A 54,932-nucleotide genomic window follows, 5' to 3' on the forward strand; every position below is an offset into this window, starting at 1 on the left:
TGGATTAATTATTTTTTTGTTAAAATTTATACAGAGAACTACTTAACAAGTTATACACAATTACATATGCTGTGGAAAACTTTTTTTAACAAGTGCATAAGTTTGGGGATAAAATTTGAAAGTCCTTGCTATTCAAGCTTTTTTTTGATAATATATCATGTGTTGAAGAGAAAATAAATTGGGGAAAACTAAACTTATCCACAACTTTATTTAATATTGTGGATATTTTTTAAACAGGGTTGGGATATCTTTATCCACCGTTTTTTTATCTTGTGGATAAGTTCAACCTAAACTTTTTATTTTTATAAATATCGTAGAGGGGGGAGTTTTTTGCAATCTATTGAAGATATTTGGTCTGATGTGCTACAAATTGTCCAAAAAAATATGAGTAAACCTAGTTATGATACATGGATGAAGTCGACAACAGCGCATTCGTTAGAAAATAATACCTTCATTATTTCAGCTCCTAATAATTTTGTACGTGATTGGCTTGAAAAAAGTTATACACAATTCATTGCGAATATTTTACAAGATGTCACAGGTACACTATTTGAGATTCGTTTTATTGACGGGGAACAAGATGAAAATTTTGATTATAAACCTATTCCACCTAATCAAATTGCTTTAGATGAGAGTGATCCTGACAATACAAAACATATGTTAAATCCAAGATATATTTTTGATACTTTCGTTATTGGTTCTGGAAATCGTTTTGCTCACGCAGCTTCTCTTGCTGTAGCTGAAGCACCTGCAAAAGCATATAATCCATTATTTATATACGGCGGTGTTGGTTTAGGAAAAACTCACCTTATGCATGCAGTAGGACATTATGTGCAACAGCACAAAGAAAACGCCAATGTCATGTACTTATCAAGTGAAAAATTCACAAATGAATTTATTAGTTCTATTCGGGATAATAAAACCGAAGAATTTCGGACAAAATACCGTAATGTAGACGTGTTACTCATTGATGATATCCAATTTTTAGCAGGGAAAGAAGGAACTCAAGAAGAGTTTTTCCATACATTTAACACACTTTATGATGAGCAAAAACAAATTATTATTTCAAGTGATCGCCCACCAAAAGAAATCCCAACATTAGAAGACCGCTTACGCTCTCGTTTTGAGTGGGGACTCATTACAGACATTACCCCACCGGATCTTGAAACCCGTATTGCCATTTTAAGAAAAAAAGCAAAAGCGGATGGACTTGATATTCCAAATGAAGTGATGCTCTATATTGCGAATCAAATTGATTCCAATATTAGAGAACTTGAAGGAGCACTTATTCGCGTTGTAGCCTATTCTTCCCTAGTGAATAAAGACATTACAGCTGGTCTTGCCGCTGAGGCTTTAAAAGATATTATCCCTAACTCCAAATCAACTGTGATTACAATCAGTAGAATCCAAGAAGTTGTGGGCGAATATTTTCATGTGAAACTAGAAGACTTTAAAGCGAAAAAAAGAACAAAAAGTATCGCGTTTCCTAGACAAATCGCAATGTATCTTTCACGCGAGCTTACAGATGCCTCACTTCCAAAAATAGGCGATGAATTCGGTGGTCGTGATCATACAACCGTTATTCATGCGCACGAAAAAATTTCACAGCTTTTAAAAAGTGATCAGTCACTTAAAAATGATATTAATGAAATTGAAAAAAACTTACGTAAAAACGTATAAAAAGATAATTGACTGATGTGAATATGTGGACAACTGAAACTTACTTATCAACATCTTATCAACATGTGGAAAACTTTCTAGAAACATGCCTTTTTATACTTATCCACATATTCACAGTGCCTATTACTATTACTACGATTTTTTATTAATTAATTAAAGCTTTTTCAAAAAATGATGATGGGGGATTTTTATGAAATTTGTTATTAGACGTGACCGTTTAGTTCAAGCTGTAAATGAAGTAACACGGGCCATTACCTCAAGAACAACTATTCCAATTTTAACGGGAATCAAAATGATGGTAAATGATGAGGGCGTTACTTTAACAGGTAGTGATTCTGATATTTCAATCGAAGCCTTTATTCCACTTATTGAAAATGATGAAGTGGTTGTAGAAGTAGAATCATTTGGTGGTATTGTGCTTCAATCAAAATATTTTGGAGACATTGTACGACGTTTACCTGATGAAAATGTAGAAATTGAAGTAACAACAAACAATCAAACGACGATTCGTTCCGGTCAAGCCTTTTTTACACTTAATGGTTTAGATGTGCTAGAGTACCCTAAACTGCCAGAAGTATCGGATGGTAAAAAAATTCGCATTCCAATTAATGTACTTAAAAATATTATTCGTCAAACCGTTTTTGCGGTTTCTGCTATTGAAGTTAGACCTGTACTTACAGGGGTTAATTGGATTATTAAAAATAATACGTTAACTGCGGTTGCGACAGATAGTCACCGACTTGCGTTACGCGAAATTCCACTTGAATCTGAAATTAATGAAGAATATAATATTGTAATTCCAGGGAAAAGTTTAGCGGAATTAAATAAAATTTTAGATGATGCGACTGAATCCATCGAAATGGTATTAGCCAATAATCAAATTTTATTTAAATTAAAAGATTTACTGTTTTATTCCAGACTTTTAGAAGGCAGTTATCCTGATACGTCTCGCTTAATTCCAACTGACACAAAATCTGAGCTTGTGATTAATGCAAAAGCTTTCTTACAAGCGATTGATCGGGCTTCCTTACTTGCACGAGAAAATCGAAATAATGTGATAAAGTTAACCACACTTGAAAATGGGCAAGTGGAAGTTTCTTCTAACTCTCCAGAAATTGGAAATGTTTCTGAAAAACTATTTAGCCAAAGTTTCACAGGTGAAGAACTAAAAATTTCGTTTAATGGTAAATATATGATGGATGCACTGCGCGCTTTCGAAGGTGATGATATCCAAGTTTCTTTTGCTGGAACCATGCGGCCTTTTGTTATTCGACCAAAAGATGCAGCCAATCCAAATGAAATTTTACAATTGATTACACCTGTTCGTACGTATTAATTATAAACCCACCTATTTTGGTGGGTTTTCTTATTGATGAGGTGTTTACGTTTTGATAAAAGACATGACAAAAGGAAATCCTACCAAATTAATTTTTTATTTTGCAATGCCAATGCTCTTAGGAAATTTAGTACAACAACTTTACATTATGATTGATGCAGTAATTGTTGGAAAATTTGTGAGTGTTGATGCACTGGCCGCTGTAGGTTCAACTGGTGCCATTAATTTTTTTATGATTTCTCTTATTATCGGCTTAATGAGTGGAATTGCAGTCGTAGTTGCCCAGTACTTTGGATTCCAAGATTACAATAAATTAAAAGATGTAATTGCAACCGCTTCAATTGCCGTTTTTGTAACAGGCATTATTTTCACCATTTTAGGTTTGGTCTTAGCTAAACCATTACTCATACTACTTCGCACACCTGAAAATATTATGGATGATGCAACTGTTTTTTTAACCACCCTATTTATCGGAATTTTACCGATGAGCCTATACAATGGTGTTTCCGCGATTTTAAGAGCGCTTGGAAACTCAATTACACCACTACTCTTTCTCATTTTTTCATCCCTGATGAATATCGTTTTAGATTTTGTTTTTGTTGTCTGGATGAACTACGGCGTGCAAGGTGCAGCATGGGCAACCGTTCTTTCACAAGTTATCGCGGCCATGCTTTGCTTGTATTATGGCTATAAACATGTACCTTACATGCGAATAGAACGCCAAAGATTTAAAATACATAAACCACTTTTGAAGGAAATGATTCGTATTGGTTTGCCTTCAGGGCTTCAAGGTGCTTTCATCTCCATCGGGAATATGGCCATTCAAAGTTTAATTAACGGCTTTGGGGCAACAGTCGTAGCTGCCTATACCGCTGCCAGCCGAATTGACTCCCTCACCTATCAACCAGGAATAGCTTTTGGCGCAGCCTCTTCCACATTTGCCGCACAAAACGTTGGAGCAGGAAAGTTAGATCGTGTTAAAAAAGGGTTTTGGTCGGGCATTAAAGTTGTCACCATAACAAGTTTGATTATTACAATTATCGTTCAGCTTTTCGCTAAACAATTTTTGCTTCTTTTTGTAGACGGAAAAGAAAAAGAAGTTATTGAAATTGGAATGGGCTATTTGCTTATCGTTTCTCTGTTTTACGTGGTCGTTGGCATCTTATTTGTTGTTCGAGAAACACTCCGCGGGACAGGTGATGCTCTTGTGCCACTCATGATGGGTATTTTTGAACTCGTTTCGAGACTTGTTATTGGCTTTGCTCTTTCTAAAATCATGGGATATCAAGGTTTATGGTGGGCTACTCCGGTTGCATGGGTAACAGCTACGGCACTTGGACTTTGGCGCTACAAATCGGGTGCTTGGCAAAGAAAAGCAGTTATACGAAAAAACAATGAAAGCTAAAAAACGTCACAGAAGGCGTTTTTTTTAGTTTTTTAATAAATAATATCCCCCCACTAGAAATAGTAAAAAAAGCTATAATTGGGTTATATGAAAATAAACTTTGTAATTATGTCTAAAGTTTAGTAAAATAGAAGGTAGAGATAAAAAAGATTGGGTGTGAAAAATTGGCTAATGTAATAACGATTGACCGTGAATTTGTGACACTCGGGCAACTGCTGCAAATGCTTGATGTTGTAAGCACTGGTGGGATGGCGAAAGCGTTCTTAAGCGAACATCCGATATATGTGAACGGCGAGCAGGATAATAGACGTGGGAGAAAACTGAGAAATGGTGATGTCGTACTCATTCCTGGAAAAGGAAAAGTAAAAATTGAACAGGCATCTTAATGGTGTAAAAACATGCATTTAGAAAATATTGTTTTACGAAATTTTCGGAATTACGAAGAGTTATCACTCGATTTCGCCCCTACTGTCAATGTTTTTCTTGGTGAAAATGCGCAAGGGAAAACCAATTTGCTTGAGGCCATTTTAATTTTAGCTTTAGCGAAATCACACCGAACCACGAATGATAAAGATTTTATTGAATGGAATAAAGATGCGGCAAAAATTGAAGGTCGAATTATGAAGCATGGTCAAAGCGTACCACTCGAACTTACAATTTCTAGTAAAGGTAAAAAGGCAAAAGTAAATCATTTGGAGCAAAAAAAATTGAGCCAATATGTGGGAAATTTAAATGTGGTCATGTTTGCGCCTGAAGATTTATCGCTTGTAAAAGGCGCGCCTAACGTTCGTCGCCGATTTTTAAATATGGAAATTGGACAAATGCAACCTGTTTATTTACACGATTTAAGTGTATACCAGCGAATTTTACACCAGCGAAATCAATTTTTAAAACGTGCTCAAATAAAGAAAAGTTATGATACAGTGATGCTTGATATTTTGACGGAGCAATTTGCGGAAGTGGCGGTTCGCCTCACTGAACGGCGTGATGCGTTTATTAGAAAATTGGAAAGTTATGCAGCACCTATTCATCATGATATTTCAAGAGGACTTGAAACGCTAGAAATTTTGTATCAACCTTCCGTTACGCTAGCTCAAGAAGGAGATTCCATCCAAGCTTTAATCGAAAAAATGAAAACGATTCGGCAGAGAGAAATCGACCGAGGTGTAACACTTATTGGACCACATCGGGATGATTCTCTATTTTATGTTAATGGGCAAAATGTACAAGTATTCGGCTCTCAAGGGCAACAACGAACAACGGCGCTATCTATTAAGCTTGCTGAAATTGATTTAATTCATGAGGAAACAAATGAATACCCTTTGCTCCTTCTGGATGATGTTTTAAGTGAACTGGATGACTTTAGACAGTCACATTTGCTTAATGCGATTGAAGGAAAGGTACAAACTTTTGTTACGACGACGAGTGTTAGTGGGATTAATCACGATACTTTAACGAAAGCCAAAACGTATATGGTGGAACAAGGTCATATAAAGAAATCCTAATTTAAGGTTGATATAATTTTAGAAATAAAGAAAGTGCGGTGGAACTTAAATGTCAGAAGAAAATATTTCAAACGTACAAGAAAATGCATCCGATTATAGTGATGATCAGATTCAGGTTTTAGAAGGTCTAGAAGCTGTTAGAAAACGTCCAGGTATGTATATCGGTTCAACAAGTCAGCGCGGCTTACACCATCTTGTATGGGAAATTGTAGATAATGCAATTGACGAAGCACTTGCTGGATTTTGTACAGAAATCGAAATTACGATTGAACATGATAACAGTATTACAGTACAAGATAATGGTCGTGGGATTCCAACTGGGATTAATGAAAAAGTTGGTCGTCCTACAGTAGAGGTTATTTTTACGGTACTTCATGCTGGTGGTAAATTTGGCGGCGGCGGATATAAAGTTTCAGGTGGTCTACATGGTGTTGGTGCATCTGTTGTTAATGCCCTTTCAACAAGTCTAGAAGTTTCAGTTCATCGTGATGGTGAAAAATTCTATCAACGTTTTGAACGTGGTAATGTGGTCATGGATATGGAGAATCAAGGAGAAACGGATTATCGTGGAACAATTGTTCACTTTACACCAGACCCAGAAATTTTTACGGAAACAGTAGAGTTTGATTATGATACACTTCGTACACGTACGCGCGAATTAGCCTTTTTAAACCGTGGATTAAAAATTTCTATTGAAGATAAGCGTGCTGATCATGAAACAAAAAATGAATATCATTATGAAGGCGGAATAAAATCCTATGTGGAACATTTAAACCGTGCAAAAGAAGTTATTCACGAGGAACCTATCTATATTGAAGGTGAACGTGACGGGATTATGGTTGAAGTTTCGATGCAATACAATACAGGATTTTCAAGCTCCATCATATCCTTTGCCAATAATATTCACACGTATGAAGGTGGAACACATGAATCAGGCTTTAAAACCGCATTAAACACGTGTGATTAATGATTATGCAAGACGAAATAAGCTGTTTAAAGAGAGCGACGAAAACCTATCTGGTGAGGATGTCCGCGAAGGTCTTACTGCAATTATTTCTGTTAAACATCCAGATCCACAATTTGAAGGGCAAACAAAAACAAAATTAGGAAACTCTGAAGCTCGTTCAATTACCGATAAACTGTTTTCAGAAGCACTTAATAAATTTATGATGGAAAACCCAGATGTGAGTAAAAAAATGGTTGAAAAAGGCGTCATGGCTGCGAGAGCAAGATTAGCTGCTAAACGTGCTCGTGAAGTAGCCCGTAAGAAAAGTGGACTTGAAATTTCAAGCTTACCTGGTAAACTAGCGGACTGTTCTTCTAGAAATCCTGAAATTAGCGAACTTTATATCGTTGAGGGAGACTCTGCTGGTGGATCGGCAAAACAAGGACGTGACCGTTTATTCCAAGCTATTTTACCAATTCGTGGGAAAATATTGAACGTGGAAAAAGCCCGTTTAGATAAGATTTTAGCGAACGAAGAAATTCGAACTATTTTCACAGCAATGGGTACAGGTTTTGGTGGTGACTTTGATGTATCAAAATCAAGATATCATAAACTCATCATTATGACGGATGCCGATGTGGATGGTGCGCATATTCGTACGCTCCTACTCACATTATTTTACCGTTATATGCGCCCGCTTGTTGATGCCGGTTATATTTATATCGCTCAACCCCCTCTTTTCCAAATTAAACACGGGAAACAAGTGGAGTATGTATATTCCGATAAACAACTAGAGAATTACCTAGCAGATTTAGACGGCGAAAAATATAGCATTCAGCGTTATAAAGGTCTTGGAGAAATGAATCCAGAGCAACTTTGGGAAACAACTATGAATCCGGAAAATCGAACATTGCTACAAGTAAGTATAAATGATGCGATTGATGCCGATGAAACATTTGAAATGTTGATGGGTGACCGAGTGGAGCCAAGACGTAAATTTATTGAAGAGAATGCACAGTACGTTAAAAATCTAGATATTTAAATTATTTCCCGGGAAATAATTGGAATATGCTTGACAAACGGAAAGGGAGGTTTCGCTTAAAATGGCAGAAACACCAAATCAAAGAATAACTGAAGTGAATCTAAATAAAGAAATGCGGACATCATTCCTCGATTATGCTATGAGTGTTATCGTGGCACGTGCACTTCCAGATGTTCGTGATGGTTTAAAACCCGTTCATCGTCGTATTTTATATGCGATGAACGACTTAGGGATGACTTCTGATAAGGCTTATAAAAAATCCGCACGTATTGTCGGCGAAGTAATTGGTAAATATCATCCTCATGGTGATACAGCTGTTTATTTCACAATGGTTCGTATGGCGCAAGATTTTAGTTATCGTAACATGCTAGTAGACGGTCACGGAAACTTTGGATCAGTCGATGGTGATATGGCTGCGGCTATGCGTTACACAGAAGCAAGAATGTCTAAAATTTCAATGGAACTTTTAAGAGATATTAATAAGGACACAATTGATTATGTAGATAATTATGACGGATCTGAAAAAGAACCAGTCATTTTACCTGCTCGTTTCCCTAACTTGTTAGTGAATGGTTCTTCGGGTATTGCTGTAGGGATGGCAACGAATATTCCTACTCACCACCTTGGTGAGGTTATTGACGGAGTTCTAGCGCTTAGTCACGATCCAGAAATTACAATTCGTGATTTAATGGAACATATTCCAGGACCTGACTTCCCTACTGCTGGTATGATTATGGGACGTAGTGGTATTCGTCGTGCTTATGAAACAGGCCGTGGATCCATAACTGTTCGTGCACGCGTTGATATTGAAACCAAAACAAATGGTAAAGAAACAATTGTAATTACAGAACTACCTTACCAAGTAAATAAAGCTCGTTTGATTGAACGAATTGCTGAATTAGCGCGTGAAAAGAAAATTGACGGAATTACAGATTTAAATGATGAATCAGACCGTTCTGGTATGCGAATTGTTATTGAAGTCCGTCGTGATATTAGTGCAAGCGTAATCGTGAATAATCTTTATAAAATGACGGCACTTCAAACAACATTTGGTATTAACATGCTTGCTTTAGTTAATAATCATCCAAAAGTTTTAAATTTGAAAGAGATTTTATATCACTATTTAGAACATCAAAAGGTTGTCATTCGACGTCGTACGGAATTTGAACTTCGTAAAGCAGAAGCACGTGCCCACATTTTGGAAGGTTTGCGTATAGCGCTCGACAATATTGATGCCGTGATTCAACTTATTCGTAGTTCAAAAACTACTGAGGCGGCTAAAGAAGGTTTAATGACACAATTTAGTCTTTCAGATAAACAAGCACAAGCTATCTTGGATATGCGTTTGCAACGTTTAACTGGTTTAGAACGTGAAAAAATTGAAGAAGAATATCAAAATCTAATTGCGTTAATTACAGATTTAAAAGCTATTTTAGCGGATGAAGAACGTATTTTAGAAATTATTCGTGAAGAATTAGAAGAAATTAAATTGAAATATGCGGATAAACGCCGTACAGAAATTTTAACGGGAGACCTTGTTAGTATTGAAGACGAGGATTTAATCCCAGAAGAAGAAGTTGCGGTGACTTTAACGAAACGTGGTTATATCAAACGATTACCACTTTCAACGTATAGAAGTCAGCGTCGTGGTGGTCGTGGTGTTCAAGGTATGTCGACACATGAAGATGATTTTGTAGAACATCTTGTCGCTACAAGTACGCATGACACCCTACTTTTCTTTACTAATACAGGGAAAGTTTATCGTGCAAAAGGCTATGAAATTCCAGAGTACGGACGCACAGCAAAAGGAATTCCAATCATCAATTTACTCGGAATTGAAAGTCAAGAACAAGTCAATGCTGTAATTAATTTAAGTGAGTTTACTGATGACAGCTATTTATTCTTTACGACGAAACATGGTGTTGTAAAACGAACGACACTTTCACAATTTGCGAAGATTCGTCAAAGCGGGTTGCGTGCGGTTGAACTTCGTGAAAATGATGAATTGATTTCTGTTCAAATGACGGATGGCCATAAAAATATGATTATTGCTACAAAAGACGGTCAATCCATTTACTTCCCAGAAGATAATATTCGTGTAATGGGTCGAACCGCAGCCGGAGTTCGTGGTATTCGTCTTCGTTCTGATGATGAAGTTATTGGTATGGAAATTCTTGAAGATGATGAAAAAGTTCTTGTGGTAACGGAAAATGGTTACGGAAAACAAACAGCTGCTGAACAGTATCCACTTCGTAATCGTGGTGGTATGGGTGTGAAGACGGTTTCTATTACTGAGAAAAATGGACGTCTCGTCGCAATGAAAACAGTCACTGGTGAGGAAGATATTATGCTAATGACAGTTAGCGGTGTACTCATTCGTTTTGAAGTTGATACAGTTTCTCAAACAGGACGTAGCGCTATGGGAGTGAAATTAATTCGCCTAGATGAGGATGAAAAAGTAGCCACAGTAGCTAAAGTTCCAAAAGAAGATGAAGAAGAAGAGCTAGAAGATGACCCGCAAGTATTAAAAACGGAAGTTCCAGATGAGAGCTTTGAAGAGGGTCCAAGCGACGATTTATAAAAGTGGTAAGTTCCAAGTAAGTTTAACTTACTTGGAACTTTTTTTTTTGCAGATATTGAAAAAAAATTGATAAATGATTATGATTATCAGTAGCAGTTTGAAAACCTCAATTGCAATTTATTTTGGAAAGCAGGAAAAAGAATGACTAAAAAGAAAGAAGAAGCTCAAAATGTTGAAATTTGGGCAGATCTTGTTCATATAAAAGATTTAATTATCGCCATACTTATTTGCGTTATTTTTACAATGGGTGGTTATTTTATCGCACCTAATAAAGCTCCAATGCCCTTATTTTTTGGCTTAGGTGGAGCAATTATAGGGTTTATTATTTCAAGTATTATCATTAAACCCAAGCGCATTTTAAAAGAAATCGATGAAACGGAGGAAAATCAAAAATGACTATTCAACTCGTCATCGAAATGATTTTAGCTTCCGTTTTAGCCGCTGGTATTTATACAATTATTGGGATTGCTCCTGGAACTGATGAAACAGCCGTTTTAGCACCTGTGACACTTGCCCTCGTTCTATTAGGCGTTTCTCCGATGGTTGTGCTCGCTTTTTTTGTGTCGGCTGTCGTAACACTAAATTTAACAGATGCGGTCCCTGTGGCCGTTGCAGGGACTCCAGGCGGCGTTATGGCCTCGCCTATGGTTCCATATGGATTAACATTAAAAAAAGCAGGACAGTCTGTCATAGGAATTCGAAAAATGGCGTCAGGTGCCGCTATCGGAACCATTATTGCGGTGCCCGTTAGTTTAGCCCTTGCCACACTACTCGCTCCACTCTCCGAAGTCATTACAAAATATGCAGCGCCCGTCTTCTTTGTCGGGGCCATCTTCTTAGCACTTATGAGTAAAAATAAAATACTCTCGATTTTAGCTATCTTACCCTTCGGTTTGTTAATTGAAGGACTACGTTATTTGTACTGGGGAATTGGCGCCATCCCAGAAGAAAAAACGATTACGATTTCTTTTTTTCTTGGAATTACCATTGGGCCAATGATTTTTAGCATCCTATCCTTACTTAACAAAGATTATCGTAGTACGCTCAAAAAACATTCAAAAAGGGAAATTACGATTGCAAACGTTGGCAAACAAAAAGGATTTCCTAATCCATTTAAAGTGTTAACGAAACAAGAATCATGGGCCACCATTGGGACTTCACTTGCTGGATGTTTTACCTTTTTTATGAGTCCAGTTGGCATGACTGTTTTGTTTGGAGAAGGCGTTGTAAGTCGTGTAAAGGATCCCATTAAAAAGGCTAAAATTGCGTTAGCGAGTATGGAAGGCCTTGCCCATTCTACTTACTTAGCTGGACTTTTAATTCCGTTAATTGCACTTGGAGTGCCCCTTTCTCCTGTTGCAATTGGACCAGCAAATCCGCTATTTAACGCCCCGCCTGTTTTTACCTTAGATAAAAATATGCACCATCTTTTATCAATGTCAGAATTTACTGCAGCGACAATTATCGGTTCTGTAGTGGGACTTGGACTAACATATTATGTTATCATGAAGTATTCCCAACAAATTTGTCGTTTTGTATTCAAGTACATCCCACATGAAGCCATTTTAGGTTTATTTATCGCACTTGTGATGATGTTAAGTTACATGGATGGCGGTTTTATAAATATGGCGGGAGTTTTACTTGTAGCAATTGTTTCAGGAGCTTTAAGCCGACTTGGAATAAATTTTGGCGTGCTCTTTATGACGCTTTACGCAGCGCCGTGGATTGTTACAACATTATTTTAATGTAGGAAGGAATGGAGCCGATTGGCGACTGGAAGTGCTACAGCAAAATTAATTTTATGCGGTGAACACGCTGTTGTTTACGGGGAACCGGCAATATCAGTCCCTTTTACACAAGCGGTCATTCAAACAGAAGTTATCCAAACAGAAAAAGAAACAAAATTTTCATCTGCTTTTTATACAGGTGGATTAAAAAATATGCCCGATTTTCTAGAGGGAATCAAACAAATGGTGGTTTCGATTTTGACTAAACTTGGCGATGCCCCCGTTTTAATTCGCGTTTTAAGTGAAGTGCCGATTGGCCGAGGACTCGGTTCAAGTGCAGCCGTATCGACAAGCATTGCTCGCGCTTTATACGCTTATTTCGGAAAAACCATTTCCAATGACGAATTACTCGAACTTGTGAATCGTTCTGAAAAAATTGCTCATGGCAATCCGAGCGGCGTCGATGCAGTCACAGTGGTCACCGGCAAGCCAATTTGGTTTGAAAAAAATAAAACATTAGAGCCGCTTCATTTTAAAAAAGAAAATTTATTTAGTGGTTGCAGATACAGGAATACCAAGTGAAACGCGTTCAGCCGTAAGCGATGTGGGGAGGCTACTAAAAGAAAATCCAAATAAATATCGCCCACTTATCACAGAACTCGGAAATATTTCCCGGGAAATAAGAACGCAACTTGAAACTAATCCGGATTTAAAATTGATTGGTGCAGAAATGAATAAAGCTCAAAATCTTTTAGAACAGTTAACAGTTAGCGACACAAGTCTTGAAAAGCTAATTCGTGTTGCTTTAGAAAACGGAGCTCTAGGTGCAAAACTAACAGGTGGCGGCAGAGGTGGTTGTATGGTTTCGTTAGTCGCTGATTCAAGTCAAGCTGAAAAAGTCGCCGAAGCCTTACAAATTGCAGGTGCTGCCGAAGCTTGGATTTTTACGATTGGAGAAGGTAATCATGAAAGCAACAGCGATAGCTCACACGAATATAGCACTCATTAAATATTGGGGAAAACGCGATGAAAATCTAATTTTACCAGCCAATAGCAGCCTATCAATCACTTTGGATAAATTTTATACGGAGACGTCTGTGGAATGGATGGAAGACGCGAAAAATGACTTATTTAGCTTAAACGGCCAAATTAAACAAGACGCTAAAGTTGCGCAGTTTTTAAAAATATTGCGTGCTGAATTAGACATCCCTTATTTTGCAAAAATTGATTCGGTTAATCATGTACCTACTGCCGCCGGACTCGCCTCATCCGCATCTGCTTTTGCGGCACTCGCAGTAGCGGGTTCTGCTGCTTTAGGTCGTCAAGATGACTTGGCCAATTTGTCGCGGCTTGCAAGACGTGGATCAGGTTCCGCTGCTCGGTCGCTATTTGGTGGACTTTCCATTTGGGAAAAAGGCTCGCGTTTAGATGGTCTAGATTCTTATGCAGTACCATTTAATAGCCCCTTAACTGAAAAAATGGCGGTTGTGGTGGCGGTTGTTTCGGATGCCGAAAAAGCCGTTTCAAGTCGTGATGGTATGAAATCCACCGTTTTAACTTCCCCATTCTTTCATGAATGGATTCAAACGGCGGAAGAAGATTTGCGCAACATTAAAAGCGCGTTTTTATCCGGAAAGTTTGTAGAAGTTGGCGAGATTTTAGAACATAATGCGATGAAAATGCATGCAACAACGCTTGGAGCGAAGCCACCGTTTACGTATTTTAGCCCGGCGTCACTTACAGTCATGGATGAAGTTCGCAAGCTTCGTGATGAAGGAATTCCCGCTTATTTTACGATGGATGCGGGACCAAATGTGAAGATTATTTGTTTGCGTGAAAATGAAAAAATGGTTTCTAGTCGAATGCAAAAATTAGTTAAAGATGTGTATATTTGTCACGCTGGTGAGGGAGCAAAGGTGATTCAAGTTGACTAAAATTCAAGTGAAGGTTCCAGGTAAACTTTATATTGCGGGTGAATACGCAGTTGTTGAATCAGGACATACTGCCATTTTGACAGCTGTAGATCGTTATATCACACTCACAATTGAAGATGCCCCAAAAAATGAGTTGATTATTCCCCACTATGATGACGCGATTTCATGGCCGCTCGGGGGGGAATTAAAAGCGGAAGGTGAACATTTTGATTTTACCGCGCTAGCGATTAATACAGCGACCGCCTATTTAAAAATTCGTAAAATTGCCCTTTCGCCGATTAAAATAACCATTGAAACGGAATTAGTAAATGACGATGGTATAAAATTTGGTTTAGGTTCAAGTGCTGCTGTTACAACGGCAATGATAACTGGCATCATGGAAAAATTTGCGCCTGACACCGATTTGCTCACCAAATTTAAAATGGCCGCTCTTTCCCACCTGGTTGTTCAAGGAAACGGATCTTGTGGGGATATTGCTTCGTGTTTATACGGCGGCTTAATTGCGTATACCACTTTTGATCAGGAATGGGTTAAAATGCATTTGCCGATTAAATCACTAGCCTGGTTTTTGGCGAATCCTTGGCCAAAATTAAAAATTAAAAAATTACCTAACTTTAAAATGCCATTTTTAGTGGGTTGGACGGGTAATCCGGTTAGCACAGGTCGTTTAGTTGCGGAAATCCAACTTTTCAAGGAAGAACAGCCTGAAAAATATGCTAAGTTTCTAGTTCAATCAGAAAAAGCGGTTCAAAAGTTTTTATTAGGCATGAGTGAGCAAAATGAGAAAGCTATATTTGCGGCACTCTTAGAAAATCGTAAAATTTTACGAGAATTAGGTCGAAATGCTGGTGTAGATATTGAAACGGAATTATTATCCAAACTAGCTGATGTGTCTGAAAGCTATTCGGGCGTAGGGAAATCTTCTGGTTCAGGTGGAGGCGATTGCGGGATTGCGCTTATCCCAAATCAAGAGTTAGCAGACAAAGTAGTGACTAAATGGGCTGAAGTAGGTATAAAGCCCCTGCCGTTTCAAATTGGAGAAATTCAAATTAAAAATGTGTAATTAATAGACTTGTTTTAGGGTATGGCCTATTAACAGGTCTATTTTTTATAGTTTGTGAAAAAAATCATATGCCTAGTTTTTGAACAAACAAGAAAAATCAGCTATAATGGAATGCGAGTATGAACATAGTGTTTTTGAAATGCTTTAAAAGTTTGTGATAAATGTCGAATATACAACTTAAAAGGGATTTCTAAACGGTTTTTTTAGAAGTTGTATTTTTGCGCAAAATACACACAAAACATACACATCAAAAGGAAAAGAGGGGATTCGGGTGTCGAAGTTACTAAAATCATTCCTACTAACGATAATAGTCGCTACTGTTGGCGTACTAGGCGGTTGTGGTGATTTAACAGTACTAGATCCAAAAGGGCCTGTAGCAAAAGGTCAAAGCGATTTGATTTTGTATTCTATTATTTTTATGCTTATTATCGTTTTGACAATTTTTTGTCTTGTTCACCATTATTCTATTTAAGTATCGTGAACGCAAAAACCCAAAAAATTATGAACCGGATATGCATGGTAGCAGAAAACTGGAAATTTTATGGACATTAATTCCAGTTGTTATTGTTATTGCACTTGCTATTCCGACTGTAAAAACAATTTATGCCGGTGAAGAAGCACCGAAAGTGACTTCTCACAAAGACCCTGTCGTTATTTATGCGACAAGTGTTGACTGGAAATGGCTTTTCAGTTACCCAGAAGAAAGTATCGAAACTGTAAACTATGTACATATTCCAACTGATCGTCCAGTTTTATTTAAACTGACATCTGTTGATACGATGACGAGCTTTTGGGTACCACAACTTGGTGGTCAAAAATATGCCATGACAGGCATGACAATGAATCTTTACCTGCAAGCAGATGAAGCGGGAACTTTTAAAGGACGCAATTCTAACTTTAACGGTGAAGGTTTCCACGAGCAACGTTTTAATGTTATCGCACAATCAGAAGACGATTTTGCAGCTTGGACTAAAAAAGCTCAAAAATCACCGAAGCTAACGCAAGATGTTTACGACAAGCTTTTAATTCCAGGTGGTTCGAAAGAAAAAACATTCTCTGGTACGCATTACGATTTTGTTGATCCGGCAGCAGATCCAGAATATGTTTTCTATGCGTATAAACGTTATGGCTTTGAATTAACGAATCCGCATAATCCAAATGTAAAAGTGGATGTTTCAGATAAGCCATTATTACCGGCTCGTCCTGTAACAGTTACAAATCCACAATTTGAACGTCATAATATGGATCCAATGATTATTAAAAATGGTTCTGGTTACCATTCTGACAAACATTATGATGACGAAATGAAGAAAATGGAAGATGATATTCAAACAAACGAGTTCAATAAAAAAGAATCGGATGACGCGGGCGAATAAAAAAGGGGGCTTTTGAACATGAAATGGAATGAGTTTATCATCACTGGCGACCCTCTGATTTTAGGTGCACAGGTTTCAATTGCACTCGTCAGCATCGGGATTGTCGTGTTACTCACGTATACAAAAAAATGGAAATGGCTCTTTAGAGAGTGGATTTCATCTGTAGATCATAAACGAATCGGAATTATGTATCTATTAGCAGCAGTACTAATGTTCTTCCGGGGCGGCGTCGATGCGCTTATGATGCGTACACAACTTGCCTTACCAGGTATGGAATTTTTAGATGCGCAGCATTACAATGAAGTTTTCACTACACACGGTACCATCATGATTTTATTTATGGCAATGCCGTTTGTTATTGGTCTTATGAATATTGCTGTACCGCTTCAAATTGGAGCACGGGACGTAGCGTTTCCGTTCCTTAATAATTTAAGTTTCTGGACCTTCTTTATGGGGGCAATGCTCTTTAACTTATCATTTGTTATTGGTGGTTCACCTGACGCTGGTTGGACAAACTATGCACCACTAGCTGAAGAATTTAGTGCCGGTTACGGTATAAATTTCTATTTACTCGGGGTGCAAATTGCGGGTATTGGTACGCTAATGACGGGTATTAATTTCTTCGTCACGATTATGCGAATGCGAACAAAAGGCATGACGCTGATGAAAATGCCAATGTTTACTTGGACGATTTTAATCACAAGTTTGATTATTATCTTTGCTTTCCCAGTTTTAACGGTAGCTTTAGCACTAATGTCCTTTGACCGTTTATTCGGGACAGCCTTCTTTACACTGGCGAACGGCGGGCTTCCAATGATGTGGGCCAACCTATTTTGGGTTTGGGGACATCCGGAAGTTTACATTGTTATTTTGCCGGCATTCGGGATATTTTCAGAAGTCATTTCAACTTTTGCACGTAAGAAATTATTCGGTTATCCAGCGATGGTCGCAGCTGTTGTTGTTATTTCGATATTGAGTTTCCTTGTTTGGGTCCATCACTTCTTCACAATGGGCTCAGGAGCGCTTGTTAACTCGTTCTTCTCGATTACAACAATGATGATTGCAATTCCAACGGGGATTAAAATCTTTAACTGGCTCTTTACGATGTACAAAGGTCAAATTCGTTTTGATACACCGATGCTTTGGTCACTAGCCTTTATCCCAAACTTTGTAATTGGCGGTGTAACTGGGGTTATGTTGGCGATGGCGGCAGCGGATTATCAGTACCATAATACATACTTCTTAGTTTCTCACTTCCACTATGTATTAATCGCGGGTACGGTATTCTCTTGTTTTGCTGGTTTGATTTATTGGTATCCAAAAATGGTTGGGTACAGACTAAACGAGAAAATTGGGAAATGGTTCTTCTGGGTTTTCGTAGTAGGATTTAATGTTTGTTTCTTCCCACAATATTTCTTAGGTCTTGATGGTATGCCTCGTCGTCTTTACACGTATGTACAAGGTGATGGCTGGACAACTTTAAACTTTATTTCAACAATTGGGGCGTTCCTCATGGGGGCTGCATTCCTGATTCTTTGTTGGAACATTGTTTATAGCTATAAAAATTCTAAACGTGAAGTTACAGGTGATCCGTGGGACGGACGTACGCTTGAATGGGCGACTAGCTCTGCGGTTCCACCGAAATATAATTTTGCGATTTTACCTGAATGGAATGATCTTGACGGTTTCTACAAAATGAAACAAGAAGGAAAATCTTATTTAGATGATAAAAATTATAAGCCGATTCATATGCCAAGTAATACAATGCTAGGTTTTAACATGGCTGTGTTCTTCTTTATTGCGGCATTTGGTCTGGTATTTTACTGGTACTGGATTGGAATCCTTGGAGGATTAGGCGTTCTCGGATGTATGGTCTATCGTTCTTTCCAAAAAGACGATGGTTATCATGTTGAAGTGGACGAAATTATTGCAACGGAAGAACATAATGCACGCGAACGCGAAACGGGCATAAAGGAGGGTAACCCATGGAATCTGTAAAAACGAATTCTTCGCTTCCATTAGAATATCAATCGGAGCAAGGTAGACTGAACATCTTAGGTTTCTGGATTTTCCTTGGTGCCGAGATTGCGCTGTTTGCGACGCTCTTTGCAACGTATTTTGTAATGATGAAAGCTGGTTCTAATGCAGGGCATCCACCAGCTGAAATGTTTGAGCTACACCTCGTTTTAATCATGACGTTCTTGCTCCTTACAAGTAGTTTCACTTGTGGTTTAGCGATTGGAGAAATGCGTAAGGGTAATACCAAAATGTTGATGGTTTATTCGATTATTACACTTCTTCTAGGTGCAGGCTTCGTAGGTTTTGAAATCTATGAGTTTGCTCACTATGTGATGGAAGGCGTAACGATGAAAGTTGGTTCTTACTGGTCAGCATTCTTCGTCTTACTTGGTACTCACGGTGCCCACGTAACAATCGGTTTGTTTTGGATTTCCTTTATTTTAATTCAAATAAAAATGCGCGGTTTGACGCCACGTGCAGCATCAAAAGTGTTTATTTCAAGCCTTTATTGGCATTTCCTTGATGTTGTCTGGATTTTCATCTTCACGGGTGTCTACCTGTTAGGGATGGTGAACTAAAATGGCGGAAAATAAAAATACAAATAGCGCACATGTAGAAGCGGGTGTTCCGTGGAAACATATCATTGGTTTTATTTTATCCATCATCCTTACGCTCGTAGCAGTTTGGGTAGCACTTTACTCAACACTCGACTACAGCGTGAAAGTGGTCATTATCTTCATCTTTGCATTCATTCAAGCAGCCTTACAACTGCTTATGTTCATGCATATGACGGAAGGTCGTGACGGCAAAATTCAAGTCGGCAACATTCTCTTCGCAGCTTTCATTGCGATTGTCGTTGTTCTCGGCTCTTATTGGGTCATGGAAATCGGCCATATGAATCATTTGATGTAAAAAATAAAGAACCATAGATTCCAAACTTTTAATTGGAAAATATGGTTCTTTTTTTGTTGAAAAAATTAATATTGCTAAACAAAAATGATTTTAATTAGTTAAAAATCACCTTAAATGATAAAAAATTACTTTTTACCTAAATTGACAATTAATTCGTAGCTTGCCAGAATAATTTTAAATCAATGTAAAAATTCAGTTTCAATTATCAGAAAAATACATAAAAATAAGGAGTGAAAGTATGATTGAAAATATAACGGCCTTCATACCCATTACAATGGTTGTCATAATGGTCATTCTCATCATTGGAATTGTTTGGCTATTAAAAAAGAAAACGAAAAACTAAAGAAGTATCTTTTTATGCATATTCGCATATTTTTCGCCAATTTTGCTTTTCATATCCTAGCTTTTCTGTTAGCGACGGATCAATATGTTCAGATAAATCAATGGCAGCGTTCATTCGCTTCATCCCAATTTTTTTTCGATCTAAGTGCATAAAAATTTGCCCAGAACGAAAAATTAATAGAACAAGTTGATACGTATTTTGCTGCGACTTACAGCATTCAATCCCTAAATTAACGTATAGAATAGCTTGCTTAGGTTGGTTTAAAAATAAGTATGTCATACATAAATTGTGATAAATATTAGGCATTAAGCGATTTTGTTTTTCATGTGAAGTCGCCTGGTTCAGCTGATTCAAACAAGCATTTAATGTTGCTAAAGTTAAAACCTCTTCATTTTGTTTCGCATAAATTTTTGCCAAATAACTTTTTATAAGCGTCGTAAATAATTTCTCCCCTTTTTGATTTTCGGCTTGGGATAAATAAATTTGCGCCGCTTTTTCATTTTGTTTATAAACCAATTCAGAAACCCCCAGAAAAAAATTATAATAGTGAGTTTCATGATACGCCTCAAACAATGAAAAATTCTTTTTATGTAAAAGCGTGTAAATCGTTTCAAAATCATTTTGTCTGTATAAAGAAAAAAGTTCTGTCTTTAACTTTGAAAATGGCGAGGAGAATTCCTCTTTGTGAAGCAATTCGTCCAAAGTAATCCCCAATTTTTGACAAAGATGAAAGATGACAAAAACACTTGGATTTTCAATTCCTTTTTCAATGCGACTTAGTAAGCTTTGGGAGCATATTCCGTCAGCGAGTTGTTTTTGTGTCCAGTCCCTGTTGCGCCGCAGTTGCCGAATAGCCTTTCCGAATTCCATTATGATTCCCCCTAAATTCAATGAAATATGCAAATATTCATTTGATTGTTTTCCTACTGTTTTTTAGTATAAAGCTTGAAGAGAAAAATCACAATGAAATAAAGGAGAAAAAAATGAAGGAAGAATGGCTGCTAATAGAAAATGGGGCATTGACACCAGCAATTAATATGGCTATTGATGAAAAACTGACGGATTGGCATAGAGAAAAAAAGCTGCCGCCAATACTTCGATTTTATGAGTGGGCACCAGCAGGGCTTTCAGTCGGGTATTTTCAACGTACGGACGGAAAAATTAATAAAGAGAACGTAAAAAAACACGGTTTTGAGATGGTGAGACGCCAAACTGGGGGTCAAGCCGTTTTACATGACCATGAACTTACATACAGTTTTGTTATTGATGAAAAACACCCGAGCATACCAAAAACAATTTTATCAGCACATAAAACGATTTCCGAAGCCTTACTAATGGGGCTAAATGAATTAAATGTAGCCGCAGACTTTGCAGAGCCGATTAAAAAACATTCACAAGGTACCGCGATTTGTTTTGAAGAGCCCTCTTGGTATGAAATTACTTGGCAGCAAAAAAAGCTAATTGGAAGTGCCCAAGCTAGATTGCAGGGCGTTTTATTACAACATGGTTCAATTCCGTTAACACAAAACGAAGATGTATTATTTGATCTTTTTATTTTTGCAAATGAAAAAATACGAGAGCGAATGAAACGCGCTTTTTCGAAAAAAGCAGTCGGCCTTTATGAAGCGCTTCAGGAAGAAATTGATATTAAAACCGTACGGCGCGCATTTCAAAAAGGATTTGAAGCTAAATTCAATATTAGCTTGAAAAACTACACTTTTTCCAAAAAAGAGTGGGAAGAAATTGAAAAATTGGCGAAACAAAAGTATGAAAACGCTGACTATGTATTGATGCGCTAAGTGAATGGGGGAATTTATTTTGGAAGAAAAAAACAAGCATGTACCGAAACCAGACTGGCTTAAAATCAAGATTTCGAGTAGTGAAAATTTCAAAGCTGTCAAAAATAATTTGCGCGAAAACAGGTTACACACAGTTTGTGAGGAGGCGAGATGTCCCAATCTTCAAGAATGTTTTGGGGAAAGGAGGACGGCGACTTTTATGATTTTAGGCGATATTTGTACGCGGGCCTGCCGTTTTTGTGCCGTCACAACCGGGAAACCGACACATCTTGATTTAGGTGAACCAAAACGCGTGGCAGATTCTGTTTCCTATATGAAACTGCGTCATGTTGTCGTCACAGCTGTAGCACGCGATGATTTGCAAGACGGCGGTTCTGAAGTATTTGCTAATACAATTCGCGCTATTCGCTACAAAAATCCGGGTACAACCGTTGAAGTGCTACCTTCTGATATGAAAGGGGATTATAATAGCCTAAAAACGCTTTTAGATGCAGAACCAGACATTTTTAATCATAATATTGAAACAGTACGACGACTCACTCCAAGTGTCCGCCACCGAGCAACATATGACCGCTCATTAGAACTTTTAAAACGTGTACGTGAAATGGCTCCTGATATGCCCACAAAATCCAGCATTATGGTTGGATTAGGTGAAACGAAAGAAGAAATTTTAGAAACAATGGACGATTTACTTGATCATGGAGTTGAAATTTTAACAATCGGCCAATATTTACAACCGTCCAAAAAACATTTTCCAGTTGACTGCTACTATCATCCAAAAGAGTTTAGAGAACTAAAACGAATTGCACGTAAAAAAGGATTTATCCACTGTGAAGCAGGCCCTATGGTCAGATCCAGTTATCATGCAGATGAACAAGTAAATGAAGCCGCAAAAATGCGCCGTCAAGAAGCCGAACGCACAAACTAGGCGCAACACAATATTTATATTCGTTAACACGAACTTTACCCCTCCTTTATCAAAGCCTAAAAAAAGCACTTTATAATAGGCATCAGGAGGGGATTTTACATATGAAAAAATGGATGAAAGTGACAGGTATTTCAGTAGTTTCAGCGAGTTTACTGCTCGCAGGATGTCAGGCGGAGGAAAATGCAAAAGCGGATAGTAAAAATGCAATTTTGGAGGAAAAAGTAGTACCCGGCAAGCAAATTGCACTAGAAGGCGCTATTAATGTGCGCGACCTCGGAGGATACAAAACGGAGGACGGAAAAACCATAAAACCACATCGTCTAATTCGTTCTGCGGAACTTTATACGATTACCGGTAATGACATTGCTAAGCTCAAAAAAACGTATCAGTTAAAACAAATTGTTGATTTTAGAACAGATAGCGAAGTGGATAAAAAGCCTGATCCGCCCATTCAAAATGTGAAAAACACCCATGATTCAGTTATGAAAGATAACGGCGCATCAACAAGTACAGAAGATTTAATAAAAAGTTTGAGCAAAATGGATAACCCAGAAAGTTTTCTAATAGAAGCCAATAAAAGTTTTGTAACCGATGAAAATTCGCGAAAAGCGTATAAAAAATTCTTTGATATTTTGTTAGAAAACAAAGAAGGTGCTGTCTTGTGGCATTGTACCGCCGGAAAGGACCGGGCCGGATTTGGCACCGCACTCGTTTTATCTGCCCTTGGTGTCCCTAAAGACAAGGTTACGGAGGACTATTTACTCTCCAACAAATATCGGGCGGACGAAAATGAAAAAGCCGTTCAGGCCGTCCTCGCAGAAACCAAAAACCAGCAAGCTGCTGACGGAATGAAGGCCGTCATGGAAGTCCGTGAAAGCTACTTAAACGCTGCGTTTGATGAAATTGACAAAAAATACGGCTCACTAGACGCGTTTTTAAAAGATGGTTTAGGCTTAACTAAATCGGATATTAATAAACTCAAAAGTATGTATCTGGTGTAATATTTTAAGCCGCCGCTAGCGGCTTTTTTTTTTGTTTAGGCGCTCTACGGCCATGTATTTCAAACTAATTCAAATTATTTTTATAAAAAAGCTTGCTCTGTAATGCATTACATATTTTATAGTGGAGATGCAAATGAATTTTGAGAGGAGCTTCAACATGACAAATTTTAAATTTCCAGACAATTTTTATGGGGCGGGGCAGTTGCTGCAAACCAATGTGAAGGCGCTTACTTAGAGGATGGGAAAGGATTATCGCTTGTCGATTTGCTTCCTTCTGTTGAAGAAGGTCGTTGGGATGCACTTGTTGATCCGCAAAAAACAATGGCTACTAAGTATAATTATTATCCAAGCCATGAGTCTATTGATTTTTATCATCGTTATAAAGAAGATATTAAGCTATTTGCAGAAATGGGCTTTAAATGTTTCCGACTTTCGATTAGTTGGCCACGTATTTTCCCGAATGGGGATGAAACGGTGCCAAATGAAAAAGGATTAGAATTTTACGATAAAGTTTTTGCGGAGTGTCACAAATACGGAATTGAGCCCGTTGTTACGATTAACCATTTTGATACACCAGTAGGTCTTATGAAAGACTATAATGGCTGGGCAAACCGCAAAACGATTGATTTTTATTTAAATTTCTGTGAAACCATTTTTAAACGTTATAAAGATCAAGTGAAATATTGGATGACATTCAATGAAATCAATATGATTTTACACATTCCAATGTTTGGTGGTGGCATGGACATTACAAATGCTGAAAATCCTGAAGAAATGAAATATCAAGCGATTCATCACCAACTTGTAGCTTCTGCTATGGCAACAAAATTGGGTCACGAAATTAATCCGGAAAACATGATTGGCTGTATGCTTGCGGCAGGTACGACTTATCCGAACACACCAAATCCAAACGATATTTGGAAAGCGATGGAAGCTGACCGTGAAGGCTATTTCTTTGTTGACGTGCAGGCACGTGGCTATTATCCAAGCTATAGCAAGCGATTATTTAAAGAAAAAAATATTCAGTTGAAAATGGAGGATGGCGACTTGGAAGTTATGCGCGACCATACAGTTGACTATGTGGCGTTTAGTTACTACTCTTCCCGCCTAACAAGTGCCGATCCGGAAGTGAATAAAGAAACGGAAGGTAATGTGTTTGCGACACTTAAAAATCCGTATTTAAAAGCAAGTGAGTGGGGTTGGCAAATTGATCCGCTTGGACTTCGTATCACAATGAATGCCATTTATGACCGCTACCAAAAACCGCTCTTTATCGTAGAAAACGGTCTAGGGGCTGTTGATAAAGTAGAGGCAGATGGTTCGATTAATGATGATTACCGAATCGATTATTTACGCGAGCATGTGCGCGAAATGGGTGAAGCGATGGAAGACGGTGTAGAATTGCTTGGTTACACGCCTTGGGGTTGTATCGACTTAGTGAGCGCAGGTTCTGGGGAAATGAAAAAACGCTACGGCTTCATTTACGTGGACCGAGACAATGAAGGCAAAGGAACTTTAAATCGTTCCAAGAAAAAATCTTTTGATTGGTATAAAAAAGTTATAGAAACAAATGGCACTGACTTAGCATAACGCTGATTTGACAGGTCTTAACGCAATTTATTAAGACCTGTCAAAAAAATTTTAAAAAGATATTGCAAACGCTTTCTAGATATGATATATTTAACTCATCACAAAGGATTGTTACCAATTCATTGGGCAAAACCTAAGCTGATTTGAAGGATACGTGCAATTTATGCATTAAATCCTCAAATGAGTTTAGGTTTTTCTTTTGCCCAAAACAATTTTAAGAAAGAAGGGGTTCGGCTATGAAATACGAACAGTTAGCCAAAGATATTCTCGAAAATGTCGGAGGTACAGAAAATATTAATAGTGTGTTCCATTGTATCACACGTCTAAGGTTTAAATTGAAAGATGAGAAAATTGCCAATACTGACAAAATTAAGTCATTAGATGGCGTTGTTTCTGTAATTCAAAGTGGTGGACAGTACCAAGTTGTTATCGGAAACAATGTACCAGATGTTTATAAAGCAGTGCTTGAAGTTGGCGGAATTAATCCAGAAGGTTCGAGTGATGCTGATTCAGGTAGCGGCGGAAATATCTTCAACCGCTTTATCGATATGATTTCAGGTGTATTTACGCCTGTATTAGGAGTATTAGCTGCAACAGGTATGATTAAAGGTTTTGCAGCAGCCTTTCTAGCATTTGGATGGCTAACTGCAGAATCTGGAACCTATCAGATTTTATATGCCATTGGTGATTGTCTATTCTACTTCTTCCCAATCTTCCTAGGATATACAGCGAGCAAGAAATTTGGCGGAAATATATTTATCGGTATGGCCATTGGGGCAGCTCTAGTTTATCCAACTTTAGCAGGTATTTTAACAGGAAAACCAGAGTACGTTTTATTTGCGGGAACGATTTTTGAATCTCCCATTCACGTAACTTTCTTAGGCATACCAGTTATTTTAATGAGTTATTCTTCATCCGTTATTCCAATCATTATTGCTACATGGTTTGCTTCTAAAGTAGAAAAACTAGCACGTAAGGTAATTCCAGATGTTATTAAAACGTTTATCGTTCCATTTGTGACACTACTAATTGTTGTACCTCTTACATTTATGGTGATTGGACCAATTGCTACATGGGCAGGTCAATTACTAGGTGCAGGTACCATTTGGGTTTATGATTTAAGTCCAGTTATAGCCGGTTTAATTCTTGGTGGTTTCTGGCAAGTATTTGTTATCTTCGGTCTTCACTGGGGACTTATTCCAATTGCGATTAATAACTTAACGCAACTACACTATGATCCAATTTTAGCGATGTCATTTGGTGCATCTTTTGCTCAAATTGGTGCGGTATTAGCGGTTATGCTTAAAACGAAAAATCAAAAACTTAAGTCATTAAGTGTTCCGGCATTTATTTCAGGAATTTTCGGTGTAACTGAGCCAGCAATTTACGGGGTTACATTACCACTTAAAAAACCTTTCATCATGAGCTGTATTGGTGGAGCTGTTGCAGGCGGAATCATTGGATTCTCAGAAGTTAAATCGTATATTATGGGCGGACTTGGCATTTTCGGATTCCCGAATTTTATTAAACCAGGCTCTCCTGTCGATAGTACGATGTGGGCAGTTGTTATTGCCGTAATTGTTGCTTTTATCTTAGGATTTATTTTAACTTATGTGATTGGTTTTAAAGATCCAGCAAATGCAGAAGCAAAAACAGAAGATGTTTCACGTGAAAACAGAAACACTTATTGAACGTGAAGTTTTATCTAGCCCTATAGAAGGCGATGTTATTACTCTTGCAGAAGTTAAAGACGAAGCATTTTCATCAGGCGCTCTAGGAAAAGGGGCGGCGGTTGTTCCTGTAGACGGTAAGTTATACGCTCCAGCAAATGGGACCATCACAACAATGTTCCCAACTGGTCATGCGGTTGGAATCACTACAGATGATGGCGCCGAAATTTTAATTCACGTTGGTATGGATACCGTACAACTAAATGGTAAGCACTTTACAACACATGTGAAGCAAGGTGACCGCGTTACAAAAGGACAACTCTTAACCGAATTCGATATTGCTGAAATTGTAGCAGCTGGTTATGATATTACAACACCTGTTATTATTACAAATTCAGATAAGTATTTGGATATTCTGGTTATTGATGATAAAACAGTCAAAGTTGGTGAACGTCTAATTACTCTTGTTATCTAAGCCCATCTTTTTACCAAAAAACAAAAAGGGAGCAATGTGGATATGAAAAAACACATTTGGAAACTGCTGGTTGTTGTTTTAGGTATACTGTTACTCGCTGGATGTGGAATGAATGATAGTACTTCTACGAAAGAAAAGGCAGATGGTCCGGTTACGATTTATGTTACCCGTCACGGAAAAACAATGTTTAACACTGTGCACCGCGCACAAGGTTGGTCAGATACTCCGCTCACAAAGAAAGGCGTAGATGTAGCTCAGGATTTAGGTGATGGTCTTACAGATGTTGATTTTAAAGCAGCGTATTCAAGTGACTCTGGTAGAGCAAGAGAAACAGCAAGAATTGTTCTTGATTCAAAAGGACAGAAGAAGCTAAATGCAGCAGAGAGTACCCAATTGCGAGAAGTTTGTTTTGGAAGTTATGAAGGTGATTTAGATGAAAATATGTGGGGAGATGTTGCAAAAAATCTAGGCTATCCCTCTCAAGAAGCGATGATGAAAGATTTTGCAACAGGAAAAGTCACATTAGAGATGTGCCTAGCAGAAATTGTAAAATTAGATCAGTCTGGTAGCGCGGAAAATTATGATACGGTCAAAAAACGAATGCAAGATAAACTTAAAAGTATTGCAAAAGAAAATGCAAAAAATGGCGGAGGAAATGTTTTAATTGTCAGCCACGGCATGTCAATTGGTGCCATGATTTCGGATATGACAGATGAATATAAAGGCCAGCAACTTGAAAACGCAAGCGTGACTAAAATCATATATGAGAATGGCAAATTTACAGTGGATTCCATTGGTGATATGAGTTATGTAGAAGCAGGTCAGAAAAAATAGTTAAAATTTGAAAGTGAAAACGTACAATTAAACGTGCGTTTTCATTTTTTTTTCGCTAAAATAGCTCGTATAGGAGGCGTTTCGATGATTTTAGATTATGGAAGTAAGATAGGTGTGATTGCTTGTTCAAACGGACGCCAGGCGAGTAGGATGGCGGAATATAAGGCGCTTTATAAAAAATTAGAAGACAAGTATGGCATCAGTGTCGTGGAAGCCAAAACAATTTATGCTTCGGGAAACTCTATTTTTAGCGGAACACCAAATGAAAGGGCGCATGAATTACATAATTTATATGGAAATAAGGATATTCAGGCGATATTTGATATTTCAGGTGGGGACGTCGCGAATCAAATTTTGCCTTTTTTAGATTTTGAATGGATAAGAAAGCATGAAAAGCCGTTTATCGGCTATAGTGATTTAACGACAATTTTAAATAGTATTTATACCTTAACGGATATGCCAGGCGTGTTGTTTCATTTAGGTAGCGATAGCTTAGTCGAATTTGAACGATATTTTATTAAAGGGGAGAAAGTGGTGTTAAAAGGCGATTTTATGTCCCTTGATAACAGTCTTAGTGGCATATTGATTGGGGGGAATATTCGTTGTTTCTTAAAGCTTGCGGGAACTCCATATATGCCCGATTTTCATCATAAAATCCTTTTGTTGGAAGCGCAAAGTGGGGATGTTTCGAAAATTGCAACGTTTATTGCGCAATATGAGCAGTTAGGAGCTTTTTCTAGGTGTAAAGGTCTTATTTTAGGACAGTTTACGGAAGCAGAAGAAAAAGGCATCCGTCCGCAAATTGACACCCTTTTTAAGGAAATTGGAGAAAAATATCAACTACCCATTTTTAAAACAAATCAAATTGGGCATGCGCCTCATTCGATAGCGGTGCCTATTGGTCGGGAAATTTCTATAAAAAACTAATCGATTTTTCATGATTCTTTGATTTGCTTTTCATTTGCGAGCTGTATCATAGGTTTTGTAAACAAGGCGGCAATTACTTTTCCCCTTTTTTGTGATTGTTCGTCAAACTCCTTTTTTAACCAGTATAATTATACTGGTTTTTTTTTGTGAAAAAATGAAGGCGTTTTATTGCACACAACTTGTTAAGGTGGTAACATTAAGAAAAAGCATAAAAGGAGAGTTACGTGATGAAAGTAGAAGGATTACTTGGTTTTTTAGGGGCGGCGCTCGGTATCGCTTTTAGTTTAATGGTACTGACAATTCCAGGGATTTCACAAGCGCTTGAAGAAGAATCCGTTGCATTTTATATTTTGACTAGTGGAGCGCTCATTTTATCTGCTATTGGTCTTGTGGGATCATTTGTTGTTTCACATAAACCGCGTATGGGCGGAGTTATGATGGTTGCAGCTGCAATTGGCGGCACAATGTCAGTTTCGATGATGTTTTTAGTCCCAATCATGCTTCTAGCGCTTGGTGGATTAATTGCTTTAGTGAATTACGAAGAAGCAGAAACTGAAAAAGCATAAAACTAAAAATATACGACAAAAAAGAGCGTCTTGTGCCTGAAGACGCTCTTTTAATTATGAGAAATTTTTAAATACAGTTGTCCAGTTTCCGCTGGTACAACAATAAGATAACATATTTTTCAAAAGAAGTCTGTGGATATTTTTTGACGATTTTATGAAAAAATTCACATTTTTAATTTATCACTTTAGCGGATTTTGTGAACCATTTGTTAAAGTTTTGTTAAATCAATCGAAAGTAGGATAAAATCATGTAAAAGCTATGATACAATGAATTGACTATTTTAGACAAAAGGAAGTGAATGCTTGGTGGATTTTATTTCATGGTTATTTGATTTTATCCTTCATATTGATCAACATTTGGTTGAGATTATCAACACATTTGGAATTTGGACATATATTATTTTGTTTTTAAATTGTATTTATTGAAACAGGATTAGTCGTCTTTCCGTTTTTACCGGGAGACTCTCTCTTATTTGCTGGCGGGGCACTAGCCGTTTTAGATGGCTCTGTGTTAAAAATTGTTCCACTTATTATCGTATTATGGATTGCTGCCGTTCTTGGAGACACGGTCAATTACCATATCGGTAAAAAAATAGGGACGAGCATCCCAGAAGATAGTTGGTTCGGAAAAATCATTAACCGAGAAAAAATGGAAAAAGCCGAAGCGTTTTTTAATAAACATGGTGGTAAAACCATTTTCATCGCTCGTTTTATGCCGTTTATCCGGACATTCGCGCCATTTGTAGCAGGTGCGAGTCGGATGAATTATCGTTATTTTTTAAACTATAATGTGTTAGGCGCAACTGTTTGGGTACTTCTATGTACGCTAGCGGGTTATTTCTTTGGAAATATACCAATCGTAAAAGATAACTTCTCTATAGTTGTTCTAGGTATTATTTTTGTATCTGTAATTCCAATGTTTGTTTCATTTTTTCAAGCAAAATTCAGAAAAAAGAAAGAGAATTAATAAAAGTCGAAATGTCCTTTGTGCATTTCGACTTTTATTTTTTAGCCCAATGTTCATCTTTTTAAGAAGAGGGTAAAAATGGTAAGAAGGATGTGATACTAATGAAACTAGAAATAAATTCGGAAATTGGTAAATTAAATCAAGTGGTTGTGAAACGACCTGGGCAGGAATTAGAAAATTTAACGCCTCAATTTTTACAAGAATTTTTGTTTGATGATATTCCTTTTTTACCGGCTATTCAAAAAGAACACGATTATTTTGTAAATGTTCTTTTAAAAAATGGCGCGGAAGTTTTTTATTTAGAAGATTTAGTTCAAGAGGCCATCAGGTCGGAGGATGTTCGTGCGGCTTTTATTCAAGATGTAGTGAAAGAGGCAGGGCAGTTTGGCGAAGAAGCTGACTATATCACTTCTTATTTAGAAACATTTGATTTAGAGACGCTAGTTCAAAAAGTCATGACTGGGGTTCGAAAAACAGATTTGCCAAAAAGACGCATAAAACGCTTAGATGAGATGCTTGAACATCGAAGCCCTTTTTATTTGGCGCCTCTTCCAAACCTTTACTTCACTCGTGATCCAGCAGCAGTCATAGGGCGCGGTTTGGTCATCAATCATATGTTTCAACCAGCCAGAAAACGTGAATCCTTTTTCATGAAATTTATTGCAACCCATCACCCCGACTTTTTAGAAAAAACCGCCCCTATTTGGTTTGACCGTAATAGTCCATATACGCTTGAGGGCGGCGATATAATCATCCTTTCAGAAAAAATTCTTGCTATCGGGATATCGGAGCGAACGGACCCACGAGCGATTCAATTTCTAGCGACAAACTTATTTCAGACGAACCCAACTATCGAAAAAATAATAGCTATTGAGCTTCCTAAAAGCCGTTCATTTATGCATCTAGATACAGTTTTTACAATGGTTTCAAAAAACCAATTTATTATCCATCCGAGCGTTATCTCGAGCGATTTAAACTTCTTTACTATGGAATGGGAAAAATCTAGTAATGAAGTTAAAATTACGGCTGAAAATGATATAAAAGCCGCTTTAAAAAAAGCGCTACAAGTTCCCGAAGTCGATTTAATCCCTTGCGGCGGCAATGATTTTATTAATGCTGACCGTGAACAATGGAATGATGGTGCAAATACTCTTGCAATAAAACCGGGGGAAGTCGTTACATATAACCGAAACCAAGTCTCCAATGAACTTTTGAAACAACATGGTATAAAAGTGCATGAAATTATTAGTTCCGAGCTATCACGTGGTCGCGGAGGTCCAAGATGTATGACGATGCCACTTTGGCGGAGCTAAAAAATGATTTTGTATAAATTTATTGATGAGCGTTTCTCACTATGATATAATACTATATTGTGAGTAATTATAAATTATTCCTTGCTCGTTTCTATTTGATAGATAATAATTTTATCAGTTAGAGGCAGGATATGTATCTTGCTAGAGCCGCTAAGACCACAAGGAGGTGTAAAAAGATGGCTAGAAAATACGAAATTAACTACATCATTCGTCCGAACATTGAAGAAGATGAAAAGAAAGCGTTAGTTGAACGTTTTGATGGAATCTTAACAAGCAATGGTGCGGAGATCATCGAATCAAAAGAATGGGGTAAACGTCGCTTGGCTTATGAAATCCAAGACTTCCGTGATGGATTTTACCACATCGTTAAAATTTCTACTGAAAACGCTGATTCTATCAACGAATTTGATCGTTTAGTAAAAATTTCTGATGATATCATTCGTCATATTATCGTTAAAGAAGAAGAATAAAATTAACTCAAGGGGATTGCCCTTGATTGACTAAATGAGAGGAGGCTTATTCTAGATGATGAACCGTGTCATTTTAGTAGGTCGTTTGACTAAAGATCCTGAACTTCGCTATACTCCTGCTGGTGTTGCTGTTGCGACATTTACATTAGCTGTAAATCGGACATTCACTAACCAACAAGGAGAACGTGAAGCAGACTTCATTAATTGTGTTGTTTGGCGTAAACCCGCTGAAAACGTAGCAAATTTCCTTAAAAAAGGAAGTCTTGCTGGTGTTGATGGTCGAGTTCAAACACGTAATTATGAAGGCCAAGATGGAAAGCGTGTGTATGTAACTGAAGTCGTTGCTGAAAGTGTCCAATTCCTAGAGCCACGTAATGCAAATAGTGGTGGTGGAAATGGCTACCAAAGTAATAACGGTGGCGGTTATAACAACAATAATAACAGCTATAATCAAGAACCTGCTGGCGGTGGTTATAATCAGAATCAGCAATCTCAATCTCAAGGTTATCAGCAAACAAATAATGATCCTTTTGCTAGTGACGGAAAACCAATCGACATTTCAGATGACGATTTGCCGTTCTAAACGGATTATGTTGCTTAACCAAAATTCCATGTAGAGAATAGGAGGAGAAATTATGGCTGGAGGACGCAGAGGCGGACGTCGTCGTAAAAAAGTATGTTATTTTACAGCTAACGGCATTACGCACATCGACTATAAAGATGTAGAGTTACTTAAAAAATTCATCTCTGAACGTGGTAAAATTTTACCTCGTCGTGTAACTGGTACAAGCGCTAAATATCAACGTAAATTAACTGTTGCTATTAAACGTGCTCGTCAAATGGCATTATTACCATTTGTTGCAGATGAAAAATAAAATTTAAATTTGATGCCCCTTTTTAGGGGTATTTTGTATGTTTTTTTTAAGAAGAATTTTCAGTAAAATCATTTTGAAAGACCTAATGACAAATACTAAACTCCTGTTTTAATTTTAAGTAAAGTATACAAAAATGATGAAAAAAAGCACGATTTTGGTTGTTTAGGACTAAAAACCGACATTTCAGGGTATTTTTCGTTTTAGATGGTTATTTCGAGGTAAAATAGTAGGTGGAGGTGAAATAATTGAGTAGTACGGTAGAACGAATTACGTTTACAGAAAAATTAGCAGACAGATTAATTTCAAGAGAACGTTACGCGGAAGATGAAGAAACGTACTTGAAAGTAAAGTATGGTGTAGAAGTTATTTTAATCAATGTAATTAAAATTTCGCTTGTCTATATCCTTGCTTTATTAATTGGAGTATTTTGGGAAACACTCATTACGCATTTAGCTTTTGTAGCTTTGAGAAGGTATTCATTTGGCCTGCACGCCGTAAAAAGCTTGAACTGTACAATTACAAGTCTACTAATGTTTGTTTTAGGTCCATTTTTATTCCAATCAATTCCATCTACTAATTGGATTGTCGTAATTGTATTTGCTTTAGTTCTATTCAATATGTTTCGTTATGCTCCATCTGACACCGAAAGTCTGCCTCTTATTGGTTTGGAAGAAAGAAATATCTTAAAGAAAAAAGCGATGGTATGCACGATAGTATTGTTTTTAATAACATTACTTGTACCTTCTGCGGAGATGAAAACACTAATCATGTTGGGGTCAGTCTATCAAGTCATTTCGATTCATCCATTAATGTATAAACTATTAAACAGGAGGTACAGGAATTATGAAAGCTATGAGTAAAAAAATGAGCAACTTTATCGGACGTAAACTAGAGGACCAAGGATTGAAAATTGCAAATACTTCTATGAACAAGTCTTGCTTTGGCGTAACTTATGAGCCAAAAAATCCGATGTTAAAAACATTAGAAAAAAAAATAAAAAATTTAGTTGCGTTGTTATAGTATTCCAATAAAAAAATATGATAAAATTGGTGTGAAAGTAAAACAACTTTGGGGGCTAGTCATGAATCCACAAATCATATTATTTGTTGCTATATTAATTCAAAATATAGGATTTTTTATTGTAATACAAATATTAACAGGACGACTACTAAAATGGAAAGAGGGACTAATCACCTTAGCCTGTGCTATAGCGGTTATCCCTCTTTTTCCAATGATACATTACTGGTTGAACTTGTTAACTATTGGTATCTTCACTTTAGCATTGCTGTATAAGAAGCAATCCGTATTTTTTGCAGTGACGATTCCATCAATTACATTTATTATATCGATTATGTGCGACTATATATTAAATCCATTATTGTGGTCTGTTTTTAAAATCCGAGTTGGAGAAATTTCAAGTGATTTAAGCCAAGCAGTATTTTATGCTATATCAATGATGGTCTTTGCTTGTTTATTAGCTATCATTTTGAAAAAAGCAATTGATAAATGGAGTGTCTACACATACTTAAATCAGAAAAAATATGGTTTTATGATTCTTGCCGTTGTGATTCTCACGCTATTAATCTATCATTTGAATATATTTTTCAGTGCTGCGGATGGTTTTGTTCAAGAGATTGTGAGATTAAATACAATTATTTTTGTTGTTTACTTTATTGCTCTAATTGGTATTTTATATGTGGTTTTACAATCAGCTATACAAGAAATCAAAATGAAAACACAAGAAGAGCAATTTGAACAGTTACAAGAATATACGACAACATTAGAAACTTTACATAAAGAAATGCGCGTTTTCCGTCATGATTATATTAACATTCTTTCCAGTATGGCTGGTTATATGGAAAAAGATGATATGGAAGGTCTGAAAGAATTCTTTTCGGATAATATTGTTCCGATAAATCAAACGATGACATCCAATAATCATAAAATATCATTACTCCAAAATATTCATATTATGGAATTAAAAGGACTAATAGCAATTAAATTGATTCGGGCGCAAGAGCTTAAAATCAATGCTATGGTCGAAGTTGTGGAAGAGATAGATGAAATTAATATGCCAAGTATTGATTTGTGTAAAATAGTTGGTATTTTATTAGATAATGCAGTTGAAGCCGCTTCGGAAAGTAAAGATCCTTTTATTCGGTTAGCGGTCGTGAAACGGGAAGACTCGATATTAATTGTCTTTGCGAATAGTGTACCGGAGAATATGCCACCCATTTATAAGGTCTTTGAAGAAGGATTTTCTACTAAAGGAGATGGTCGTGGTTTAGGTCTTGCAAGTTTACGAGAAACGATTCAAAAATATCCGAATGTGACACTCGCGACGAAATTGATGGATAGAGAATTTATTCAAGAGTTGGAAATTATGTAAGAAATGAGGATGGACATGTTACCAATTTTTATATGCGAAGATAATAGAATACAACGGGAACGTTTAAAGAAATATGTAGAAGATTTTATTATGTTAGAGCATTTTGATATGGAAATTGTATTTTCTTCTGGGAATCCGTATGAAGTGTTGGAAGAAATTGAAAAATCAGCTGGAATGGGTCTTTATTTTTTAGATATTGATTTACAGCAGCCAGATTTAAATGGTTTTGAGTTAGCGAAGAAAATTAGAGAAAAAGATTCGCGCGGCTTCATTATTTTCATAACGACGCATGCAGAACTAACTTATCTAACGTTTACTTATAAGGTAGAGGCGCTAGATTATATTATTAAAGATAATTTAAATGAAGTTCAAGAACGTGTTCATGATTGTTTACGTAGTGTACAACAACGTATGCTAGACGAACGGGATCCAGATAAGTATTTTACGTTTAGATTAAATGATAAGAAAGTAATTCATGAAAAACAAGATGATATTTTATTTTTTGAAACCTCAACGAAAAGTCATAAAGTTGTTTTACATGGTAAAAATCGTCAAATTGAGTTTTATGCAAAAATGAGAGATGTTGAGAAAATATTAGACGAGCCATTTTATCGTTGTCACCGTTCCTTTTTAGTGAATAAAAACAATATTAATGTGGTTGACAGGGCTACGGGCGAGCTTACCATGACAAACGGTGAGATTTGTATGGCATCTAGTAAATTAATACGAGGTATGAAACTTTAGATTCGAATCCGCACGAAAGTCGGGTTCGTTTTTTTTAGATTTGAAAGTCTGTGCGATAAAAGGTAAAATATAGAGTGGACGACTATATTTTATAGGGATTATCATTTTAAAATAGGAGCTGAATGGAAATGCAAGGCTTTTTTGAGAAAAGAATGCTTAAATATCCATTATATGGCTTAATTGCAGCGACGATAATTTTATGCGTCATTACTTTTTTTTTATGAGTGGTGGCTGTCTGTTATTATTTTTGTTGCAGGTGTTGCACTGATTACGGCGATGTTTTATTTTGAGCATCGTTTAAATCAAGATGTGCAGGAATATGTTTCTAATTTAACGTATCGTATAAAGCGCAGCGAAGAAGACGCACTAGTTGAGATGCCGATGGGAATTATGCTGTATGATGAAGATTATAAGATTCAGTGGTTAAATCCATTTATGGCGAAGTATTTTGATAATCACAAGCTAATTGGAGAACCGCTAGATGAAGTTGGACCAGAATTTTTGGCTGTTATTAAAGGTGAGGAAAAAGAGGGCGTACAGTCCATTAAATGGCGTGATTACCGCTTTGATACCATTATTAAACGGGAAGAGCGGATTTTATATCTGTATGATCGCACGGAATATTATGAGTTACATGAAAAATATAAGGCGGAGAAATCTGTTTTTGCGATTATTTTTCTTGATAATTATGATGAGTGGGCGCAGGGGATGGATGATAGACGCAGAAGTGCGCTAAATAATTTGGTGACCTCTATGCTGACCAATTGGGCGCGTGAACATCGGATTTACCTGAAGAGGATTAGCTCAGACCGGTTTATGGCGTTTCTAAATGAGGCCATGTTAGAACAGTTGGAAGAGGAAAAGTTTTCCTTGTTAGATCGCATTCGCGAGCGTACGTCTAAACAAAACATTCCTTTAACCCTAAGTATAGGGATTGGTTATAACGAAGATGATTTGATTAGTCTCGCAGATCTTGCGCAGTCAGGGCTTGATCTTGCGCTTGGGCGCGGTGGGGATCAGGTTGTTATTAAGCAGCCAGAAGGTCAAGTTCGTTTTTACGGGGGAAAAACCAACCCGATGGAAAAGCGGACGCGTGTGCGTGCCAGAGTTATCTCTCAGGCGCTTCAAGAGCTCATTACACAAAGCGACCAAGTTTTTGTTATGGGGCACCGCTATCCGGATATGGATGTTATTGGCTCTAGCCTAGGTGTGATGCGGATTGCCGAAATGAATGATCGAAATGCGTATGTTGTCGTCGAACCAGGTAAAATGAGTCCGGACGTGGAGCGTTTGATGACCGAAATAGAAGAGTATCCTAATGTAATTAAGAACATTGTGACCCCACAAGTAGCAAACGAAAATATTACGAATAAAAGTTTACTCGTTGTCGTGGATACACATAAGCCTTCCATGGTGATGAACCGGGAGCTTTTAGAATCGGCGTCGCATGTTGTCGTAATTGACCATCATCGCCGTTCAGAGGAATTTGTTGAAAATCCGGTGCTCGTTTATATTGAACCGTATGCTTCTTCTACAGCGGAACTTGTGACGGAACTGTTTGAATATCAACCTGATTTGGAGCAAGTGGGTAAAATTGAAGCCACTGCTTTGCTTTCTGGAATTGTGGTGGATACGAAGAATTTTACTTTACGTACCGGCTCACGCACGTTTGATGCGGCAAGCTATTTACGGTCGCTAGGGGCAGACACTGTTCTTGTTCAAAATTTCCTGAAAGAAGATATAGCTACCTTTACTCAGCGAAGTAAACTTGTTGAATCGCTTGAGATTTACCATGATGGTATGGCGATTGCTAAGGGGCATGAGGACGAGGTTTTTGGTACAGTGATTGCGGCACAGGCAGCGGATACGATGTTGTCGATGGAAGGCGTTCAGGCGTCGTTTGTGATTACGCTTCGCCCGGACAAGATGATTGGCATTAGTGCCCGGTCGCTAGGTGAAATTAATGTGCAGGTAATTATGGAGAAGCTAGGCGGAGGCGGTCACTTGTCTAATGCGGCGACGCAACTTAAAGGCATGACGATTGCTGAGGCGGAAAAAGATTTACTAGACGCGATTGACGCGTATTGGAAGGGAGAAACATAATATGAAAGTCATTTTTCTAAAAGATGTAAAAGGTACTGGTAAAAAAGGTGAAGTGAAAGACGTGGCGGATGGCTACGCGAAAAACTTTTTAATTAAAAACGGGCATGCTGTTGAAGCCAATTCGAAAAATATGAGCGCTCTGCGCGGGCAAGAAAAACGTGCGGAAAAAGATGCGCAAGAAGAACTGGCTGAAGCGAAAGCGTTAAAAGAAAAATTGGAAGACTTGACGGTTACGCTTAAGGCGAAATCAGGCGAAGGCGGTCGTTTGTTTGGTTCGATTACGACGAAACAAATTGCACAGGCGCTTCAAAAGGATTTTGGGATTAAAATTGATAAGCGGAAAATGGAATTACCAGATGCCATTCGTTCGCTTGGGTATACTAATGTTCCCATTAAGCTACATCATGAGGTTAGCGCGACTATGAAAGTGCACGTGACAGAAGAGTAAGCGTTAAGATAATTACTAATTTTATTAAAAAGGAGCTAGGGCAGTGGATACTTTTCAAGATAGAACGCCACCGCAAAATATTGAAGCTGAGCAGGCCGTCTTAGGTGCTGTATTTCTTGAACCGAATGCGCTGATTACGGCTTCTGAAATACTCATGCCGGATGATTTCTATAGGCAAGCGCACCAACTCATTTTTGAGACGATGCTCGATTTAAATGATCACGGAAAAGCTGTGGATGTGCTAACGGTTTATGAGGCACTTGCATCTAGTGGTCGAATTGAGGATGCGGGCGGTCTTCCTTATTTAACGGAACTCTCAGGTGCTGTGCCGACAGCCGCCAACTTAGAATATTATGCGCATATTATTGAGGATAAGGCGCTTTTAAGACGTTTAATTCGAACAGCGACTCAAATTGCGACGGATGGTTACTCGCGCGAAGATGAACTAGATGCGCTTATGGATGAGGCTGAAAAAAGCATTTTAGAAGTTTCCGGGCGCAAAAATGTGGGTGCTTTTAAAAATATTAAAGACGTTTTGGTTAAAACTTATGACGACATCGAAATTTTACATAACCGAAAAGGCGATATAACGGGGATTCCAACAGGGTTTAAAGAGCTGGATAAAATGACAGCGGGATTTCAGCGCAATGATTTAATCATCGTAGCGGCCCGCCCATCGGTAGGTAAAACAGCATTTGCGCTTAATATTGCACAAAACGTAGCCACTAAAACGGATGAAAATGTGGCGATATTTAGTCTTGAAATGGGTGCCGAACAACTCGTTATGCGGATGCTTTGTGCGGAAGGAAATATCAACGCGCAAAATCTGCGTACAGGTTCGCTGACATCAGAAGATTGGCAGAAACTTACTATTGCGATGGGGACGTTATCGAATTCGGGTATTTTTATTGATGATACACCAGGCGTTCGCGTAAATGAAATTCGTTCAAAATGCCGTCGTTTAAAACAAGAGTCAGGTCTTGGCATGATTGTGATTGACTACTTGCAACTTATTCAAGGGAGTGGTCGTGGCGGCGAAAACCGTCAACAAGAAGTGTCAGAAATTTCACGTTCACTTAAAGCACTTGCGCGTGAACTTGAAGTGCCGGTCATTGCGCTTTCGCAGTTATCGCGTAGTGTAGAGCAGCGGCAAGATAAACGCCCGATGATGTCTGATATTCGTGAATCAGGATCAATCGAGCAAGATGCGGATATTGTGGCTTTCTTATATCGTGAGGATTACTATGACCGTGAAGGCGAAAATGATGGAACCATTGAAATTCTAATTGCTAAGCAGCGGAATGGTCCTGTAGGGGACGTCAAACTCGCTTTTGTGAAAGAATATAATAAGTTTGTTAACCTTGAAGTAAGATATGATGAGATGGCGTAAAATTTAGACAGAGCGGTTTGCCGCTCTGTTTTTTTTATAAAATTAGGGGTAAAGTCTTGTAAAAAAGGAGTGACTGGTATGGAAATTTACAAACGGATTTTAGTGGCTGTAGATGGTTCAGAGTCTTCTTCGGCCGCCTTTTTAAAAGCTTGTGGTGCGGCAAAGCGCAACGGGGCGCATCTGGGTATCACAACCATTATTGATACACTCTATTTTGCCAATTTAACGGCCCTTGATGGTGGGCAGACGGTCAACCAATTTACGGAAAATGCGGAAAAAATGTTAGAGGATTATGAAAAACAAGCAAAAGATTTAGGTGTGGAAAGCGTTGAAACTATTTTAGATTATGGCCCTCCGAAAGCCACGATTGTAGAAATTGCAGCCGAGAAATTTCATGCTGATTTAATTGTTGTTGGGGCAGTTGGAACTTCAAGGTTAAGTCGTATTTTACTTGGGAGCGTAGCGGGCTATGTAACATTACACGCGGAATGCGATGTGCTAGTCGAGCGGGAAAGTTTAGATTAGAAGGGATAGACTATGGGCGAAGGAGCCCGTAGTCTGTTTTTGACTAAAAGTCTATTTGAGATAAAAACGAACGATAATTTTAACATAATAAAAAACGTTCGTGATATTCGTTGACGAATGGAGGGACAAACGGTAAAATGGATAATGGAAATAATGACTAACGGAAAATGGTTAGTTAAAGATCAAAAAATGAGGTGTTTACATGTCTTCGGTTGTTGTTGTTGGAACACAGTGGGGCGATGAAGGTAAAGGGAAAATTACAGATTTTCTTTCGGAAAATGCAGAGGCTATTGCGCGTTATCAAGGTGGTAATAATGCGGGGCACACGATTAAATTTGATGGTGTGACTTATAAATTACACTTAATTCCATCAGGTATTTTTTACAAAGAAAAAATTAGTGTTATTGGAAATGGTATGGTGGTCGATCCAAAAGCGCTCGTTCAGGAATTAACGTATTTACATGAAAAAGGTGTAGATACATCGAATTTACGAATTTCGAATCGTGCGCATGTGATTTTACCTTATCATATTCGAATTGACGAGGCTGACGAGGAGCGCAAAGGCGCAAATAAAATCGGAACGACGAAAAAAGGAATCGGCCCAGCCTATATGGATAAAGCTGCGCGTGTCGGCATCCGAATTATTGACCTTCTAGACAAAGAAACCTTCAAAGAAAAACTTGACCATAATTTAAAAGAAAAAAATCGTCTTTTGGAACGCTTTTATGAATTAGAAGGCTTTACTTTAGATGAAATTTTAGATGAATATTATGAATACGGCCAAAAATTTAAAGAATATGTTTGTGACACATCGGTTGTTTTAAATGATGCGCTAGACGACGGAAAACGCGTCTTATTTGAAGGAGCACAAGGTGTTATGCTAGACATTGACCAAGGAACTTATCCGTTTGTAACATCCAGTAACCCAATTGCCGGCGGAGTGACAATCGGAAGTGGAGTTGGCCCGTCTAAAATTAATCATGTAGTAGGTGTTGCGAAGGCTTATACAACCCGTGTTGGTGACGGTCCTTTCCCAACGGAATTATTTGATACGATTGGTGATACCATTCGTGAAGTTGGTCATGAATATGGTACGACAACTGGAAGACCTCGCCGTGTTGGTTGGTTTGATAGTGTTGTTGTGCGACATGCAAGACGTGTTAGCGGCTTAACAGACCTTTCGCTAACGCTTCTGGATGTTCTTACAGGCATCGAAACGCTTAAAATTTGTGTGGCTTATAAATTAGATGGCAAAATCATTTCTGAATTTCCTGCGAGCCTTAAAGATTTGGCTCGCTGCGAACCAGTTTATGAAGAGCTTCCTGGTTGGAAGGAAGACATCACAGGTGTTCAATCACTAGACGATCTGCCGGCCAATGCAAGACATTACATGGAACGAATCGCACAACTTACGGGAGTGCAAGTGTCAATGTTTTCAGTTGGTCCAGACCGAAATCAGACGCATGTTGTGAAAAGTGTGTGGCGTTTAGCTTAAAATTAAGAACCTGCAAATTTGCAGGTTCTTTCAGACTGCTGACAAACGGCAATCTTCGTCGTTAGCGCCTCCGTTCCGGTGCTCACGTACAAAAGTACGCTCTGCTCCGGTACTCGGCTCTGCTAGAATCTCACCATTTGTCAGCAGTCTGATTTTGGCGTGCGCCGTTTTGTTTTGCGTAAACTTTAAGTTTTTCTACAAGCTAAAAGAACCTGCAAATTTGCAGGTTCTTTTTATGTCTTCAAAAATATCAATGATATCATCTACGACGCCCGTTTCATCTTTGTAGATTTTGAGCATGAAATACATGAGAACGAGGAGTACAAAAAGGTTTGAGTGAGGGCGGATAGAATCTTCAAACGAAAATGACACAGTGAAAAAGGAGTCGCCAGTTAAAATGGATGCAATCCGTTCATCATTTGAGTGTAAGTCTACATCTTCGTTTAAGTTTTCTTCAATTAAAATCTTTTGATCAGGAAATTCAGCCATTACGGAAAAATAAAGCATACTGTTGCCAACTTTATCTTTAAGATAAAATCGCTCTTCTCCGTAATTAAATTCATATTCAGCAAGCAAAAAGCGTTTTAGTCCTGTATTTTTACGATGAATTTGGCCCATAATTTTGCCATCAGCTGAAGTATAAATATAAGAATTATCTTTTTCACGGTCAGAATGTACTTCTTTTTTTATAAAAGCAATAATTTTACCGTATTCGTCCTTTAGCTCCATACTTGAAGCGTTTTCAAAAATAACTTTATCTAAAAGTGTAAAAGTAGCCAAATTAAGCGCCTCCCTTTTTAAAAAGTATAGCATAAATCTAAAAGCCCTGTTTGGGTTAAAATTGGTATAGTTCAACTGCCCTTTGAAAGGTTTTAAAATACTACAACACCATTTTTGTTCGACTAGACCAATATTATGAGTGATTTCACAAACTTTAAAAATAAGCATATATACCTAAATTTTTATGTAATTTGGGAGCAGGAATAAATTTTTATCGATAAATCCTTATTTATCAACAAATTTAAGCCTATTTATAAATTATTTCAGGCCTCATTATTGCAAACGATTAGCGTGATGTGGTAAAATTCAAGTAGTGATAGCGCTTACATTGTGAAAAGGAAAAATTTACTATTCAAGCCAATTTTTGCGAGTCATCTTAATTTATTGTATGATTAAAGGATAACTTAAACCTGTTTTTAAGTTTAGAAACAAGAGGTTAGAAAAAATTGGTAAACTTAGCTAGTCCCAAGAATAAAGAGGGGGAAGTACATAATGGAAGAGAAACAAGAGTTATCAAGAGGTTTAAAAAACCGTCACGTCCAACTGATTGCTATCGGGGGAGCAATTGGAACTGGGCTATTCCTTGGTTCAGGTAAATCCATTCATTTAGCTGGCCCATCGATTTTGTTCGCGTATATGATTACAGGAGCAATCTGTTTTCTCATTATGCGAGCGCTTGGCGAATTACTACTTTCAAATTTAAAGTATCATTCGTTTGTTGATTTTGTACAAGATTATTTTGGTAATGCGGCGGCATTTGTAACTGGCTGGACATACTGGTTCTGTTGGATTTCAATTGCGATGGCAGATTTAACGGCAGTTGGTCTGTATACACAATTTTGGTTTCCAAATGTTGCGCAGTGGGTTCCTGGTTTAGTTGCCCTCGTTCTGTTACTTATTATGAACTTGGCGACGGTTAAACTTTTTGGAGAAATGGAATTTTGGTTTGCGCTTATTAAAATCATTGCGATTTTGGCGCTAATCATTATTGGTATTTTCATGATTATTAAAGGCTTTTCAACGGATGCTGGAGCTTCAAGCTTCACTAATTTGTGGAGTCACGGTGGCTTTTTCCCTAACGGTGCAAATGGCTTTATACTTTCCTTCCAAATGGTTGTATTTGCCTTTGTTGGTATTGAACTTGTGGGGTTAACGGCTGGGGAAACTGAGGACCCTGAGCGCGTTATTCCTAAAGCGATTAACAATATCCCGATTCGGATCATCATCTTCTACATTGGTGCTCTTCTTGTTATCATGAGCATTTACCCGTGGAATTCCATCAATCCTGCTGAAAGCCCGTTCGTTCAGGTTTTCGCTGCTGTGGGGATTACGGCTGCTGCGGGAATCGTTAACTTTGTCGTTTTAACTTCCGCTGCTTCGGCTTGTAATAGTGCCGTTTTCAGTACTAGCCGTATGATTTATTCGCTAGCGAAAGAGCAAAATGCACCAAAATCCATGCGAAAACTAACTTCGCATAAAGTGCCATCTAACGCACTATTTTTCTCAACAATTGTTATTTTAATTGCGGTTATTTTAAACTACATTATGCCAGAGGGCGTATTTACGTTGATTACGAGTGTTTCGACTGTATGCTTTATCTTCATTTGGGGTATTACAGTCCTTGCGCATATGAAATACCGGAAAACGCGCCCTGAACTTGCTGCAAAAAACAAATTTAAAATGCCACTTTACCCATTTGCGAATTACTTAATTTTAGTTTTCTTAGCCTTCGTTCTAGTTGTCCTAGCGCTTGCTGAAGATACACGTGTCGCGCTATTCATTACACCGCTTTGGTTCGTTGGCGTCATCATCATTTATTACATCCGTAAATCAAGAATTCAAAATAAAGATATACGAGAAGAAGTCAAAGAATAATTTTTAAAAAAAGCTAGGTCAAGTGTGGCAAAACCCACCTAGACCTAGCTTTTAAGTTTTAATCTCTTGCAAAAATTGGGAAAAGTGATAGAATTAAAACGTTGAGTTCAATCTTAACACATTCGGGTTATTAGCTCAGTTGGTAGAGCAGCTGACTCTTAATCAGCGGGTCGGGGGTTCGAACCCCTCATAACCCATTGGGTGCCAAACCCACAAGACCGGAGTACTGTCGGCGTTTTCGGACGTTTGGAAGACAGGACTCGCGGTCTTATTTTTATAAAATAAAAGAGCTGAAAAATTAAACTCAGCTCTTTTCCTGCTATGAAAACTTCGATAGTGTAGAAGCGGCTCCAAAAACAGCTTCGAAATCACTTGTAAAATCTTTAACAGCTTTATCGATGGAGGGCATTTCAAACGCTTGTAAAAAAATATCTGCGCCTAATGTGACTGCGTGGGCGCCGCATTCTAAGGCTGAATTTACTTGGTTTACATTTTTAAAACTAGCACCTAAGATCTTAGTGGAACTATTCGCGCGTTTAATGGCGGCGCTCATTTCTAAGATGGCCTCACGCGGGTTAATATTTACATTTTCCATGCGATTAAAATAGGGGGCGATGTAATTCGCATCGGCTGAAATCGCTAAATAGGCCTGAATTTTCGAATAGATGGCGGTAGCAGTAACATTAATGTTTTGAGCGCGCAATTCTTTTATAACACGCAGGCCTAATTCAGTAACAGGAACTTTAATAAAAACATGTTCGTCAATCTGTTTTAAAATCGCTTCAGCATCTCGCATCATGCCCGCATAATCTGTTGCAACCACTTGAACGTGCAGAGAGGCAGTTGGGTCAAGGATAGCTCGGATTTCTTTCATATGATTAAAAAAATCGATTTTACCTTCTTTTTTTATGATAGAAGGATTGGAAGTAACGCCAGCAAGAGGTAAATTTTCCGCATAGCGCCGAATTGCTTCCAAATTGGCCGTATCAAGCATAAATTCCATTCATATCACTCCTTTTGCCCTCATTTTAGCAAAAACGAGCAGAAAAATAATACTACCATTTCTTTACTTGGACGAAAAGCGGACGGAACCAAGCGGGAATATAGGCCAAAAAAGCTAGTTTGCACATTTGTGCAAACTAGCTTTTCGCATATTTTAAGATTAACTTAGCCGTTTCATCATCCGTGACAAGAGCATTGATATACCCTTTTTTTAACATCGCTAAAATGGCGCGGCTTTTCCGTTTTGATCTAGCGACGCCAAGAACAGTTGGCACTCGCTTTAAATTTTCAATCCCTATTCCAATAGTACGATTGTAGAGTGAACCATGCAAAACCTTGCCATCTCGATCAAAAAAATTACAACAAGAATCTCCGCAAGCTTCACGAAGACGTAAATCTTCATAATCCTCTGGGGATAAAAGATCACGCCACTTACTTGTCTTTTCAGATAAAAGACCGCCAATTCCAACAATCGCAACGTCTAGTTTATCCCACTTCGATTTTAATTCCTGAAAATAATGAGAACCCATAATACCATTTTTCAGTTGCTCCGTTTCTTGCACAACTGTCGCATTCACGAATACACTATTTCCGCCAAACTTTCGAGCCAACTCATAAACCAGCGTATTAACATGGTATTTAGAATGGACATGACTCGGTCCCCCTACGATAGGAATAAAAGTGGCCATCGTTTTGCGGCGATTTTCAATATAAGAAATGGCATTTCCAAGCGTTTCACCCCAAGCTACACCAATCGTTTCATGAGGCCTCACCATATTTTTAATCACAAGTGATGCTGTTTTCGCAAGGTTTTCTTCTTTTTCTTGGTTTGAAAAATGGGGTTCGGTTCGAGCAATTCGAACATACTTCAAGTTGAAGGTTTCCCTTAGCTCCGTTTCAAGTTCATATAATTGTTCGTCAAAATCATGAATTTTAATTTCTACAACGCCAGTCTGCTTGGCTTGTTTTAACATCCGACTAACGCTCGTCCGGTAAATATTTAATTCGCGGCCAATCGTTTCTTGATTTTTTTCCTCAACATAATATTTATAGGCTACTTGGCGTAATAAATCCAGTTTTTCATTGCCCATTTCCGGAATCCTCCTCCGTATGCCCGAAGCTTTTTAGAAGTTCCTGACCATCTTCAGTTAGCCCGTAGCGTTTTTCGTTCAATCGTTTATATTGCCGTCTTACAATATAATTATTTTGTTCAAGCCAGAAAACGGTATAAAAAAAAGAGGTGAGTGTCAATTTATATTGCGGATTTCGTATGAAAAATTCATCTTGCAAAATAAAAATATTAAAGCTAGGATCGGCCATAAAAATTAAAGTAAACTTAATCTCTTCTTGACTAGGCTTCTTCATAAATATATCCTTTCAACCGGTAATTCAGGTCATAACAAACGCTGATTTGTTTCACGTGAAACATTGATTAGTACTTACGATAAACATCAATGGTATTGCCAAAATTAATATAATAATTTTTATAGCTATACATTGAACCATATTTTTCTCGGTAGTGGGCAACGGTTTGAATAAGAAACTCTTCCGTAACATGAAGGTGTTCAGCCACTTCAAAATATTCTCTAAATCCATTATAAAAACAGTGAATAATATCTTCAAGAGGAATAAGTTCCTCATAACCACGCTTTCTAGCAAAAATTTCTTGTTTACGATTAGAAATGTTTTTTTGATCAATAATACTTCCATACGTATATTTCCAGTGCATGAGTTCTTCTATTAACAGACATCGTTTTTCAACATCTGTTTTTTTGCTGTCAATTAAAATAGTCCCGTTCATATATAAGCCTGGCAGTTTACTAGGCATTTTTTCTTCTTTAATGGTTACTTTATTTTGATAATCATTCATCAATTCTTCAAACATTTCGTCACTTCCCGCGATGGAGTTGTTTTTTCATTTCGATATACGCTAAAATGTCACGTAATTCATCATCAGTTACATCATCATCTAAATGGGCTGCGATAGTGGTTAAACGCTCGTCTCGAACTTCTTTTTCTCTTGGGGGAAAAAAAGCATCTACGGATTGATTAAAAAGTTTTGCAAGTTCGAATAGAACATCCTGGTTGGCTTTTCGATCTCCGTTTTCATAGCGGCTGATGGTTTGTCTAGTTGTATTTAAACGCTTAGCTAAGATTTCTTGGCTAAGCCCTTTTTCTTCTCGGAATTGCCTAATTTTATTTCCTACAAATTTATTTAATTCCATAATTTTTTACTCCTTTTTTAGGATACTTTAAGTATAACACCGGTGTAACCTTTTTGGAAACATTTTATTTCCCTCTGCATCAAAATGTTTACATGTAACCGAAATGGTGCTATAATGGTTATACCAAGTAGGAAAACTCTTTTTTTAAATTGAAAAGCACCGAAACGGTGACGAGAGGGTGTTCTAAGATGAATAAAATGGAATTGAAAAAAAGACAAAAAGAGATTATTTACATTTTGGAGGAAGGTGTCCCGAAGCAAATTCAGCAAAAGCTACTTTATGAATTAGAATATTTGGAAGCGCTTGGGGACCACAAAAAGGGGATGCTGACAGCAGAACAAAAAATGCTGCTTTTCTCGTATGAAGATTATTTGACAAGAAAGCGTTTTCAAACAGATAAGGAAATTTATGAAGAAATAGGAGTTTCGAGACGAACGTTTTATTTGTGGAAAAAGTCGACGGGCTTGATTTCAAAAGGCGTGTAACCGTGAGTCCAGACTCGCCGATGACTTAAAAAGCTGCGTGAATTACTCTACTCAACAAGTAGATTTATATAGATGAAAATGTCATTTGACCTTCAGAAAAAGTAATGAATTATGCTGAAAAACAGATGGCATTTTTTGTATGGAAGGAGGAATTTGATGGATTATTTTGTTCGAAGTATTCCTCAAGTCATCACGTTTTTCTTTGGAGGGGGAAGTATTTTGTTACAAGTTTTATTATGTTTTACGATTTTTGATTATGTGACAGGGATTTTAGTCGCGGGTTATAGAGGAAAACTTCGAAGTGACATTGGTTTTAAGGGGATTGGCCGTAAAATAGCGATTTTTATTCTTGTTGCGGTCGCACATCAGGCGGATTTTATTATGGGAAATCAAAATTTAGTTCGCGATGCTGTTATTTTTTTCTACCTTGCCAATGAATTAATTTCGATTTTGGAAAATTTTGTTCAAATGGATGTTAAAGTTCCTCTTGTGCTTAAAAATTTGGTAGATGTCTTTCGTTCAAATGCTGGAGAGAAAAATAAAAAGTAAGCCTTTAAGCTTAACGGGTAGTTTTAAGGGTGTTATACTGACTTTATTAGAAGAAGAAGGGGTGTTTGGAATGAAAGTGCTTTTAATTGGTGCCTACGGGACACTTGGAAAAGCGGTTTTTAATCGTCTTTCAAAGAAAAATGAGGTCATTACAGCCGGCCGTCATAGCGGCGAAATCCATGTTGATATTACAGACCCTGACAGCATTCGAAATATGTATAATGAAATTGGAAAAGTAGATGCTGTTGTGAGCGCGACAGGAAGCGCCGTCTTTTCTCCGCTAGCGGAATTGACGCCTGAGAAAAATGAACAAACACTTCGAAGCAAACTAGGAGGACAAATAAATCTCGTGCTGCTGGGACTTGATTACATCAATGATGGTGGAAGTTTTACACTAACTACGGGTGTTATGATGGAAGATCCCATTCGCCAAGGAGCGTCGGCAGCTATGGCTAACGGGGCAGTGACAGCTTTTGCTAAATCGAGTGCTACCGAAATGCCACGCGGAATTAGAATTAACACGGTTAGTCCCAATGTGTTAGAAGAATCTTGGGAAAATTTGGAACCGTTTTTTGAAGGATTTACACCTGTTCCAGCTGATCGTGCAGCTAGAGCTTTTGAGAAAAGTGTGCACGGAGCTCAAACGGGTCAATCTTATAAAGTATATTAAAAGACAAGCTGAGACAAGATATTCGTATCTTGTCTTTTGTTTTAGTAAAAAAAATAGTTAATGGCTTGTTCTAGGTGATATAATGTGTAAGGAAACTAAAAATGACTAGATGGGGGCCATGTCATGCGAAGCTTGCTTGAAAAAACCACAAGAAGGCGAATGGAGCTTTTAGAAATTCTTAGCGCTGACAATCGCTGGTATAAGTTAGAAGATTTAGCTGAAAAATTAGATTGTTCAAAACGAACCTTAAATAATGATATAGCAGTCATACAAGGTGATTTAATGGAAGGCTGGCTTCTTATTACTTCACGAAAATTAGGGATACAAATGCAAACGCCTGATAATGCGCATGTTGATAAATTATATCAATATTTTATGCAACATAGTATGTCTATTAAGTTGTTACTAGGCACTTTTTATTCGCAAAATCGAACAGTTGAGGAATGGGCGGATGAGCTTTTTACAAGTCCTTCTTCACTTTATCGTTTAATTCATCGGATTCGGAAGAAAATGGCGATTTATGGCGTGACATTAAATATTAATCCGGTATATGTAACGGGGAAAGAGTCACAGGTACGCTATTTTTTTTCGCAACTTTTTTATACAACATTTGGGATTGACAAATGGCCGTTTCAAGCTGATGATCGGGAATCAATTGATCGTTATATCGCAACGCAAGAATCCATTGTAGGTTACCGGTTTGTTTATCCGCACAGGCAAGAACGTTTTGTTTGGTTACAAGTTTCTTTGGAGCGGATAAGGCAAGGGTATTTCATTGATTTGGCAGAAATTGCGGTGCCGTTTTATGAACGTAAGGCGGAATTGCAAAATAGCTTTAAACAGCTGGAAAAAGATACGGGTGTAGTCCTTAATGAGGGGGAGCGTTACGGAATTAAGTTATTGCAACTTCAAGGGTTAGGATATGAGAAAGATGCGAATATACAAGCTTCTCTAACGTTTTTTAAGTCTTGTGTTCCTTTGAAATTGGCGCAGGCTGAGGAGTTACTTGATAATATTGTAACCTTGTACAATCACGCTTATCCGCCTAATAAAGATGAAATTTTGCTTCAACTGCTTAGCTACTTATTATATTTAGAGCAGTTTGTTGAGTTTGATAGCTTTATTGTGTCAAAAAGAGGTTATGTGACGAATGTGCTAAATAAGGAATTTCCGATTTTTTGCGAAGCAGTGCGTAAGGCTGTTGCGGATATAAAAATCGCGAACTTAAAAGCGGAGACGGTCATATTCTTCCTTGGAACACTCTGGAAGGGGCTAGCAGAAGAGACGCGGAAAGAGATAGAGCCCGTTCGTATTTTAGTCGCTTCACAGTTAAGTGTTAGTAATACACGATTTTTAAAAAAGTATTGTGGCATCACGCTTTCAAAATCAAGTTATTTTATTTGAAATGAAGGAAGCGAATTTAAATGAAGAAGATTTATTAGCGAAAAAGATTGATTTTATTTTGGCCGATTTTGCAACCGAGAATTATACTTGTGTTCCAACTGTGGAAGTCAATTATTTTCCTAGTGAGAGAGATTGGCGTAACATTAGAAAAAAGATTCATAGCGTAACAAAAAAGAAAAAAATGGCGCGCGATGAATAAAAGGAGCTTTAAAATGAAAAAATGGTTTTTTATCTTACTCGGTGTATCATTCATTCTCACAAGTTGTGGACACGATAATGATATGGCGGCAAGTGAGACAACAGAACTGCATATTTCCGTTGCGGCTAGCTTAAAAGATGTCATGGATAATGTGAAAAAAACCTATGAAAAAGAAAATCCAGATACAAAATTAACTTTTGATTTTGCGGGTTCTGGACAAATAAAAGAACGTGTAAAAAGCGGGGCGCCTATTGACGGGATACTATTAGCCAGCGAAAAAGATATAGATGAATTAAGCGCAAAAACCACAGAAAAAACCCAATTTGCTAAAAACGCCTTAGTTTTAATTGTCCCCAGTAAAAATGCTGTTCAAATTTCTAATTTAAATGAACTTTCTTCTTTTGATAAAATTGCAATTGGCGATCCGGATTCTGTTCCTGCAGGCAAGTATGCAGAAGAAACAATGCAAAACCTCGGCGTTTATAAGTCCTTAAAAGAAAAACTCGTCCTTGCGTCAGATGTTCGCCAAACACTTGCTTACGTAGCGTCTGGAAATGCACAAGCCGGTTTTGTTTATCAAACGGATGCCCTGATCAGTAAAGATGTAAAAGTATCACAAAGTGTTCCGGAAAATTTACATTCACCTATTGGATATTACGCGGGCATTGTGAAAGATTCAACGCATAAGGCTAAAACAAGGGAATTTTTACAATATATGACATCAAAAAAAGGACAGGAAGTGCTTGCGAAATACGGATTTAAACCTGTTGACTAAATGGGAAATCGTTTTACAGACAAAATAAAACGTGATAGCATTAACATAACTCAAATTTTTATGAGGAGATGAAAATGAAGAAATTATTCTCAAATCAGTTATTGTTACTCACTGTTTTTGCTTTTTGGCTGAAAACGGAACTTGTTTATTTTGTGGAATTTAACCTTGGTGTTGAAGGCGCATTTCAAATCTTTTTACTACTTATTAATCCAATTGCAACTGCACTTATTATATTTAGTTTGATTTTCTTAATTCCGAACCGAAAACTTCGGACGCTCGTCACCATTGTGGTTTATTTTGCTCTTTCGATGTTACTTTATGCGAATGTACTTTATTACCGAGAGTTTAGTGACTTTTTATCGGTTAACTTGATGACGAATGTTGGCAATGTCTCAGAGGGCTTAAACGGCAGTACGTTTGCGCTGTTAAAATGGCATGATATCTTGTATTGGGTAGATTTTGCTGTTGTTATTTTTGCTTTACTAAAATTCGGAAAAACATATGAAAAGAAACGCCGTCCGTTTAAATTTCAGTTATTACCTGTTATTCTTGGCGTTGGTATGTTACTTTTAAATATTTCGTTAGCTGAAATTGATCGTCCGCAACTTCTGACACGGACTTTTGACCAGCGTTATTTAGTCAAATATTTAGGTGTGAATACATTTACCGCCTATGATGGATTAAAACTTGTGAAAACGCAACAAAAACGTGTTCAAGCGGACAGTTCGGATACGGCTGAAGCAGAGAACTTTGTGAACGCCAATCGAACTGCCACGGATAATGAATACTTTGGGATTGCTAAAAAACGGAATATCGTTTACTTGCATTTAGAAAGCATTCAACAATTTTTGATCAATTACAAATTGGACGGTGAAGAAGTAACACCATTTCTAAATGAGCTTTATAACAGTGAAAATTCGTTTAGTTTTAGTAATTTTTATCACCAAACAGGGCAAGGTAAATCTAGTGATGCGGAAAACCTAATTGAAAATTCGCTATTTGGTCTCCCGCAAGGCTCTGCATTTTCCACATACGGAGGAACAAATGCGTTCCAAGCTGGCCCAGCCATTTTAAAAAATGAACAAGGCTATACATCGGCTGCATTTCACGGTAATATTGGTTCGTTTTGGAACCGAAACAATGCTTATAAGCGATTCGGTTATGATTATTTCTTTGATTCTAGTTATTATGATGTATCGAAGGAAAATTCAACGGACTATGGTCTAAAAGATAAGCCGTTTTTTGAGCAATCAATGCGGATGCTGAAACAATTGCCACAGCCGTTTCAAACCAAATTCATTACCGTTTCAAACCATTTCCCGTACCCCGTTTTTAAAGAAGATGTGACGTTTGCAAATCCGGGGACGAAAGACGAGACGATTAATAACTACTTTTCTACAGCGCATTATGCGGATGCAGCGATTAAAGACTTTTTTGACGCATTAAAGAAAGAAGGACTGTATGAAAATACGATTTTTGTTCTTTACGGTGACCATTACGGAATTTCTAAATCTCGATTGAAAAATCTTGCACCACTTCTTGGCAAAGAAGAGCTTACGGCATTTGATAAAGCCCAGCTACAACGCGTACCTTTCATTATTCACGCGCCGGGCATTAAAGGAAAAGAAATCACAACACAAGCAGGCCAAATTGATGTACAACCGACAATCCAGCATTTACTAGGCATTGACGGCTCTAAATATTTACAACTTGGCAACAGCTTACTTTCGGATAAACCTAAGGATACCGTAGTCTTTCGAAATGGCGACGTTATAACCTCTGAATTTGCACAGCTCGGTTCAAAAGTTTACCGCACAAAAACAGGTGAGTTAGTGGAAGAATTATCACCTGAAGAAGAAGAACGTGTGACGGAACGAAAACACTACGCTGAAACGGCCCTACGTATTTCAGATGACATTATGCAACGCGATTTATTACGTTTTTATGAACCAAGTGAAGATTTTAAACTTCCAACCGTTTCAAAAATTGACTATAAACTGTCAAACTCTGATATTAAATAGAGGATGAAAAGCGCACTTTTCCAATGGAGAAAAGTGCGCTTTTCTTTTTTGACTAGCTAATTAGAAGATTTTAATTTATAATATTCTTAAAATATAGACATCTAGAAAGGGAGAAGCACATGAAACGAGTGATTGGCTACATCATCTTAGGCATTGTATTACTTTGGTTTAATTTTTACAGGCGTTACATTTTTATAAGATTAATTCAAATTAAATGCAAATTACTATCAAGAAAATATCCTTATCAATATGATGGGAAATTTGTATATACGCATGTCCGTTTCTTTTTCCAGATACTAAAAAGAAGAAGGGAGAAAAGTTTATAATTTTTTAACGGAAAGGCGAAATAAGATAGAGCAAGTGAAAGATGAAAAAATGAGCATACTATTCCTATAAAGAAAAACTGGGAAATCCATTTTTAGAGACAACTTAGATTGATAAAATTGAAACGCAGCTAGAATTATAATCTCTTTATTATTAAAATAAATAAAGCCTCGGATGATAAAATGACTTTTCGATGAAGGCATTCGCGTAACGTTCCAATCAAATTTCAAATCTTAATTTTTCCA

Annotated in this window: 48 protein-coding genes, 1 tRNA gene and 6 pseudogenes; 48 read left to right on the forward strand and 7 right to left on the reverse strand. The window is 37.6% G+C overall.

Features of this window, described 5'->3' with window-relative positions; translation table 11 throughout:
- Positions 1 to 330 precede the first annotated feature (330 nt).
- From dnaA to qoxD, 17 genes and pseudogenes are all read left to right on the forward strand, one after another.
- Positions 331 to 1,680, forward strand: coding sequence for a chromosomal replication initiator protein DnaA (dnaA, locus tag LFLEISCH_RS05770; protein WP_007474100.1), 1,350 nt, complete (start codon positions 331 to 333; stop codon positions 1,678 to 1,680).
- A gap of 190 nt (positions 1,681 to 1,870) precedes the next feature.
- Positions 1,871 to 3,016 (forward strand): DNA polymerase III subunit beta, encoded by a 1,146-nt coding sequence (gene dnaN / locus LFLEISCH_RS05775; protein ID WP_007474103.1) that lies wholly within the window; start codon positions 1,871 to 1,873, stop codon positions 3,014 to 3,016.
- A gap of 52 nt (positions 3,017 to 3,068) precedes the next feature.
- Positions 3,069 to 4,421 carry an MATE family efflux transporter gene (locus LFLEISCH_RS05780; RefSeq protein ID WP_007474105.1) on the forward strand — a complete coding sequence of 451 codons (1,353 nt, stop codon included), beginning with the start codon at positions 3,069 to 3,071 and terminating at the stop codon, positions 4,419 to 4,421.
- Between the two features lie 221 nt (positions 4,422 to 4,642).
- Positions 4,643 to 4,807 carry an RNA-binding S4 domain-containing protein gene (locus LFLEISCH_RS05785; RefSeq protein ID WP_373852515.1) on the forward strand — a complete coding sequence of 55 codons (165 nt, stop codon included), beginning with the start codon at positions 4,643 to 4,645 and terminating at the stop codon, positions 4,805 to 4,807.
- Between the two features lie 12 nt (positions 4,808 to 4,819).
- Positions 4,820 to 5,926: a DNA replication/repair protein RecF gene (recF, locus tag LFLEISCH_RS05790; protein ID WP_007474109.1), complete on the forward strand. Its 1,107-nt coding sequence runs from the start codon at positions 4,820 to 4,822 to the stop codon at positions 5,924 to 5,926.
- A gap of 49 nt (positions 5,927 to 5,975) precedes the next feature.
- Positions 5,976 to 7,914, forward strand: a pseudogene (gyrB, locus tag LFLEISCH_RS05795) (DNA topoisomerase (ATP-hydrolyzing) subunit B).
- Positions 7,915 to 7,975: 61 nt separating this feature from the next.
- Positions 7,976 to 10,495: a DNA gyrase subunit A gene (gyrA, locus tag LFLEISCH_RS05800; protein ID WP_007474111.1), complete on the forward strand. Its 2,520-nt coding sequence runs from the start codon at positions 7,976 to 7,978 to the stop codon at positions 10,493 to 10,495.
- 141 nt (positions 10,496 to 10,636) lie between these two features.
- Positions 10,637 to 10,891: a hypothetical protein gene (locus LFLEISCH_RS05805; RefSeq protein WP_007474114.1), complete on the forward strand. Its 255-nt coding sequence runs from the start codon at positions 10,637 to 10,639 to the stop codon at positions 10,889 to 10,891.
- A complete protein-coding gene (locus LFLEISCH_RS05810) occupies positions 10,888 to 12,240 on the forward strand; it encodes a tripartite tricarboxylate transporter permease (RefSeq protein WP_007474116.1) in 1,353 nt (450 codons plus the stop codon). Before LFLEISCH_RS05805 ends, LFLEISCH_RS05810 begins: the two co-directional genes overlap by 4 nt.
- Positions 12,241 to 12,261: 21 nt before the next feature.
- Positions 12,262 to 12,804 carry a GHMP family kinase ATP-binding protein gene (locus tag LFLEISCH_RS15850; protein ID WP_241432880.1) on the forward strand — a complete coding sequence of 181 codons (543 nt, stop codon included), beginning with the start codon at positions 12,262 to 12,264 and terminating at the stop codon, positions 12,802 to 12,804.
- The gene (locus tag LFLEISCH_RS15855; protein WP_241432881.1) at positions 12,776 to 13,231 is read left to right on the forward strand and encodes a mevalonate kinase family protein; all 456 of its coding nucleotides are present in this window, start codon (positions 12,776 to 12,778) and stop codon (positions 13,229 to 13,231) included. Before LFLEISCH_RS15850 ends, LFLEISCH_RS15855 begins: the two co-directional genes overlap by 29 nt.
- Complete coding sequence (mvaD, locus tag LFLEISCH_RS05820; RefSeq protein ID WP_007474118.1) at positions 13,188 to 14,156, forward strand: diphosphomevalonate decarboxylase; 969 nt, start codon at positions 13,188 to 13,190, stop codon at positions 14,154 to 14,156. Before LFLEISCH_RS15855 ends, mvaD begins: the two co-directional genes overlap by 44 nt.
- Positions 14,149 to 15,219 carry a phosphomevalonate kinase gene (locus LFLEISCH_RS05825; protein ID WP_007474120.1) on the forward strand — a complete coding sequence of 357 codons (1,071 nt, stop codon included), beginning with the start codon at positions 14,149 to 14,151 and terminating at the stop codon, positions 15,217 to 15,219. The genes mvaD and LFLEISCH_RS05825 overlap by 8 nt, the downstream gene beginning before the upstream one ends.
- A gap of 271 nt (positions 15,220 to 15,490) precedes the next feature.
- Positions 15,491 to 16,595, forward strand: a pseudogene (gene qoxA, locus LFLEISCH_RS05830) (cytochrome aa3 quinol oxidase subunit II).
- Positions 16,596 to 16,613: 18 nt separating this feature from the next.
- On the forward strand, positions 16,614 to 18,593 hold the full coding sequence (gene qoxB, locus LFLEISCH_RS05835) for a cytochrome aa3 quinol oxidase subunit I (protein ID WP_007474125.1): 1,980 nt from the start codon (positions 16,614 to 16,616) through the stop codon (positions 18,591 to 18,593).
- Positions 18,581 to 19,192 (forward strand): cytochrome aa3 quinol oxidase subunit III, encoded by a 612-nt coding sequence (qoxC, locus tag LFLEISCH_RS05840; RefSeq protein ID WP_007474127.1) that lies wholly within the window; start codon positions 18,581 to 18,583, stop codon positions 19,190 to 19,192. The genes qoxB and qoxC overlap by 13 nt, the downstream gene beginning before the upstream one ends.
- 1 nt (position 19,193) lies before the next feature.
- On the forward strand, positions 19,194 to 19,526 hold the full coding sequence (gene qoxD / locus LFLEISCH_RS05845) for a cytochrome aa3 quinol oxidase subunit IV (RefSeq protein ID WP_007474129.1): 333 nt from the start codon (positions 19,194 to 19,196) through the stop codon (positions 19,524 to 19,526).
- A 355-nt stretch (positions 19,527 to 19,881) separates the two neighbouring features.
- Here the strand turns inward: qoxD and LFLEISCH_RS05850 are convergent, their stop codons facing one another.
- Positions 19,882 to 20,739, reverse strand: coding sequence for a helix-turn-helix domain-containing protein (locus LFLEISCH_RS05850; RefSeq protein ID WP_007474131.1), 858 nt, complete (start codon positions 20,737 to 20,739; stop codon positions 19,882 to 19,884).
- A gap of 113 nt (positions 20,740 to 20,852) precedes the next feature.
- Between LFLEISCH_RS05850 and LFLEISCH_RS05855 the strand changes: the two genes are divergently transcribed.
- From LFLEISCH_RS05855 to LFLEISCH_RS05960, 22 genes and pseudogenes are all read left to right on the forward strand, one after another.
- Positions 20,853 to 21,668: a lipoate--protein ligase family protein gene (locus LFLEISCH_RS05855; protein ID WP_007474133.1), complete on the forward strand. Its 816-nt coding sequence runs from the start codon at positions 20,853 to 20,855 to the stop codon at positions 21,666 to 21,668.
- A gap of 4 nt (positions 21,669 to 21,672) precedes the next feature.
- The gene (gene lipA / locus LFLEISCH_RS05860) at positions 21,673 to 22,596 is read left to right on the forward strand and encodes a lipoyl synthase (RefSeq protein WP_373852513.1); all 924 of its coding nucleotides are present in this window, start codon (positions 21,673 to 21,675) and stop codon (positions 22,594 to 22,596) included.
- 101 nt (positions 22,597 to 22,697) lie between these two features.
- Positions 22,698 to 23,597, forward strand: coding sequence for a tyrosine-protein phosphatase (locus LFLEISCH_RS05865; protein ID WP_007474138.1), 900 nt, complete (start codon positions 22,698 to 22,700; stop codon positions 23,595 to 23,597).
- Between the two features lie 157 nt (positions 23,598 to 23,754).
- Positions 23,755 to 25,187: pseudogene (locus tag LFLEISCH_RS05870) on the forward strand (6-phospho-beta-glucosidase).
- Positions 25,188 to 25,423: 236 nt separating this feature from the next.
- Positions 25,424 to 27,332, forward strand: a pseudogene (locus LFLEISCH_RS05875) (beta-glucoside-specific PTS transporter subunit IIABC).
- A 42-nt stretch (positions 27,333 to 27,374) separates the two neighbouring features.
- Positions 27,375 to 28,166, forward strand: coding sequence for a histidine phosphatase family protein (locus LFLEISCH_RS05880; RefSeq protein WP_007474146.1), 792 nt, complete (start codon positions 27,375 to 27,377; stop codon positions 28,164 to 28,166).
- Positions 28,167 to 28,250: 84 nt separating this feature from the next.
- A complete protein-coding gene (locus tag LFLEISCH_RS05885) occupies positions 28,251 to 29,093 on the forward strand; it encodes an LD-carboxypeptidase (RefSeq protein ID WP_007474147.1) in 843 nt (280 codons plus the stop codon).
- A gap of 227 nt (positions 29,094 to 29,320) precedes the next feature.
- Complete coding sequence (locus tag LFLEISCH_RS05890) at positions 29,321 to 29,659, forward strand: DUF4064 domain-containing protein (protein WP_007474148.1); 339 nt, start codon at positions 29,321 to 29,323, stop codon at positions 29,657 to 29,659.
- A 306-nt stretch (positions 29,660 to 29,965) separates the two neighbouring features.
- Positions 29,966 to 30,626, forward strand: a pseudogene (locus tag LFLEISCH_RS05895) (DedA family protein).
- A gap of 101 nt (positions 30,627 to 30,727) precedes the next feature.
- Positions 30,728 to 31,939, forward strand: a complete 1,212-nt coding sequence (gene arcA / locus LFLEISCH_RS05900) for an arginine deiminase (protein WP_007474149.1) — start codon at positions 30,728 to 30,730, stop codon at positions 31,937 to 31,939.
- Between the two features lie 176 nt (positions 31,940 to 32,115).
- Positions 32,116 to 32,409: a 30S ribosomal protein S6 gene (gene rpsF / locus LFLEISCH_RS05905; RefSeq protein WP_007474150.1), complete on the forward strand. Its 294-nt coding sequence runs from the start codon at positions 32,116 to 32,118 to the stop codon at positions 32,407 to 32,409.
- 55 nt (positions 32,410 to 32,464) lie between these two features.
- Positions 32,465 to 32,992, forward strand: coding sequence for a single-stranded DNA-binding protein (ssb, locus tag LFLEISCH_RS05910; protein WP_007474151.1), 528 nt, complete (start codon positions 32,465 to 32,467; stop codon positions 32,990 to 32,992).
- Positions 32,993 to 33,044: 52 nt separating this feature from the next.
- On the forward strand, positions 33,045 to 33,284 hold the full coding sequence (gene rpsR, locus LFLEISCH_RS05915) for a 30S ribosomal protein S18 (protein WP_007474152.1): 240 nt from the start codon (positions 33,045 to 33,047) through the stop codon (positions 33,282 to 33,284).
- Between the two features lie 245 nt (positions 33,285 to 33,529).
- Positions 33,530 to 34,144 carry an accessory gene regulator B family protein gene (locus LFLEISCH_RS05920; RefSeq protein ID WP_007474153.1) on the forward strand — a complete coding sequence of 205 codons (615 nt, stop codon included), beginning with the start codon at positions 33,530 to 33,532 and terminating at the stop codon, positions 34,142 to 34,144.
- Positions 34,128 to 34,304, forward strand: a complete 177-nt coding sequence (locus tag LFLEISCH_RS05925) for an AgrD family cyclic lactone autoinducer peptide (RefSeq protein WP_007474154.1) — start codon at positions 34,128 to 34,130, stop codon at positions 34,302 to 34,304. Before LFLEISCH_RS05920 ends, LFLEISCH_RS05925 begins: the two co-directional genes overlap by 17 nt.
- Positions 34,305 to 34,365: 61 nt before the next feature.
- Positions 34,366 to 35,673, forward strand: coding sequence for a sensor histidine kinase (locus tag LFLEISCH_RS05930; protein WP_007474155.1), 1,308 nt, complete (start codon positions 34,366 to 34,368; stop codon positions 35,671 to 35,673).
- Positions 35,674 to 35,688: 15 nt separating this feature from the next.
- Positions 35,689 to 36,417: a LytR/AlgR family response regulator transcription factor gene (locus LFLEISCH_RS05935; protein ID WP_007474156.1), complete on the forward strand. Its 729-nt coding sequence runs from the start codon at positions 35,689 to 35,691 to the stop codon at positions 36,415 to 36,417.
- Positions 36,418 to 36,545: 128 nt separating this feature from the next.
- Positions 36,546 to 38,520, forward strand: a pseudogene (locus tag LFLEISCH_RS05940) (DHH family phosphoesterase).
- Between the two features lies 1 nt (position 38,521).
- Entirely contained in the window at positions 38,522 to 38,968 is a 447-nt protein-coding gene (gene rplI / locus LFLEISCH_RS05945; RefSeq protein WP_007474159.1) for a 50S ribosomal protein L9, read from the forward strand.
- Positions 38,969 to 39,011: 43 nt separating this feature from the next.
- Positions 39,012 to 40,358, forward strand: a complete 1,347-nt coding sequence (gene dnaB / locus LFLEISCH_RS05950) for a replicative DNA helicase (protein WP_007474160.1) — start codon at positions 39,012 to 39,014, stop codon at positions 40,356 to 40,358.
- A 78-nt stretch (positions 40,359 to 40,436) separates the two neighbouring features.
- Positions 40,437 to 40,883, forward strand: coding sequence for a universal stress protein (locus LFLEISCH_RS05955; protein WP_007474161.1), 447 nt, complete (start codon positions 40,437 to 40,439; stop codon positions 40,881 to 40,883).
- A 202-nt stretch (positions 40,884 to 41,085) separates the two neighbouring features.
- Positions 41,086 to 42,378, forward strand: a complete 1,293-nt coding sequence (locus LFLEISCH_RS05960; protein ID WP_007474162.1) for an adenylosuccinate synthase — start codon at positions 41,086 to 41,088, stop codon at positions 42,376 to 42,378.
- A 195-nt stretch (positions 42,379 to 42,573) separates the two neighbouring features.
- On the opposite strand, the gene LFLEISCH_RS05965 is transcribed toward LFLEISCH_RS05960, so the two are convergent.
- Positions 42,574 to 43,158 (reverse strand): hypothetical protein, encoded by a 585-nt coding sequence (locus tag LFLEISCH_RS05965; RefSeq protein ID WP_007474163.1) that lies wholly within the window; start codon positions 43,156 to 43,158, stop codon positions 42,574 to 42,576.
- Between the two features lie 492 nt (positions 43,159 to 43,650).
- Between LFLEISCH_RS05965 and LFLEISCH_RS05970 the strand changes: the two genes are divergently transcribed.
- Together LFLEISCH_RS05970 and LFLEISCH_RS05975 are read left to right on the forward strand one after the other, a co-directional pair.
- Positions 43,651 to 45,033, forward strand: coding sequence for an amino acid permease (locus LFLEISCH_RS05970; RefSeq protein ID WP_007474164.1), 1,383 nt, complete (start codon positions 43,651 to 43,653; stop codon positions 45,031 to 45,033).
- Positions 45,034 to 45,157: 124 nt separating this feature from the next.
- Positions 45,158 to 45,230, forward strand: a tRNA-Lys gene (locus tag LFLEISCH_RS05975).
- Positions 45,231 to 45,352: 122 nt separating this feature from the next.
- Here the strand turns inward: LFLEISCH_RS05975 and LFLEISCH_RS05980 are convergent.
- From LFLEISCH_RS05980 to LFLEISCH_RS06000, 5 genes are all read right to left on the reverse strand, one after another.
- Positions 45,353 to 46,036 (reverse strand): fructose-6-phosphate aldolase, encoded by a 684-nt coding sequence (locus LFLEISCH_RS05980; RefSeq protein WP_007474167.1) that lies wholly within the window; start codon positions 46,034 to 46,036, stop codon positions 45,353 to 45,355.
- A 136-nt stretch (positions 46,037 to 46,172) separates the two neighbouring features.
- Positions 46,173 to 47,126 (reverse strand): sugar-binding transcriptional regulator, encoded by a 954-nt coding sequence (locus LFLEISCH_RS05985; RefSeq protein WP_007474173.1) that lies wholly within the window; start codon positions 47,124 to 47,126, stop codon positions 46,173 to 46,175.
- A complete protein-coding gene (locus LFLEISCH_RS05990; RefSeq protein WP_007474181.1) occupies positions 47,116 to 47,400 on the reverse strand; it encodes a DUF3116 family protein in 285 nt (94 codons plus the stop codon). The genes LFLEISCH_RS05985 and LFLEISCH_RS05990 overlap by 11 nt, the downstream gene beginning before the upstream one ends.
- Before the next feature lie 67 nt (positions 47,401 to 47,467).
- Positions 47,468 to 47,920, reverse strand: coding sequence for an ImmA/IrrE family metallo-endopeptidase (locus LFLEISCH_RS05995; protein ID WP_007474182.1), 453 nt, complete (start codon positions 47,918 to 47,920; stop codon positions 47,468 to 47,470).
- 4 nt (positions 47,921 to 47,924) lie between these two features.
- Positions 47,925 to 48,260: a helix-turn-helix transcriptional regulator gene (locus LFLEISCH_RS06000; RefSeq protein ID WP_007474184.1), complete on the reverse strand. Its 336-nt coding sequence runs from the start codon at positions 48,258 to 48,260 to the stop codon at positions 47,925 to 47,927.
- Between the two features lie 188 nt (positions 48,261 to 48,448).
- On the opposite strand from LFLEISCH_RS06000, the gene LFLEISCH_RS06005 reads away from it, so the two are divergent.
- The 7 genes from LFLEISCH_RS06005 (at position 48,449) to LFLEISCH_RS06035 (ending at position 54,363) form a co-directional block, all read left to right on the forward strand.
- Positions 48,449 to 48,745, forward strand: coding sequence for a hypothetical protein (locus LFLEISCH_RS06005; RefSeq protein WP_007474186.1), 297 nt, complete (start codon positions 48,449 to 48,451; stop codon positions 48,743 to 48,745).
- Positions 48,746 to 48,901: 156 nt separating this feature from the next.
- A complete protein-coding gene (locus tag LFLEISCH_RS06010) occupies positions 48,902 to 49,294 on the forward strand; it encodes a phage holin family protein (RefSeq protein WP_007474189.1) in 393 nt (130 codons plus the stop codon).
- A gap of 70 nt (positions 49,295 to 49,364) precedes the next feature.
- Positions 49,365 to 49,964, forward strand: coding sequence for a short chain dehydrogenase (locus LFLEISCH_RS06015; protein ID WP_007474191.1), 600 nt, complete (start codon positions 49,365 to 49,367; stop codon positions 49,962 to 49,964).
- Positions 49,965 to 50,087: 123 nt separating this feature from the next.
- Positions 50,088 to 51,368 (forward strand): AcpB/EbpR/MafR family transcriptional regulator, encoded by a 1,281-nt coding sequence (locus tag LFLEISCH_RS06020; protein ID WP_007474192.1) that lies wholly within the window; start codon positions 50,088 to 50,090, stop codon positions 51,366 to 51,368.
- The gene (locus LFLEISCH_RS06025) at positions 51,331 to 51,567 is read left to right on the forward strand and encodes a hypothetical protein (protein WP_007474194.1); all 237 of its coding nucleotides are present in this window, start codon (positions 51,331 to 51,333) and stop codon (positions 51,565 to 51,567) included. Before LFLEISCH_RS06020 ends, LFLEISCH_RS06025 begins: the two co-directional genes overlap by 38 nt.
- 13 nt (positions 51,568 to 51,580) lie before the next feature.
- Complete coding sequence (gene modA, locus LFLEISCH_RS06030; RefSeq protein ID WP_007474196.1) at positions 51,581 to 52,342, forward strand: molybdate ABC transporter substrate-binding protein; 762 nt, start codon at positions 51,581 to 51,583, stop codon at positions 52,340 to 52,342.
- Between the two features lie 74 nt (positions 52,343 to 52,416).
- Positions 52,417 to 54,363 (forward strand): LTA synthase family protein, encoded by a 1,947-nt coding sequence (locus tag LFLEISCH_RS06035; RefSeq protein WP_007474198.1) that lies wholly within the window; start codon positions 52,417 to 52,419, stop codon positions 54,361 to 54,363.
- Positions 54,364 to 54,932: the final 569 nt, after the last annotated feature.

Source organism: Listeria fleischmannii subsp. fleischmannii LU2006-1, assembly GCF_000344175.1.
GTDB classification, from domain to species: Bacteria; Bacillota; Bacilli; order Lactobacillales; family Listeriaceae; genus Listeria; species Listeria fleischmannii.

Coding starts and splice junctions, on each gene's coding strand:
- LFLEISCH_RS05850 (WP_007474131.1), bottom strand. CDS start 20,739: ATGGAATTCGGAAAGGCTATTCGGCAACTGCGGCGCAACAGGGACTGG.
- LFLEISCH_RS05880 (WP_007474146.1), top strand. CDS start 27,375: ATGAAAAAACACATTTGGAAACTGCTGGTTGTTGTTTTAGGTATACTG.
- LFLEISCH_RS05865 (WP_007474138.1), top strand. CDS start 22,698: ATGAAAAAATGGATGAAAGTGACAGGTATTTCAGTAGTTTCAGCGAGT.
- qoxB (WP_007474125.1), top strand. CDS start 16,614: ATGAAATGGAATGAGTTTATCATCACTGGCGACCCTCTGATTTTAGGT.
- LFLEISCH_RS05925 (WP_007474154.1), top strand. CDS start 34,128: ATGAAAGCTATGAGTAAAAAAATGAGCAACTTTATCGGACGTAAACTA.
- modA (WP_007474196.1), top strand. CDS start 51,581: ATGAAAAAATGGTTTTTTATCTTACTCGGTGTATCATTCATTCTCACA.
- LFLEISCH_RS05785 (WP_373852515.1), top strand. CDS start 4,643: ATGCTTGATGTTGTAAGCACTGGTGGGATGGCGAAAGCGTTCTTAAGC.
- LFLEISCH_RS05855 (WP_007474133.1), top strand. CDS start 20,853: ATGAAGGAAGAATGGCTGCTAATAGAAAATGGGGCATTGACACCAGCA.
- lipA (WP_373852513.1), top strand. CDS start 21,673: ATGGGGGAATTTATTTTGGAAGAAAAAAACAAGCATGTACCGAAACCA.
- LFLEISCH_RS05995 (WP_007474182.1), bottom strand. CDS start 47,920: ATGTTTGAAGAATTGATGAATGATTATCAAAATAAAGTAACCATTAAA.
- LFLEISCH_RS05810 (WP_007474116.1), top strand. CDS start 10,888: ATGACTATTCAACTCGTCATCGAAATGATTTTAGCTTCCGTTTTAGCC.
- qoxC (WP_007474127.1), top strand. CDS start 18,581: ATGGAATCTGTAAAAACGAATTCTTCGCTTCCATTAGAATATCAATCG.
- LFLEISCH_RS05890 (WP_007474148.1), top strand. CDS start 29,321: ATGAAAGTAGAAGGATTACTTGGTTTTTTAGGGGCGGCGCTCGGTATC.
- gyrA (WP_007474111.1), top strand. CDS start 7,976: ATGGCAGAAACACCAAATCAAAGAATAACTGAAGTGAATCTAAATAAA.
- LFLEISCH_RS05885 (WP_007474147.1), top strand. CDS start 28,251: ATGATTTTAGATTATGGAAGTAAGATAGGTGTGATTGCTTGTTCAAAC.
- LFLEISCH_RS05955 (WP_007474161.1), top strand. CDS start 40,437: ATGGAAATTTACAAACGGATTTTAGTGGCTGTAGATGGTTCAGAGTCT.
- LFLEISCH_RS06010 (WP_007474189.1), top strand. CDS start 48,902: ATGGATTATTTTGTTCGAAGTATTCCTCAAGTCATCACGTTTTTCTTT.
- rpsR (WP_007474152.1), top strand. CDS start 33,045: ATGGCTGGAGGACGCAGAGGCGGACGTCGTCGTAAAAAAGTATGTTAT.
- LFLEISCH_RS05970 (WP_007474164.1), top strand. CDS start 43,651: ATGGAAGAGAAACAAGAGTTATCAAGAGGTTTAAAAAACCGTCACGTC.
- LFLEISCH_RS06000 (WP_007474184.1), bottom strand. CDS start 48,260: ATGGAATTAAATAAATTTGTAGGAAATAAAATTAGGCAATTCCGAGAA.
- LFLEISCH_RS05985 (WP_007474173.1), bottom strand. CDS start 47,126: ATGGGCAATGAAAAACTGGATTTATTACGCCAAGTAGCCTATAAATAT.
- recF (WP_007474109.1), top strand. CDS start 4,820: ATGCATTTAGAAAATATTGTTTTACGAAATTTTCGGAATTACGAAGAG.
- LFLEISCH_RS05960 (WP_007474162.1), top strand. CDS start 41,086: ATGTCTTCGGTTGTTGTTGTTGGAACACAGTGGGGCGATGAAGGTAAA.
- LFLEISCH_RS06035 (WP_007474198.1), top strand. CDS start 52,417: ATGAAGAAATTATTCTCAAATCAGTTATTGTTACTCACTGTTTTTGCT.
- arcA (WP_007474149.1), top strand. CDS start 30,728: ATGAAACTAGAAATAAATTCGGAAATTGGTAAATTAAATCAAGTGGTT.
- rplI (WP_007474159.1), top strand. CDS start 38,522: ATGAAAGTCATTTTTCTAAAAGATGTAAAAGGTACTGGTAAAAAAGGT.
- ssb (WP_007474151.1), top strand. CDS start 32,465: ATGATGAACCGTGTCATTTTAGTAGGTCGTTTGACTAAAGATCCTGAA.
- LFLEISCH_RS05930 (WP_007474155.1), top strand. CDS start 34,366: ATGAATCCACAAATCATATTATTTGTTGCTATATTAATTCAAAATATA.
- LFLEISCH_RS06015 (WP_007474191.1), top strand. CDS start 49,365: ATGAAAGTGCTTTTAATTGGTGCCTACGGGACACTTGGAAAAGCGGTT.
- LFLEISCH_RS06020 (WP_007474192.1), top strand. CDS start 50,088: ATGCGAAGCTTGCTTGAAAAAACCACAAGAAGGCGAATGGAGCTTTTA.
- LFLEISCH_RS05805 (WP_007474114.1), top strand. CDS start 10,637: ATGACTAAAAAGAAAGAAGAAGCTCAAAATGTTGAAATTTGGGCAGAT.
- LFLEISCH_RS06005 (WP_007474186.1), top strand. CDS start 48,449: ATGAATAAAATGGAATTGAAAAAAAGACAAAAAGAGATTATTTACATT.
- LFLEISCH_RS05935 (WP_007474156.1), top strand. CDS start 35,689: ATGTTACCAATTTTTATATGCGAAGATAATAGAATACAACGGGAACGT.
- LFLEISCH_RS05990 (WP_007474181.1), bottom strand. CDS start 47,400: ATGAAGAAGCCTAGTCAAGAAGAGATTAAGTTTACTTTAATTTTTATG.
- rpsF (WP_007474150.1), top strand. CDS start 32,116: ATGGCTAGAAAATACGAAATTAACTACATCATTCGTCCGAACATTGAA.
- mvaD (WP_007474118.1), top strand. CDS start 13,188: ATGAAAGCAACAGCGATAGCTCACACGAATATAGCACTCATTAAATAT.
- qoxD (WP_007474129.1), top strand. CDS start 19,194: ATGGCGGAAAATAAAAATACAAATAGCGCACATGTAGAAGCGGGTGTT.
- dnaN (WP_007474103.1), top strand. CDS start 1,871: ATGAAATTTGTTATTAGACGTGACCGTTTAGTTCAAGCTGTAAATGAA.
- LFLEISCH_RS05980 (WP_007474167.1), bottom strand. CDS start 46,036: ATGGAATTTATGCTTGATACGGCCAATTTGGAAGCAATTCGGCGCTAT.